Consider the following 57,671-nt stretch of genomic DNA (forward strand, 5'->3'; position numbering starts at 1 on the left):
TTGTCCTCTCCAGATGTTAGCTTTTTATTCAACCCACTACAGTTGACAGAGAGCCTCTTAATTTAGTATACTATCAATAAATAATATTATAGAAGCAATAATAACTATAATTTTACCTATTTGGATAAGCTTATTTTGAGATTTAAATATATTTTCTAACAAAAATATTTGGATCACACACATTATAGGAATTAAATTTTTTGAAATTGAGAAGTACCCAAACAAATAGACTATAAATAATAAAAATAAAACTATATTGTATTTCTTATTCAAAACAGTTATCACTAATTGCCTTAATTCCCAAAATAGTAGATCCCATGTCAACTACAGCATATCCGAATTTTGTAATATTGTCGTAATTAGCTCCAGATTCAGCAATGGATATTAAAGCAGAAGCGGCTGCCTTGATACCTCCTACTGCTGCTATAAATTGTTTAATTTTAACAAGCATACCAATACCAACAGCAGCAGATCCTACTGCCCAAGCAACTGCACCGACACATCCCCAAAAGTCTCTGAACTGTACTTCATTATCAAATTTTAAATCTATACCTTTACTAAGCATATATTTATCAATTTCTTCCTGATTCCCTCTTTCCAACATTCCTTGTGGCATTTCATCTACTGCTTTTAAAATTAATAAAATAGATTCTTCCGATAAATCTTTAAAAGTATTTCCAAGTTTTGTCGCTGAAACCACCTCATTAGCATGAACAACTGAAACACCTTCTGTAAGTGCTATATTCAATATTACTGTACTAAGTAATGCAACACTCACCATTTTTATTTTTTTATTCATAATCAAAAATCCTCCTCTCTATATTTTTTGATTATGAATCTTAATAATTTACAACTATGTTATAACAAAAAATGAAAGCGTTGTCAATACATACGTCTTGTTTTTTTGAACAAAAACAGAAAAACTGGCAAATAATGTCATTGAATTAAGAAACTCAAATACGATTCTGTATTTGAGTTTCTTTTATTTGAAAAAACAGTAAAAAGCGCTAAAAATCAAACCAGTCTAAATTTTTCTTATGATCTTAAATGTTTCAATAGCGTTTGCGCTTTTTCTAGATTAAAGGTTTTTTCAGCAATCAAGTTTTCTACTAACTTGGGTACTTCTGCCTCAGTCGCACCTGCTAAAAGCGCTAAAGATTTCGCTTGAAGCTTCATGTGTCCATGCTGAATCCCTGTACTGACAAGAGCTTTAAGTGCTGCAAAGTTTTGAGCGAGACCAATCGAAACGATAATTTGAGCCAATTCTTTGGCAGATGGTTGACCTAGCAACTCATGACTGAGTACAACTCGAGGATTGAGACCAATCGAACCGCCCTTAGTGGCAACTGGCATCGGCATGGTCATCTCTCCAATAAGCTCTTCGTTTTCCAAATCTATAGTCCAACGACTGAGTCCTCGATAGGCGCCATCATGACTTGCATAGGCATGCGCTCCTGCTTCGATGGCACGCCAATCATTTCCTGTCGCAATCAAAAGGGCATCGATTCCATTAAAAATTCCCTTATTGTGAGTAGCTGCTCGATAAGGATCTGCCTGAGCAAACTGGCTAGCTAAAACCATTTTTTCCGCTAGTTCACGCGCTTCATCCTTCTGGCGACTCAAATAACGAAAGGCAATACGACAAGTTGCTGTTACTAGAGAATCTGTGGCATAGTTGGATAGAATTCCCATTAAACTTTGCCCTTGACTTAGAGCCTCTAGACTTGGTTTTAAAGCTTCAAGCATGGTATTGAGCATATTAGCTCCCATTGCTTCCTGAGTATCTACATGGAGATAAACCACTAAAAAGTCAGACTCACCAGAAATTTTTTCAACTGTTAGCTCTCTGGCTCCACCACCACGTTTGACAATAGAGGGATAGGCTTGGTTTGCTTGTTCGAGCAACTCTGCTTTTTGACTCAGAATAGCCTGACAAGCTTTATCCCTATCTGGAACCTGATAGAGGGCTACCTGACCTATCATTTGTCGCTGATGAACTTGAGCTGTAAAACCTCCAGCACGTTTGATAATCTTACTGGCAAAACTAGCTGCAGCAACAACAGATGGTTCTTCGGTCACATAGGGAACTGTGTATTCTTGACCATTTACCAGAACTTCTGGAACGATTGAGTATGGAAGTGAGAAGGTTCCTACCACATTTTCACTCAATTGGTCCGCTACTGCTAGACTGAGATTTTCATTTTGCGCAAGACTTTCTTGGGCTTCAATAGTAGTAAGCGCCTGAGACTTAACGAACTCTAGGCGCTCTTGAATTGATTTTTTAGCAAATCCATTCCAATTTTTTTTCATTATTTTTCAACCTTGCTGTAGCGACGTTGGTGTTCTACAATCTCAACAAGGGCATAGTCTTGCCCTTCATAGCCTGACATCGTTGCAGAACCAGACTCATCTAATTGGGCTTCCTCAAAGAAGATTCGTTCATAGTCAGCAACACTCAATGCTTGACGTTGGTCTAGCAAGTCTAAGCGATTTTTCTGCAATTGCTTTTCAAAACCTTCAACCAATACTACACTAAAGAACTCAGATACAGCCCCACTACCATAGCTGTAGAGGGCAATCTTATCCCCAGCTTTTAGGCTATCAGAATTTTCAAGAAGAGACAAGAGACCTAAGAAGAGTGAACCTGTATAAATGTTCCCAACTTTTTGGCTATAAATAATAGATTCATCAAAGTGCTTTTGAAGCAAGTCCTTCTTCTCTTGAGGCAAGGATTTGTCTAGGATTTTTTTCAATCCTTTGAGAGCTAGCTTTGGATATGGCAAGTGGAAACATACAGCTTCAAAATCATCCAAAGTACAGTCATAACGCTTTTGGTACTCTTCCCAAGTCGTTTTTAAGCTATCAAGATATTGTTGCGTTGAGTAAACCCCATTTACAAATGGTGTTGTCGAGTAATTTGGACGCCAAAAGTCCATAATATCACGAGTTTGTGCAACATTATCATTATTGAAGACCATAACACGTGGATTTTGGCTAATCAACATAGCAACACAGCCTGCACCTTGAGTTGGTTCTCCAGGAGTTTCGACACCATATCTTGCAATATCGCTAGCCAGCACTAAAACTTTTGATTTAGGAGAATTTTCTACATGTAACTTAGCATAGTGAAGGGCCGCTGTTGCACCATAGCAAGCTTCCTTGATTTCAAAACTACGAGCAAATGGTTGAATTCCTAGCAAACCGTGTACAAAGACAGCTGCAGCTTTACTCTGGTCAATCCCAGACTCTGTCGCTACGATAACCATGTCAATCTCTTGCTTCTCTTCTTCAGTCAGGATAGAATTACCTGCACTGGCAGCCAAGGTAACAATATCCTCTGTCAAAGGAGCAATACTCAATTCTTTTAAAAGGAGTCCTTTACTCAATTTTTCAGGATCAATTCCTCGGGTTTCCGCTAAATCTTGTAATTTCAAAACGTATTGACTGGTTGCAAAACCAATCTTATCAATACCGATTGTCATATTTACCTCTATTTTTATCATTCATTGTAAAAAATCGTTCACCTCTATTTTATCACAATTGAGGTCAAATGAGCTAAAAAAGACTTGATTCACCAAATCAAGTTCATTATCTCATTTTTCAAATAGAACTTTAGGGCTACAAAAAATCGAGTCTTAGCTAGCTCGATTCTTTTTGAGATAATGATACAATTTCAACAAAACTGTCCCACTGGCCATTCCAATGGAGATAACAAGGGCCAACATCATAACTAGCATGGCACTAGAAATGGCATGGCCGTAGTCACCTGTAACGAAGAAGGAAGTGGTTCGATAGGACAGATAACCTGGCACTAATGGTGCCAGAATGGCTAGGGCAAAAACCACTGCTGGTGTTTTGTAGAGAATACTCATAATCTGGCTAACACAAGAACCAATCACCGCAGCAATAAAGGTTGCCAAAATAACATTGGTTGGTTCCTTGAGTATCAGATAGAGTAGCCAGATAGACATTCCTAAAACTCCACCAGGGATAAGCATGGAACGCTGGACATTTAAAACGATTAAAAAGGTAATAATGGCAAGCAAACTTGCCAGAGCTTGCAATAAAAATGTTGTTAGTGTCATATTAGTTCATGAGTAAGAGGGCGACTGATGTTCCAGCCCCTAAGGCAAGGGTGATCAGCAAGGATTCAAACATCTTGCTCATACCAGAGTTAATGTGATTGGTCATAATATCTCGAACAGCATTAGTCAGGGCAATTCCAGGTACAAAAGGCATGACCGCACCAGCAATGACCAAATCGGCTGTCGATGGTAAACCAGAATAGCGCGCCCAAAATTGTGCAATCAAACCAAAGACAAGAGCTCCTGCAAAAGCTGTCATAAAAGGAATACGAATAAACTTTTCTACATAGAGAGAGAAAGTAAAAGCAAACAAGGTCGCCACTCCTGCCCCTATTGCATCGTAGACATTCCCACCGAACATGATTGAAAAGAAAGGAGCACTGAGGGTCGCTGCAGCAGTTAGTTGAACATTGGTATAGGGAGATGCCTTAGCATTCAATTCCTTTAGTTGGATAAAGGCTGTCTCCAAATCAAGCTGTCCTGACACGAGTTGCCGCGAAATTTGGTTGACATCACACACCTTCTCAATATTATAAGCAGAGGAGGTCACTCGCTTCATACGAGAGATATTTGTATTTTCAATGGAGAAAAAAATGGCTGCGGGCATGGCTAAAACATTACAATCCAGAATACCCTGTGAATGAGCAATCCGAATCATGGTATCTTCAACACGATAAATCTCAGATCCATTTCGAAGTAGAATCGTTCCAGCTAGCATGATGACATCAATAACTGCATTCAGTTTTTTTGATTCTTCCATGTTTCCCTCCTTTTTCAAACTCCATTTTATTTTATCATAATTTCGGAGGAAAAAAAATCTTTGCCACAAAAACTGTGACAAAGATTATTTAGTTATCAGTGTTATGTTCGTCCGCATGAGTTTGCGTAGACGAAGATGGAGTAGATGAACTTTGAGATGGCACCGTATTATCTGCCCTGTTAGAGTTACGCTGGCTCGAAGATGGAACAGAAGAAGATGATGGTGGAGTTTTTGGTTTATAAATAGAGATCTTTATACGTGTCGTACTTAGATCAACTTTCGCACCTAGTTTTGGACTTTGATCGACAACAGTTCCTTCAGCAGTGCCCTCAGGTGCTGTCGAAACCTCTACTACTTCGATATTAGCTTCCTTGACACCAACAATCTGAATTAAGTTATTCTTTGTAAATTCAAGACTTGAGCCAATATAACTTGGCATGGTCACGGTTGTCACCTTTTTAGCAACAGTCAAAACGATAGAAGTTGCCTTGCTAAGATCATAGGTTGTACCTTCTGCTAGGCTCTGTTTTAAAATCACACCTGGTTCTGATTCACTGGACTCTTCTTCTTCAATCTTAATCAGATTTTCAGGAACCTTTTTCCCTTTCAATTCTGCTATGACATCTGTAGATTTACGACCAACATAATTTCCAAGCTTAAAGGATTGTTGACCTGAAGAAATAATGAGATTAACCTTAGTTCCTTCTTTGCGAGCTGAGCCAGCATCTGGATCTGTTCGGATAACCCGACCTTCTTCTACGGTATCACTCGCTTCGGTCTTCTCCTCGCCAATCTCAAAATTCGCTTTTTTCAAGTTTTCCTTAGCTTCAGCAACAGTTTGACCTGCAACTTTTGGAATCTCAACAGTAGCTGGTGTTCTGGATAAAATCCAGACAAGGGAAGCCAGGACCAATACGAAGCTTGCCAAGAGAACTAGATAACGTGCCTTAAAGCGACGTTTTTTCACTGGTTTTTCCAGCGGCTCTTTCGCAGCAACCTCTGGATTGACTCTAGCAGTCTGAGAAATTTCTGGCTGTGGTTGAACCTTTGGAATCGATGTTAAGGTTGTCTGAGGAACTTTTGGCAAGGTCTTGGTATCTGCCTTACTAGCATCATCAAAAACACGTTTGGCTTCATTTCTACGATTATAAGACAAACTACTGGATAAATCCACATACATCTCTGAAACTGACTTGTATCGATCCGTAAGCTTTTTAGCAGTTGCTTTGATGACCACATTCTCCAAAGCTTGGGGAACAGATGGATTTTCAGCTATAACCGAAGGAAGTGGTTTTTGAAAATGCTGGAGGGCAATGGTTACTGCACTATCGCCATCATAAGGGATACGCCCTGTCAGCATCTCGTAGAAAATAATCCCCATGGCATAGATGTCACTCTGCACAGTTGCCTTAGAGCCACGAGCCTGCTCAGGTGACAAGTAGTGGACAGAACCCAACATAGAATTGGTCTGAGTCAGACTTGTCTCTGCAAAGGCTACAGCAATCCCAAAGTCCGTCACCTTAGCCGTTCCATCAGGAGTTAAAAGAATATTTTGAGGTTTTAAGTCACGATGGACAATACCTTTAGTGTGCGCCAAGCGCATCGCTAAGAGAATCTGACCCATGATACGGACAGCTTCTTCATTTGAGAGGGGATAGTGTTCTTTGATATAGCGTTTGAGATCAAGACCAGCTACATATTCCATAGCTAGGTACTGTTGACCGTCCTCTTCGCCGATATCCGTTATCCGAACGATATGGGGATGATCTAAGTCAGCCATTGCACGCGCTTCACGCTGAAAACGAGCAACAGCAATCGGGTCAGTCTGGTAGTTAGTCCTCAGGACCTTTACAGCTACCTCTTCCCCGTCTAAAATCAAATCCTTGGCTAGGTAGACATCTGCCATACCTCCACGGCCAATTTGTTTGATAATCCGATACCGCCCGGCAAAAATCTTGCCGATCTGGATCATAGTGCCGCCTCCTCCTTAATCGAAACAAGGGCAACTGTAATATTATCAAGCCCTCCGGCATTGTTGGCAAAGCGTACCAAAGTGGCCGCCTTATCATCAAGCGAAATATCGCTTGTCACAATATCATAGATCTCACTGCCTGAAATCATATTGGTTAGACCGTCACTATTCATGACCAGATAGTCACCTGCTTCCAAGCTGACAATTCCAAAATCAGGTTGAATTTCGTCTTTTTGTCCGATAGATTGGGTGATGATATTCTTTTGTGGATGTGCTTCAGCTTCTTCAGGTGTCAATTGACCTGCCTTAAGCAATTCGTTAACCAAGGAATGATCACTTGTCAGTTGACGGTACTCTTCCCCTCGAATGAGACCGATTCTAGAATCTCCGATATGGGCATAAATTGCCTGATTTCCGATAACTGCAAGAGCTTCGAGGGTTGTCCCCATTCCCTTGTAGGCTTCATCTCGTCCTAGTTGATAAATCTTTTGATTTTCAACTTCTAGATGGTGGGCAAACCATTCGCGAACTTCATTAACGGTGTCGATCTGCGTATCAACCCAGGCAACACCTAAGTCCGTAACTGCCATCTCACTGGCAATATTTCCTGCGCGATGACCTCCCATCCCATCAGCCAAGATGATCATCGTGCGACCAGCACGGTTGACAAAAAGATTGACATAGTCTTGATTATTTGTACGCTTCTGACCCACATCTGTTAATAATGAAATCTCCATTGTGTCAGTTCCTTCCTAATTGGATATCTTACGAAATTGGCTGATGAAGAATCCATCACTTCCGTATAATTCCGGAGTAATAAGGATACAGCCATCTTTTAGAATATCCTTGCATTCGTGTTCTAGTTTAACCTGCTCGAACTCGGGATGACTTTCTAAAAATGCTTGAACCACTTGAAAGTTCTCTTCTGAGACAATAGTGCAGGTACTATACGTTATTATACCACCTTTTCGTAGTGTTTGACAAACACTACCTAATATTTCCAGCTGAATTTCCTGTAATGACGCGAAATCTGATGTTTCTTTATTGTATTTGATATCTGGTTTGCGACGCAATAGACCAATCCCTGAACAAGGAGCGTCAACTAAAATCTTATCAAATTGATCCTTGCCAAAAAACTCATGCACCTTTCTGGCATCCAATTTTTGCGTTTGGACACGGTCTGCTACGCCTAAACGCTGAGCATTTTCTTGAATCAAATTGAGTTTATGATCATAGAGATCTAGAGCCGTTACCTGACCTATCGTCAAATAAGATGCCATATGGGCGGTCTTTCCACCAGGAGCTGCACAAGCATCTAAAACCTGCTCGTCACCTTGTAGCTCTAGTGTCGGTGCAACCAGTTGACTTGACTCATCTTGGATAGTAATAAGTCCTTCTGAAAACAAGTCATGACTAGCAAAATGTCCCTGTTCCTTAACCAGACCAGCAGGAGATAAAAGAGAATCACTTGCACCAAGCAGAGCTTTGATTTCCTCTTTTCGGCTCAAATCTGTTACGCGAATACTGGCTTTATTACGCTTCAATAGACTTTCAAAAATCGCTTGCGCTCTCTCTTCACCATACTCTTCCTTGAGCTTAGAAACCAACCACACTGGCAAAGAGTAGGCGATGGAATCACGCTTATTTTTACGTTTGATACTGGCAATATCTGGCAAGCCCTCACGCAAGATGCGGCGCAGAACAGCATTGACTAGTTTTTCGCTACCTTTTTTTCGAAGTTTAGCCAGTTCCACTGCTTCATTGACCACTGCATGATCAGGAAGTTTATCCAAGTATTCGAGTTGATAGACGCTCATGAGAAGCAAAACATAGAGCCAGCTGTCTAGCTTGTCTCTATCCTCAATAAAGTGAGACAAATACCATTCTAAAGTTAGTTTACGAGCTACGGTTCCATAGACCAGTTCGGTCACCAAGCCTTTGTCTGTTGCTGACAGCTGACTGGCTTTTAGGTGTTTGTTTAAGGCGATATTGGAGTAAGCTTGTTGGATAAAGACATATTCCAATACCTCTAGGGCTAAACTTCTAGCCGTTTCTACTTTAGTCACCAAATCGTTCTCCTACTGCTAAAGTCCGTCCCACACCGTTAAGGAAGGAACCAATGTCCATTTTAGGTTTTCCTGCTGGTTGAACCTGTTTGAGAGATAGAGCCCCTTCTGCTGTTGCGACAATCAATTCTTTCTTACCGATGGAGAGTATCTTACCTGGAGTTCCATGACCTTCTACAGGCAGAGCTTCATAGATTTTGAAGCGTTCGCCCTTTAGAAAAGTATGAGCAACTGGCCAAGGATTCATCCCACGAATTTGGTTAAAGAGTTGACGGTTGGTCTTGTTCCAGTCCAACTTTTCTTCTTCAGGTTTGATATTAGGCGAAAATGTAACCTGGCTTGGGTCCTGTGGTTGAGGCTGAATCTCGCCAGCAATGTATGCAGGCAAAGTATCCAAAAGCAAATCACGACCAACAATCGCCAATTTCTCAAACAAGGTTCCTACATTGTCCTCATCTGTAATAGGGATGCTGCGACGGGAAATCATATCTCCTGCATCCATTTCCTTGACCATTTCCATAATGGTCACACCAGCTTCCTCATCCCCTTGAATCAAGGCATAATGGATAGGAGCACCACCACGGTGTTTAGGAAGGAGGGAAGCATGAACGTTGACCGCAAAATTCATGCTATCAAGGAGTTTACTTGGGAGAAATTGTCCAAAAGCTGCAGTCACAATTCCATCAGCACCCAAGTTCATGATAGCTTCCATTTCTGGACTACCCGATAATTTTTCTGGTTGGTAGATAGGAAGCCCTGCTTCTTTAGCTGCTTGTTTTACTGGGGTTTCTTGTATGACTTTTTTACGCCCAACTGCGCGATCTGGTTGTGTTACAACAGCTACAATCTCGTAGCGGTCATCTGACAAAAGTCCCTTCAAAACGGTCGCTGAAAATTCAGGCGTTCCCATAAAGATTAGTTTCGTCATATCTTCTCCTTCTTATAAAAATTGTTGCGGTTCGTGGTCAATACTGAGACGAAGGTCGCTATTTTCCCGTTCTTGTGTCAAGGCCAAGACCTGGTTAAGGGTTGGACCAAGCTCATCTTCTAAACGGTATTTAATCAAAATTTGATAATGATAGAGGTTATGAGTACGAGCGATAGGTTTTGGCGTTGGACCAAGGATGATACTAGCATCCGACAAACCTGACCGTAAAATTTCCATGACCTCATAAGCTCTTCTAAGAACCTCTTCTTCTTTCTTATGAGACAAGGTAATCCCAATAGTGAAATAATAAGGTGGATAGCCAAGTTGACGTCTGATACCCATTTCATAGACATAGAAGCCTTCATAGTCCTGATCCTTGGCGAAGCGAATGGCATAATGCTGAGGATTGTAAGACTGGATCAAGACCTGCCCAGCTTTTTCAGCCCTTCCTGCTCGTCCTGCCACCTGGGTCAAGAGTTGAAAGGTTCTCTCAGAAGAACGGAAATCAGGCAGATTCAAGGCTGTATCCGCATTGAGAACACCAACCAAGGTCACATTTGGAAAATCCAAGCCCTTGGCAATCATCTGGGTTCCCAGAAGAATATCCGCTTCACCCTTGCCAAACTGCTCAAGAAGTGCTTGGTGACTACCTTTTTTGCGAGTTGTATCCACATCCATGCGCAGAATACGTGCCTCTGGAAAGAGTTCAGCTAGTTCATCATAGGCCTTCTGAGTTCCTGTTCCATAGTAACGAATACTGCGACTCTGACAGTTGGGACAGACATGTGGAATTTCCTTCGTAAAACCACAATAATGACAGTTCATAGTCTTAGTATCCATATGCAGCGTCAAGGAAATATCGCAGTTGGGACAAGTATCCACGGTCCCACATTCTCGGCACATGACAAAGCTAGAATAACCACGACGATTGAGCATGAGAACAACCTGCTCTTTTTTATCCAGTCGATCTTGAATGGCCTCAATCAGTGGTGGTGTAAAGTTTGATGTTTCATTCTGCCCAATGTAATCACGGAAGTCAATGAGTTGAACTTCAGGAATACTTGCTAAAGGATTGGCACGTTGAGTCAGACGTAGATGTTGATAAACACCCTTACCAGCACGCGCACGGCTTTCTAGACTCGGTGTTGCAGAACCAAGGACTAGGGCAGCTTGATTGTACTGGGCACGTAAAAGAGCCACATCTCTAGCATGGTAGCGAGGATTGCTATCTTGCTTATAACTAGCCTCATGCTCTTCATCAATAATGATAACACCTAAATTTTTCAAAGGTGCAAAAATAGCAGACCTGGCCCCAACAACTACCTGAGCATCTCCACGCTCCACCTTGCGCCACTCATCATACTTTTCACCATTGGACAAGCCTGAGTGGAGGATGGCAACTTGCTCACCAAAACGAGCAATAAAGCGCTCTGTCATTTGAGGTGTCAGAGAGATTTCCGGAACTAGAACAATCGCTGTTTTTCCCATATCCAAGGCACCTTGGATAATCTGTAGGTAAACCTCGGTTTTCCCACTTCCTGTGATTCCTTGAAGGAGAAATGGAGGGTGTTTCTTCCCAATCGCTCCAACAACCGCCTCACAGGCTAGTTTTTGCTCTGGGTTTAACTCTAAGGCTTGATTTGACTCGATTCCTTCAAAGTAGGCAGCTGAACGTTGTACTTCTTTTTGAAGGATCGTCAAAGCACCCTGTTCCACAAAGAAATTGATTTGTTGCCGAGAGTAATGTTCTAACAAAGCAGCCAAAGGAGTACTTTCTGGATGTGCTAATAAATAATCTCGCAGTTCCAATTTCTTCTTGGCACGGTTTGAGATTTCTAGCTTTTCTAATTTGTCAAGATTCACTTGAATCCAAGACTGTGTTTTAACCTTCTTCTGGTCTATAGCCTGATACTCGAGTTTCAAGAGCCCTTTGCGAGTCAATCGCATCATCTCCGCCTGCTTTTTCAAATCAAGTGATGAAAATGCTAAGGACTCTTGCGAACCGAATAAGCGTTCCTTTTCCTCCTGACTCAAGCCTTCCAGAGGATAGAGGATTTTATCATAGCTAGAATTCAAAAATCCTGGAAGCATAGCTTTTAGAATAGAAATCTTGTATGAAAAAACTGACTTACGTAGTTCTTCGGCTAGCCAGAGTTGTTCCTCCGTTAAGACAGGAGAAAAGTCCAGCACCTCAGCAATTTCTTTCAAGTCCTCATCTGCCATTTCCGATTCTTGTTCCATTCCAAGAACAATCCCTTGAATCAAGCGATTGGCCTTCCCAAAAGGCACATGAACTCGCATACCAACTTCCAGCATCCCTTCAAATTCCTCTGGAATCTTGTAGCTATAGGGCTGGTCTGTCTGCATCAAAGGAACATCCACAATGATTTTTGCAATAGCCATATCCTCACCTCCTTCTTTACTTAAATCGTTTTAATTGATTGAGTATTCTTGCAATAGAAAAAATAAGATTGAGTCCCCCCAACCTTAAATTTTTTCACCTTCTTCTTTTTCTTTCGCGATTTGCTCTTTAATTTTCTTTTCTTCTTCTTCTCTCAATCGTCTTTCTTCTTCGATACGACGACGAACAGCTTCGCGTTTTCCTTCTGGATCTGGGTGGATGGTTACATTCCCTGATTCAATTTCTTCTAAGGCACGAAGTGTAGATTTTTCAGATTTGAATTCTTGTGTTGGAGTTGCTCCAGCTTCTAATTCGTGAGCACGTTTTGCTTCCAAGATTACGAGTGAATATTTTGATGGTACCTTGTCAAGCAAGGTATCAATAGAGGGTTTAAGCATCATTTGTTTGTACCTGTTTTCTATAGTTTATCGAATAGTCGGCGACTTTGGTAGCATATCCTGGTAGTGACCGATGACACGATCGACGCGGAAATGTTCTGCTTCAATCACACGTTTGACACGTTCTGCGGCAAGAGGAACATGATCATTGACAATAGCATAGTCATACTCACGCATCAAAGCAATTTCTTCTTTGGCTTTTTCAATACGCTGTGCAATCACTTCTGCGCTATCTGTACCACGACCAACGAGACGGTCTTGCAATTCTTCCAAATCTGGTGGTGTCAAAAAGATAAAGACCGCATCTGGAACTTTTTTCTTGACCTGAAGAGCTCCCTGCACTTCAATTTCAAGAAAGACATCGATTCCCTTATCAAGCGTTTCATTAACATAAGTCAGAGGAGTTCCATAATAGTTACCCACATACTCTGCATACTCTAACATCTGTCCTTGACGGATCAATTCTTCAAATTCTTCACGCGTACGGAAGAAATAGTCAACTCCGTCTACTTCACCTGGACGTTGCGCCCGCGTTGTCATAGATACAGAATATTGGAATTGGTTTTCAGAACTCTCAAAAATTTCTCGTCTAACCGTTCCTTTTCCAACTCCTGAAGGACCTGAAAAAACGATTAGTAAGCCACGGTCTGCCATGATGTCTCCTTTGGATAGTTTGTGAAATGCCTTGAAAATTCATTCAGAATTCTCTTTGTGAAGGCATTTCTGCTTACTACAATCTTTCTATCTAGTGTAACAAAAAAGCAGTAATTTTTCAACTGCTCTTTCTTATTTATTTTGCGTAATCAACTGCACGAAGTTCACGAATCACGGTTACCTTGATATTTCCTGGGTAATCGAGGTTGCTTTCGATTTTCTCACGAACTTTGTGAGCTAAGATTGTGACCTTATCGTCCTTGATTTGACCTGGATTTACCATGATTCGGATTTCACGACCTGCTTGAAGGGCAAAGCTATTTTGAACTCCTTCAAAGCTATTAGCGATTTCTTCTAAATCATGGAGACGTTTGATGTAGCTTTCAAGCGATTCGCTACGAGCTCCTGGGCGGGCTGCACTTAAGGCATCCGCTGCAGCAACGAGAACTGCAATCACACTTTCAGGCTCTACATCTCCGTGGTGACTAGCAATCGTGTTAATCACAACTGGATGCTCTTTGTACTTGCGAGCTAATTCAGTACCAATCTCAACGTGGCTACCTTCTACTTCTCGGTCAATGGCTTTACCAATATCGTGAAGGAATCCTGCACGGCGGGCAAGAGCTGCATTTTCACCAAGTTCGCTAGCCATGATACCAGCTAACTTAGCCACTTCGATTGAGTGTCGCAAGACATTTTGTCCGTATGAAGTACGGAACTGTAAGCGACCCATGATCTTCATCAAGTCTGGGTGAAGGTTTGGTGCACCGATTTCATAGGCTGCAGCTTCACCATATTCACGAATCTTGTTATCAATCTCTTGACGGTTTTTCTCAACCAACTCTTCGATACGAGCTGGGTGAATTCGTCCATCCTTAAGCAAGGTTTCCATCGTCATACGGGCAATCTCACGGCGGATAGGATCAAAACCTGACAAGGTTACCACTTCTGGCGTATCATCAATGATGACATCAACCCCTGTCAAACTTTCAAAAGTACGGATGTTACGACCTTCACGACCAATGATACGACCTTTCATAGTATCATCAGGCAGATGAACTGTCGAGTTGGTAGACTCAGCTACATACTCACCAGCAATTCTCTGCATCGCTTGGGACAAGATATCCTTAGCAAGCTTATCTGAACGTTCCTTGACTTCTTGCTCCGCCTCACGAATGCGGCTAGCAATTTCCTTGGTCAAGTCTTCTTCTGTCTGGGCTAAGATAATATCTTTTGCCTCTGACTGAGTCAGACTTCCGACACGCTCAAGTTCTGCTTGCTTTTGCTTTTCAATTTCCTCTAGTTGCTCTTCACGTGCATCAAGGTTTTTTGCTCTATCAGAAATACTTTGTTCTTTTTGTTCAAGTGTTTTTTCTTTGTTCGTCAAATTATCGTCTTTACGGTCAAGGCTCGTAGCTCTCTCCGTCAAACGACTTTCGATTTGCTTGAGTTCTTGACGCTCCGACTTAAATTCAGCGTCCACTTCTTCGCGGTATTTTCTGGCTTCCTCTTTAGCCTCCAATAGTGCTTCTTTTTTAAGGGATTTGCTTTCGCTCTTGGCTTCATTTAGTAATAAATCCGCTTCGCGCTCAGCTTGTCCTCGTAAATTAGTTGCTTCTTGTTCAGCATTTAAAAGCATCAGCTCTGCAGCCTCTTGTGATGATTTCATCTTGACTGAGATGCTGACATATCCAATGACTAAACCAATGATGACGGCAAAAACAACGATAACAATCGCCATAATTTCCATGTTTTTACCTCAATTTATTTGTTTATCCGAATGATATGCATTCTTATACATTCTACCATAAAAAATCATTTTTAACAAACCTTAATTTGAAGTTGTTTTGGTCATTTCAAGGTTAAAAATCCTTATTTTCCCTAATAAAATAGGCTATTCTCCCTAAGTAAATTTTTAAAGATTTTTTTAGAAAAAAATAAGTTAAAAAGCCTACCTTTCAGTAGACTTAATAATGATCTTTAAAGGATAAGAAAGCGACGCTATCTGCATCCATCATGTAAATCAAGCAATTTTCTGCTTCAATACGACGTGACCAAGCTCCTTGGTAATCATACTTGAGCGGTTCTGGTTTACCAATTCCTGTAAAAGGGTCGCGTTGAATATCCTTGATTAGTTTATTGATTCTTTTCAATGTTTTCTTATCTTGGTTTTGCCAGTAGCAATAATCCGCCCAGGCATCTTCTGTAAACTTGAGTAGCATCCATCACTCCTCTATCACATGCACCTGAGTATGTCCTGCACGAACTTGGGACATTCCTCGCAAGACCTTGTCAGAAAGCTCCTTATTCTGAGCAATTCTCAAGGTTTCTTGAATACTATCCCACTCACTCTTTGAAAGAACTACAATGTCTTCATCAGGATTTTTATTAACTACTGTCAAAGGCTCAAACTCATCGTTTACCTTCTTCATATAGTCCTTTAAATGATTTCGGAATGTTGAGTAAAGAACTGCTTGCATAACCATACCTCGTTTTACCTCTATTCCATTATTATACACGAAAAGAAAAAATTGTCAGGAACTTGTACAAGATTTTTTCCTTTCTTTCTATTTATTCGAAAAAAACAAAAAAGCCTACCTCAAAGTAGACTCAGTTTGATTCGATTTTAATTGGCACTCGACCAAAATTCTGCTCTAAGAGATTGGGATTTCCTAGTTGGTAGACTTGATCTGCCTTTTGAGTCATAGCATCCCAGGGTTCTTTACCGATGCGACTAACTAGCTGGACTTGGTCTTTCAGAGATTTGAGATGTTGTCTGCCTTTTTCTGTAAAGCCAAAGACATGTATGCCTTCTGGTAAGTCGCTTTCTCTAGCCTGGACCAAGATATAGGTCAAAAGTCGTCGTACACGAGCCTTGGTGTATCGTTTGGTGGCAACTGCCTCTACCAACTCTTCCACAGACTGAGCTATCTTTATAGCATCCTTGATGCGCACCGCCATTTCTTGATTGACCTGATAAATGTTAGTTAGGTCAGGATTTGACAAAATTTGATAGCAGAGCAAGGGAAAATAGTTATCCCAGCTCACCTTACCAGCATTTTTAAAGATTTCAACCGAAGGCATAAAACGTTCTAAGAAATTTTGATCATTTTGATGTTGACGAAGAGCTGTCGCTGAGGCAAAGTCCACATCCTTGTCCACAGAATGATAACCTGCTCCCTGACGTTGAATTGGATGAAGTTTGATGTTGCGCCCCGCGACTGCCTTGGCATAGGCGAGAGCAAGAACATGATTGGGCGTATCACCAGAAAAATCAAGACCTGCAAACTCCTTCCACATAGCTTGGTTTTTCTGGGGATAAGAAAGAGAATCAGGTAAGTTTTCCATGAAAAGTTCCATCTCTTGACCACGTTCTGAGTATAGGGCAGTAATTTTCTGATAATCCAGAACTTCCTCTGTCCCAAAGGCTAAGGTATCAATTCCCAAACGAGCCAAGATAGCCACTGCACCTTGGCCGAAAAAATCCGCCGCTTGGACACTGACTAAAAAGGGCAATTCCACGACCAAATCCGCGCCATGTTCCAGCGCCATCTGCGCCCGTGTCCACTTATCCACGATAGCAGGCTCTCCACGCTGCATGAAATTCCCAGACATGGCAACGATTTTCAGTCCCTCTGCCTGTTCCAGCAGGTATTTATGTCCATTATGAAAGGGATTGAACTCCGCGATAATACCTGTAATGGTCATGGTAATCTCCTACTTCTGTGCGACGAAAAACCAACGGGTACTGGTTTCTGTTGGCTCCTTGTCTTCAAAGTCCGCAAAGAGTTTAAAGGATTTAAAGCCAGCCTGCTCCAGCAAAATATCATAGGTCAAGACCTCATAAGTACGCTCTTCATGGACTTCATCATGACGACTAAAGGAACCGTCTGTCTCCTTGACAAAGAAGGTCAGTTCATGCACGATAGAATGTGGTGCTGCATCCTCATAGGTATCCCAAAGCATGGCAAAATCTTCCGCATTTTCATGATAAGAATAACCTGGAAAGACCTCATCAGTCTGGTAGGTCGAATGCACATCAAAGATAAAGACACCATCTTCATTGAGGGCATTATAGACTTCTTTAAAGACATCCCCTACTTCCACTTCATCCTGCATATAGCAGATAGAATCGGAATAGCAGGTCACAAAGTCGTATTTACCTGCCTTGGACAAATCCAGCATATTACCTTCAATGAAATCAATCTTTTGCTTGGCTGAAGCCGCTCTCTTTTCGGCAATCTTCAACATATCCGCACTCAAATCAAGTCCAGTCACATCAAAACCAGCTTGCGAAAAGCGAACGGACTGGATCCCTGTCCCACAAGCCAATTCCAAAAGCTTCTTTCTGTCCTTGGTTTTAGACAAATGGCGTAGCGAAAAGTCCGTCCATTTGTCATATAAACTATCATCCATGACCGCATCATAGACCGCCGCAAAAGTTTCATAAGTTGCCATAATCATGATACCAAGAGCGTCCATGGCAAACACCACTCGCCCTTTACCTTTCAATCAATTTTTCTAAAATAAGCAAATAAAACCCAGTTGACTGCAACTGAGTTCAATTGTAACGCTATAGTCTTTTCGTTTGCTTTTAGTACTAGGAAACGAATTGCAGGCATAACTAGAGTTTGCTCAATCAGTCTGGGAGACTGATTGAGGTTATAAATCAGACAAGCTTAGCTTGTTTCTCGTTTCGAGTTAACGCCGTAATAAAAGATAAAGGAAAAGACTATAGAGTTTCTGATAAATCTACAGAATTAGCCTCATGCCATAGCTTTTCGAGGTTATAGTGGGCACGCATTTCTTCTGAGAAGATATGCACAACGACACTGCCGAGGTCTAGCAAGACCCAGCCTCCAGCTGCATCACCTTCGACATGGCTGCCTTTAAAGCCTGCTTCAGCAACTTTTTCACGGATATTGTCAGCGATAGCATCCAACTGACGGCTATTCATTGAGCTAGTGATAACAAAGTAGTCTGTCACGCTGGTCAAATCTTGTACGTCAAGTGCGAGGATATCCTCCGCGCGTTTCTCATCAGCCGCTTTCACGACTAGTTCTAGTAATTCTTTTTCTTTCATTTAATCCTCTTTCTAGAAAATATGTTTGTAATCTAGGACATCTGCAAAGCGCCCCTCCCAAATGCCCTCATAAAATTCATTTATCGTTTCTGCTGGAATGTCATCGCCATCAAACGTTGTGCAAGTTCCTTCTGGAATAATAAGCTGATAGCCATATTCAAAGGCAACCTTGACAGAGGTATCCACACAATATTCTGTCTGCATACCACATAAAACTAATTTTTCAATCCCCTGTTTATCCAAGTATTCTTTTAAACCAGTTTCTTTGAAAATACTGTTATACTTCTTCTGAAAGACCTTTTCATTAGGTTTTCGACTTAAAAGCTCAGATAACTGCCAATCTTCTGATGTTTGAGCTTCAGAGTTCTCAATATGTTGAACATAAATAATTTCGATATTCTTGCTTCTAGCCTGGTTTTGTAAATAAGAAATTTTTTCCAATAGACTTTTTGTCTGAAACCCAGTTTCCACTAAAATATTCTGAACATCAATGATTATAAAAGCCGTCTTCATTTAGTCCTCTTTCAAATAGTGCACATAGGCGTTATAGGTTCCAAGGGTTTGGGGATAGATGGGGAATCCCTGGTGAGCCAAATGCTCCACTGTGTGAGCTGTCTCGTAGGCCACCGCCTTATTAAGTGACAAACTTGCAATCTCACGCGCCACATCCACTCCTGGAAAGGTACGATTGTGCTCGATGTAGTCTGCGACGTAGATGACCTTATCTAGGTCCGTCATCTGGTCAGCCCCAACTGTATGGATTTCAATGGCTCGCAGGATTTCTGAATCATGCAAATCCAAATCTTCCTGAATCTTGTAGATGCCAACCATGCCATGCCAGACATTATTGCCCCAGTTTTTGAGGTCAGGGTCTAGCTGATAACGATCAATCAAATCCAGAAATTCCTGATCTGACAGCTTTTTAGCATAGTCATGAAGAAGGCCTGCTAGACCTGCTTTCTCAACATCGACTCCAAAGCGCTGAGCCAGTTCTATGGCTGCACGCTCCACACCCAAGCAATGGGTTAAGCGTTTTTCAGGTAGAAGCTCTGCCATTTTTTCCAACAAAGCCTCACGGGAGCAGTTGATATAGTCTTGATAGGCCATCAGTAGAGCCCCTCCTTCTCGATGTAGTCTAGCACAGGCTGAGGTAGGAGAAAGTTGGGTTTCCGACCTTGAGCAAGGAAGTCACGCACCATGCTGGATGAGATATCCATGAGAGGCACATCCACCCAGATAACTGGATAGGAAGTTCCTGCCTTGTATCGTGGTCGCTGAACTCCTACAAACTGAACGAGGTCGACCAGTTCATCAATTCTATACCAATTGGGTAAATAGTCTACCATGTCAGCACCGATGATAAAGTAATAATCTGTATCTGGATTCTTCTCTGTCAGAATCTTCATGGTGTCGTAGGTGTAAGAAATACCCTTACGTTCTAGCTCAATAGTCTCAATAGCTAGACCCTCGATTCCATCAATCGCCAATTCTAACATCTTGAGGCGATGGTGTTCAGGAATGGTTTCCTTTTTGTCTACGTGAGGTGGCTGGTATTCAGGCATGAGTAAAACTTGATCCAATCCCAACTGTTGACGAACTTGATCTGCAACAATCAGATGAGCATTATGAACGGGATTAAAATTTCCACCCAAAATACCGACTTGTTTGCGTTTTTTATCCTTGATTTCTGGCTCTAACTCCACTTTTGTAAAGGGAGTTAATAATTCAATTGCCATAGGTTAATCTCCTTTACTCTTCTGTAAAAACAGCTTTTGGGAGTATCGTTCTTAGCTTTCTTTAACTTTTTTAGAAATCTTGCGATTTTCTTTCTTGCTGGATTGTTTATACAAAATCAAGATGCGTCCGATTTTTTGGACTGTATCCACACCAATTTCTTCTTCCAAGATTTCAGCTACTTCGTGGATATTTTCATCTGTGTTTTGCAAGAGAGTAACCTTGATCAATTCACGCGCGTCAAGTGCTTGGCGAACGCTGGTTTTGATTTGGTCGTTGAGACCGTTTTTCCCGATTTGGATGATGGGTTTGAGGGTGTGTGCCTGGCTGTTGAGGAAGGCACGTTGTTTCGATGTTAATGACATAATCTTTCTTCCTTTTTTGATAGTTATTTTAGGTGGTGAGGGACGGTCGGAACTAATTTTTCAATGATTTCATCTTTGAAAAATGGATTTCCTGACCTCACAATTGAGCCTAGGTCTCAATTGTGCCCCTTGCCAATCTAAAGATTGGCAATCACACCACGGCAATAACTATCTTTTTATGAGCTCACTTTGTTCGCTCGGTGATTTTATTTTAAATAATTGCTTTTCTTGTGACGACGGCGACGCCTTCTGGGGCCCAGACGGCTACTTTGGCCGTGCCTGTCACACGTATCCAACCTAGTCCTGAGATAACTAGGTCAGTCTTATCCTTGATGTTAAATACATGTTGGACTAGTTTTGGAAAATCTTCTTTTTCCTTGCTATTTGGTGGTGCAAGAAGAGTTCCTAGGTGCTTGTCGTAAAAGGCACTAGCTCCCTCTAGCTTGGTACGATGAAGTTTGAGTTCATTGTCAAAGAAGGCTGTAAAACCTTGCTTTTCTCCTGCAATAAAGTCAAAGCGTCCCAATCCACCTAAAAATAGGGTTTGTTCAGGGTTTAGCTGATAGGTTTTTGGTTTGATTTCCTTTTTAGGGCTGACATACTTGAGGTTTTTAGCAGTCAAGTAGTGGGCCATCTGGTGACGGTGGATAATCCCCGGCGTATCGTAGATATAAGAACCATCATCGAGTGGAATTTCAATCTTATCCAAGGTTGTTCCTGGGAAGCGTGAAGTTGTGATGACGTTCTGGTCACCTGTAATTTCTTGGATAATGGCGTTGATAAGGGTTGATTTCCCGACATTGGTCACCCCAACAACATAGACATCACGTCCCTTACGGTAGTGCTCGATCTTGTCAATGACTTCCTTAATGGCATGCTTGTTTTGTGCTGAAGTCAAGACGACATCAACAGGACGCAAGCCTTCCTCGTGAGCACGCTCCATCAGCCACTGGCTAATCTTACCTGGTTTAACTGACTTAGGTAGGATATCTTTTTTATTTCCGACTAAGAGCACATCATTGCCCGATACAAAACGTGGCAAACCTGGGATGACAGAACCATTAAAGTCAAAGATATCAATGACATTAACTACCAAGGCATCACTGTCCCCCACCTCGTGCAGAAGTTTGAGGAAATCATCATCCGTTAACTGAACATCAGTGATTTCATTGTAGTGACGAAGACGAAAACAGCGTTGACAATAGACTTCACCTGCCTCCAAACCTTTTTCGAGTGCCGACTGGGGGGTGAAACCAAGCCCAGTCTTATCTGTAGTCTGAATAGTTGCTCCACAACCAATACAGAGAATTTCTTCCATAATTAGATTCCTTTTTTATATGTAATCGGTCCGTATTTTTCAGCGATTTTTCTCATCACACGACGCTCACGCGCTCGGTTAATCTGAGTCTTAATAGAGTCGTGTTGAACCAAGGGTTTGACCAAAATCGAGCGAATGCCTGCACGGTGAGCTGCTCGAATATCCGTCATGAGCTGGTCGCCAACCATGACCACTTGGTCTTTTTCATAGTGGAAATGTTTCATGGCACGGTTAATTCCTAAAGTAAAGGGCTTCAGTGCCCAGTAAACATAGTCAATATCAAATTTTTCAACTGCTCGTTTGACACGTTTTGGAGTATTGTTAGATACCACAATGATACGTATCCCAGCATCGCGCAGATCATGTAACCATTGCTTCATCTCTACTGTTCCATCTGGATTATTCCAAGCAATCAGGGTATTGTCCAAATCCACCAAAACAGCTTTGATCCCTTGGTTTTTCAGGCTTTGGACTGTCAAATCATAAACTGCTTCTACAGCAAAGTCTGGCATGTAGTTTTCAATCACCATTTTGGCTCCTTTTCTTTTATTTTCTAGTAATTTTCTTCAGCCATTGAGATAAGGCTGCCCATAAAATCAAGCTAGCCATTAAGATATAAATCCAAGCATTTGGCTCTTCTGTAAATGGTAGAGGAACATTCATTCCGAAGAAACCTGTAATAACCGCAAGTACTGCTAGTAAGACGGAGATAATAGTCAAAATTGACAAACTATCATTCAAGTTATTGTTTAGGATGTTGTTGTAAGAAGCTGAGAGTTGTTGCAAGACTTGAGAAATCAAGTCTGTCATAGACACCAACTGATGGGCTTCAATCATGGCATCATCAAACTGCTCTCGTTCGACATCATTAAATCTCCGATAAAGAGCATGGCCCTGGATATGTTCCAAGAGGAGTCTATTTTGTTTTGCCGCTGCTGTCAAGTAAACCATACCTGTCTCCAAGTCAGAGAGGGCGAAGAGATTTTTCTTTGTTGTAGTTTGACGTAGCAAGGCACTAATTTCGTCCTTACTTTTATCCATCTCTTCAATGACAGGATAATAAGCGTTACTGATAATCTCTAAACCAGCAAAGAGAAACTTGTAAATAGAAAGCGACTCATGGCTATCCAGATAAGCTAACATCTGATCAATGACATAAGCATTCTTATGGTTGCTGATGGTAATCATTCGTTTGTTTTCAACGATAAAGGTCATGGGAATCGCTTCATAGTAATCCTTGTCCTTTTCTAAATCCAGAACATTGTAGATAAAGGTCACAGTCCCATTCTCACGGTTATAATCCATATGGGCACGTTCATTTTTATCCAGCGCATATTCGATGGTTTCCTTATCCAATCCGTAGATTTCAGATAAATCTTCAAGATTTTTAATTTTTTCTACATCTAGATTGATCCAAACACAATCATTTCCTAATTGCTCATCTAAAAACATCGTTTCTCCTTTACTAAACTCTTTCTATTGTACCATAAATCAAGTAAAATTTCAGTTCTCTTCTTTTCTTGAAAAATTACTCACAACGGTAATATTGCGGTTAGGAACAAAGTGAAGGGCTTGGTCATCACTTCTCAGTTGAGTCGTTCGAATTCCAACACTAACGACTTTTCCTGATACAGTAATAGGCCCATTGGTCAAAACAACTTCATCTCCTACATCCAACTGGCGCTCAAAGAGAATAAAGAAGCCATTGATGACATCTGATAGAAAACCTTGTGCTCCCATACCGATAGCCACCCCAGCAATCCCCGCACCTGCAAGCAAGCTAGAAACAGGTAAGCCTAAAATAGACAAGATACAGTAAATCAAGAAGAAATAAAGTGTGTAGTTGAAAATATTCTCAAGCAAACGAGAAATCGTCTTTTGTCTACCTGCATCTCGATTTGAAAACTTAAGTGACGGTTTAACAATCTTTCCTACAGCAACATGGAGGAACTTTTTAGCTATATAAAATAGAAGGATAAGAAGTAGAAGAGAAATCACCTTGGTCAAGAGATTTTCTAAAACAGTTGTTAGATCTAATTTATCCAGATAACGTTGAAAAAATTCTTGCATATAAAACTCCTTTTCTATTCATTATACCATAAATCCTTCCTCGCCATCCTTTTCATAAATATTCATTTATTCTAATAAAATCTATAAGACACTTGCTTTTCAAGTATATTTATACTATAATCATAAACAATACACAAAAAGGAGACCTTTATGAAAAGAATTATTCGTGCTTGGAACAAAACAAATCTGATCAAACGGATCGGAATCGGAATGACCTTGGGAGCTATTCTAGGTCTACTCGTTCCTAATCTAACTGGCATTGGTTTATTGGGAGATTTATTTGTAGGAGGACTAAAGGCCATCGCCCCTGTCCTGGTTTTTGCTTTAGTCGCTAACGCCCTTTCCCAACACCAGAAAGGTCAAGATAGCAATATGAAAAAAGTCATTTTCCTCTATTTGCTTGGGACCTTTGCTGCGGCTCTTGTAGCAGTTTTGGCTAGCTTTCTCTTCCCTGTTCAGATGGTCTTGAGTAGTGCTAGTACAGAAGTTACTCCTCCAGACGGCATCGGACAAGTACTCAGTAATCTCCTACTAAAAATAGTAGACAATCCTGTCAATGCCATCATCGAAGCTAACTATATCGGAATTCTCTCTTGGGCTATCGTCTTTGGAGTTGCCATGCGAGAAGCTAGCAAAAATAGCAAGGAGCTACTCAAAACAATGGCCAGTGTGACTTCAAAAATCGTCGAATGGATCATTAACCTTGCGCCATTTGGTATCCTCGGGTTAGTCTTCGAAACCATCTCTGGTCAAGGTATTGCGAGTTTAGCAAATTACGGAATCTTACTCGGACTTTTGATTGCCACTATGGTTTTCGTTGCCCTAGTGATCAATCCTCTGATTGCTTTTCTCTTTATCAAGAAAAATCCTTATCCACTTGTTTGGAAATGTTTGCGTATCAGCGGAGTCACAGCCTTTTTCACCCGAAGCTCAGCTGCAAATATCCCTGTTAATATGAAACTCTGTGAGGATCTAGGTCTTAATCCAGATACCTATTCTGTCTCTATCCCACTTGGATCAACTATCAATATGGCTGGAGCTGCTGTTACCATCAACATCTTAACCCTAGCTGCTGTCAATACCCTTGGAATCTCAGTTGATTTTGCAACAGCCTTTGTACTCAGTATCGTTGCAGCCATCTCTGCCTGCGGTGCTTCAGGAATTGCCGGAGGTTCTCTCCTACTTATCCCGGTTGCTTGCAGTCTCTTTGGAATTACCAATGATATTGCTATGCAGGTTGTGGGTGTCGGATTTGTCATCGGTGTTATTCAAGACTCTTGCGAAACAGCCCTCAACTCCTCAACAGATGTCCTCTTTACAGCAGTAGCCGAATTTTCCTCTGCTCGCAATAAATAATCAAGACAAGCCTATTTAGGGCTTGTTTTGTCTGGTTTCTATCATTCATTTTAGGAAATGTCTCATGTCTATCACTCAACGTACTTTTAAACTCGTTCTGGCAACCTGTTTAGCCTGTGTTCTAGCCTACTTTCTGGATTTATCTTCAGCAGTATCCGCTGGTATCATTGCCCTATTGAGCTTATCGGATACCCGTCGAAGCACCATTAAGCTGGCTCGCAATCGTTTATTTTCAACCCTTCTTGCTCTTTTCATTGGTGTCCTTTCCTTTCATCTGACTGGCTATCACATCTGGAGTTTTGGTCTCTATTTGGCCCTCTATGTCCCTCTGGCCTATAAACTGGGCTGGGAGATTGGCATTACCCCGAGTAGTGTCCTAGTCAGTCATCTCTTGGTTCAGAAGTCTACATCACCAGATCTGCTAGTGAATGAGCTCCTCCTATTTCTGATCGGTACGGGATTTGCCTTGACTGTCAATCTTTACATGCCTTCTCGGCAAGAAGAGATCCATCTCTATCATCTCAAGGTGGAAGAAAAACTCAAACACATTTTACAACGTTTTGAATATTATCTTGGAAAGGGCGATGGTCGTAACCGTGCCCAACTCGTTGAAGAACTGGATCATCTTCTTGAAGAAGCTCTCAAACTGGTCTATCTTGATCACTCTGACCACCTCTTTCATCAGACCGACTATCATATCCACTATTTCGAAATGAGACAGAGACAGAGTCGCATTCTTCGTAATATGGCTCAACAAATCAATACCTGTAATCTAGCCGCAAGCGAAAGCCTAATCCTTGCCCAGCTATTCGCTAAAATTGCGGATCAACTCAGTCAGACCAATCCTGCCAACGATTTATTAAATGATATTGAAAGCTACCTGCAGGTATTTCGCAATCGTAACCTCCCTAAAACAAGGGAAGAATTTGAAACGCGCGCAACCTTACTTCAACTCCTACGCGAATTGGAAAACTTTATTCAACTGAAAGTTGACTTCTATCAACGCTATTCTGAAGAAAAAAGCAATCTATCATCATAAACAAAACACCTTTTGAACTGCGAGAACTTGCAATTCAAAAGGTGTTTTTCTGTCTCGAACCTAGCTAACTAGTTAATCTTACCGAGTAGCAAAATTGCTATGAACTCCTAATGATAGACTTATCTTTCCCTTAAGAAGTATAGATGGAATTTCTAAACTCATTTGATTCCTTGAGATATGCTTTGTATATAGCTTTTTTCAACTTCTGAACAGGAGTTTCAATGAAACGGTATTGTTTTTGACTGATATTTCCTGCTTTAATCTGAGCAAGCTCTTCTTCTACCGCTACTTCCATCAATTGCTTCATTCGTTCAGGACTAGAAATCACTTCCTGCTTACCTTTGTAGTCAATGGTAATCGGTTTTAACTTACTGATATTCGCAATCCGTTCATCCATTTGTTCCTTCTTGAATTGAGCATAGGTCTTACCAGCTAAGATCTTTTCAAAGATGTATTGGTCTGACAAGGGACGATTCTCTTTTTCTGCATCTTGCTTGTACTGATTAGAGACATAAGGAACGAAACCTTCGTAATAGCCAAGACCTGCCATGAGTTCAAAGGCTTGCTTCCTAAAGCTGATATCCCCACTCATTCCCTTATCATTTTCGTTGACACCATAAATCGTATCAAACATATCAACGGTATAATATCCATTGGCATCTACTTTCCCTGTAGCCGTGAATCCTTTAATGATATAGCGATTTACCACGATGTGATTGTCAATCAAACTATGAATATCGCCCAGCTTGCTAGCATCTGCCTCTGTTAAAGCCTTGATTTCCTCGCTCTGGTGGCTCGGTTTGACAGATGGATTTGGATAAGAAACAGGAGTTCTTGAACCACTTGTCGCACTCGGCAAGAGTTGCTTGAAGTATACTGCCTTATCCGCAGCTGACATTCCTCGACTTGCCTCAGCTTCTAGATAATCTAAAGTATAGAGAACATCGAAACTACCGTGCATATATTCTTTCAAATCTGTGGCTGATTTAAAGCGCTCTGGCGTCTTGTTGTAGAAGCTGTCTTTGTCACTCTCGTCATAAACAAAGTTCAAGTTAAAGTAGCTATCTGTTTCTGGAGTGTAGGAGTTTTCAAAGATTCCACGTGCATAGAATTCTGCCCCTGTACCATCTCGTCGACCATAATTATTAAAGAGGACTGTGCGATCCAACAAGTGAGTCATTTCATGAGAATAGGTCGCTGACCCTCGATCGTCCAAGACCCTATCAATAAAGTAACGCACACCAGCACCATTTGCCTCAGCACCAACTGATTGGGACGGAGAATACATGCCTAGAGGAGACATGAAGTCCTTGACTCCCTTATCCGCCTCTGAACCAAACTCCTTAGACCAGGTTTCCTTGATGCCTGCATTTTGCTTGCTAGTATACTTTTTCATAGTATCCACAATCAAACGGTTGGTTACTAGTTTTGATTGATTGTCTTTTTTAGTGATTCTATAAAGCGTATCAACATAAGCAGCCTGACGCTCAGCTGTCAATTCAACCAAAGCCTTCACTTTTTCCAATTCAGCCTTATATTGAGTAGGATTGCTCTGAGCCAGTGAGCTATCCATATAAGTTCCGATATTCCCGTAAGAAACGGTTGCCATATTTGTAATGGCATAAATACTTGGTTCCTTGATGTTTACTAAACCTAGAAGAGTAGCCATGTTATATTGTTTGCGATTATCAATCTGTTGAGGTTCTGCCCCGTACTTGGCAGGATCAGAGGTCAACTTCGTGTAGAGACTAACATTTTCATCTGTTTTTTCTTTAGATTTTTTCTCAACAACGATGGCTTTTGTAGCATCCTTCAACCAAGTATCGCCATCCATGTTTGTAAAGGTTGTTCGGTTATAGTCAAGGAAGTCTAATAGGCTTGACTTATCTGTTACTTTTCCAAAGTATTTTTCAAATGTTCGTGGACTATTGACCAGCTTCATCTCATCATAGCTCATTGAACCTAGAGATGTTAGCCATTCTAATGACGTCACCTTCTTACCAAAAGAGCTTGGATTGTAGGCAAGAATATCACGGATGTTGGTCTTGCCAAAATCAATATTGTAGAAACGATTGATATAGGTTAGTCCTAAGAGTATTTTTTCCTTATTAGCTTCTAAATCTGCCTGAACCTTAGATCTGGTTTCAGCTGTATTTCCGAGCACACTCAAACTATGAGCTACAACTTTTTTAAGGTCTATATCTAGGGTCTTTTTCGTTTCTTCAAGTGTGTCTTTAATAGATAATCTCTCTAGATATTCTTTGCGAAGGACTTCTTGAACCTCTTCATCTGAAATAGTAGGATTTGTCTTTTTGAGTTCAATTTTCTTACTAATCACATCTCGCCCCAAAATATTTGGTCTGAGGGCATTTGTCACATAAGCATTGGAAAGCAGGTCCACAGACTTCATTCCTTGGCTAGCTGGTCTTACATCAATGGCATTTTCTAACTCCGTATTCACTGGAAGAAGATGAGGTTTGGTTTCTTTGCTTCCCACCAAGATGATCTTTGGCTTCATTGCTTTTGTCACAGCACTTGTTTCCGTGTGTGATAGCAATTCACCTGTTTGAGAATTTACTTCATAAACTCTGGTAGTGGTGGTCTCGCCAGGCTCACCCTGGCTTTCTACTTTTTCAAGATCCTTATCAAGTGTTGGATCCTGACGACGTTCCTCCTTGATTGGAATTGGTGTCAAGACGGTTTCGATATTTCCGACTTTCATAACTTTATCAATCGGAGCTGTTACTTCTTTTTGGTGTTCTCTTTCTGTAACCTGACCTGTCTGAGCATCTACTTGGTAGGTGGTAGTCGTTTTTTCGATTCCTTCCTTACCTGAAATAGCAACTTTTTCTGTTTGATAAGGAAGTGTCGGGTCTGCTTCATAAACCGTATTATTTGCGATGACCCTTGTTTCTACACTTGGTTTGGTCCCAACTAGAACAACCTCATCTACCTTTTCCACCAGAGTTTTTGATGTACTAGCCTCTGTAATCTGACCACTGGTTTGATCTCTTGTATATCGTGTAGTGGTTTCTGCTTTTCCATTGACCCCATGTGTTTTCGTCTTTCTAGAACCGACCTCTTGGCTATCATCTGCTTGATAGATTGTTTTATATGGGATTGTTTGGGTGTCAACTTTTGGTTGTGGAACTGGCGCCGACTCTACCTTAGTACCTACTGCTATGATTTCGGAAATTGGCTCCAAAGTCACAGTATTGGATTTGACTTGGCGGACTTCTTTGCCAGCCACAGTCGTCACTTCCGTTAAAATAGTACGCTCACCGGCTACGCCTGATCGGATAAGGCGGGTTTCACCCTTAAGCAAGTCTGGATCGTCCTGATGAATAGTGTCATAGGCAATGGCTTCTGTCGTAACTTCAAGCTCCGGCTTCTCCTCGACCAAGCTCGGAGCACCTTCACTTGGAATTGAAGTGGATTCTACCTTAGTGCCTACTGCCATGATTTCGGTAACTGGTTCTAAGGTTACAGTATTGGATTTGACCTGGCGGTCCTCCTTGCCATCGACAGTTGTAACCTCGGTTAAAATAGTACGCTCACCTGCTACTCCTGCTCTGATGACACGGGTTTGACCCTTAAACAAGTCTGGATCTTCCTGATGGATAGTGTCATAGGCAATGGCTTCTGTCGTAACTTCAAGCTCTGGCTTCTCTTGGACCAAACTCAGAGTACCTTCACTTGGAGTTGAAGTGGATTCTACCTTAGTGCCTACTGCTATGATTTCAGTAACTGGCGCCAAGGTTACAGTGTTGGATTTGACTTGGCGGTCTTCCTTGCCATCTACAGTCGTCACTTCCGTTAAGATCGTGCGCTCGCCTGAGACTCCCGCTCGAAGGACGCGGGTTTGACCCTTAAGCAAGTCCGGATCTTCCTGATGAATAGTATCGTAAGCAACGGTTTCTGTCGCAACTTCAAGCTCTGGCTTCACTTGGACCAAGCTTGGAGTACCTTCACTTGGAATTGAAGTGGATTCTACCTTAGTGCCTACTGCTATGATTTCTGAAATTGGCTCCAAAGTCACAGTATTGGATTTAACTTGGCGGTCTTCCTTGCCATCCACAGTCGTGACCTCGGTTAAAATAGTGCGCTCACCTGCTACGCCTGCTTGAATGACACGAGTTTCACCCTTAAGCAAGTCTGGATCTTCCTGATGAAGAGTGTCATAAGCAACGGCTTCTGTCGTTACTTCAAGCTCTGGTTTCACCTCGACCAAGCTTGGTGTACCTTCGCTTGGAATTGAAGTGGATTCTACCTTAGTGCCTACTGCTATGATTTCGGAAACTGGCTCTAAAGTTACAGTATTGGATTTGACCTGGCGGTCTTCCTTACCATCTACAGTCGTCACCTCGGTTAAAATAGTACGCTCGCCTGTAACACCTGCTCTGATGACTCGGGTTTGACCCTTGAGTAAGTCTGGATCGTCTTGATGAATAGTATCATAAGCAACGGCTTCTGTCGTTACTTCAAGCTCTGGTTTCACCTCGACCAAGCTTGGTGTACCTTCGCTTGGAATTGAAGTGGATTCTACCTTAGTGCCTACTGCGATGATTTCGGTAACTGGCGCCAAGGTTACAGTGTTGGATTTGACTTGGCGGTCTTCCTTGCCATCTACAGTCGTAACCTCGGTTAAAATAGTACGCTCACCTGCTACTCCTGCTCTGATGACACGGGTTTGACCCTTAAGTAAGTTCGGAGCATCCTGATAAACAGTATCATAAGCAATGGCTTCTGTCGTTACTTCAAGCTCTGGCTTCACCTCGACCAAGCTCGGAGTACTTTCGCTTGGAGTTGAAGTGGATTCTACCTTAGTGCCTACTGCTATGATTTCTGAAATTGGTTCCACAGTTACAGTGTTGGATTTGACTTGGCGGTCTTCCTTGCCATCTACAGTCGTCACTTCTGTTAAGATAGTGCGCTCACCTGCAACACCTGCTCGGATAAGGCGAGTTTGACCCTTAAGTAGGTCTGGATCGTCCTGATAAACAGTATCATAGGCAACGACTTCTGTCGTAACTTCAAGCTCTGGCTTCACCTCGACCAAGCTCGGAGTACCTTCGCTTGGGGTTGAGGTGGATTCTACCTTATCTGCTTGTGGAGAATGAGGTTTTGTATGTTCATTTCTAGAAACTTCTCCATTTCCCCTTACAAAATAATAACCTGTAAATTCATACCCCTCGATCCTTTCTGGTCTAGGCAAAAATTCTCCTGCAACTGTTTTGACAAGAGCTGGACGAAGCTCTACTAAGTTCTCCAAGGCAGAAACTGATAGTGCAGTCCCACCTACAGCCAAAACTGTCACTAGAAAGAGAGAGGCTCCCTTTCTCTTTTTAATGAGAGTGAGTGAAACCAGCAAGATTCCTGTACCCAGCACAGGCAGAATGGCATTTGAAAACAAGCCAGTATCAGGTAACTTAGTAGCAGACTTACGGTAGACGAAGTAATAATCCTTACCTTCCTCCACTTGGATAGCATTCTCTTCAAACCAACGTAGTTCAGCCTTCAAAGATTCAGGCAAGTCTTTATCTTCCACATAGTGTGACACTAGCTGAGGAATTCTTTCCTCTGCAAGCACGGCATTTCCACCTGTGCCTACAAAAAACAAACTCGTTCCCAATAAGACGGAACAAGTTCCTACTGCATACTTTCTCAAAGAAAAGCGTTGTTTTGCTTTAAAATGATGTTGTTTCATGATAAACTCCAATTTCGTATCTATTCCTTATCACAGTATATCAAAAATAGTAAACGTCTACAAAGGATTTGAATAACAAAATTGCTATATTTAGCTTCTTTATCCAATTTTTAAAGAAAAGTATCCTTATTCTTTGTAAACATTCACAGTAAGAACGTAATTTCCTCCCAGAAGTTCTTCTATTATCTGCTACTTAATAAACATCTAGTGAATGAAAGTAGGAGGCCGATGAAGCTTAAAGAGCCTAAATTTCTAGATTCTACAAAGCAAAAACCACAAGTAAACTCAGTTTTACTGACTTCACTTGTGGTAGTTATGTTTTATCAAAATATTTACCGAATCCTAATAGAACTCCAAAGCCACATACCTATCTCTTTTTCACCGACATTAAAGATATATCTCGCAAACTAAAATACGTAAGGACCAGCATGGCTACTGTAATAAAGAATTCTGTTGGTAGCTGAAAGATTTGCAGGATGGACAACATGAGCAAAATCACGAGGGAAACGAGACCAAAAACAAGAATTACAATATTAACCGTTCCCTTGATACTTTGAGGTGTCGCAAATACATAGAGTAAGAGTAATAAAATCCCTATGATTAAATAGACCATTTTCTGCTCTTTCTAGCTCTTATTCAGCTGATTTTTTCTTTTTGTTTGCTTTCTCACGCTCTGCCTTGTTAAGGATTTGTTTACGCAAACGGATAGACTCAGGCGTTACTTCCATGTACTCATCGTCGTTCAAGAACTCAAGTGATTCTTCAAGAGTCAAGATACGAGGAGTCTTGATAACCGCTGTTTGGTCCTTAGTAGCGGAACGAACGTTGGTCATTTGTTTCGCTTTAGTGATATTAACTGTCAAGTCATTTTCACGAGAGTTTTCACCGATGATCATTCCTTCGTAAACCTCAGTACCTGGGTTGACAAAGATAGTACCGCGTTCTTCGATAGACATGATTGAGTAAGTTGTAGCCTTACCAGCATCGATAGAAACAAGGGCACCACGGTGACGACCACCAATTTCACCTGGAATCAAAGGCAAGTATTGGTCGAAGGTGTGGTTCATGATACCGTAACCACGAGTCATTGACAAGAACTCAGTTGAGTATCCAATCAAACCACGCGCAGGAACGAGGAAGACCAAACGAGTTTGACCATTACCAGTTGAGATCATATCCAACATTTCACCTTTACGTTCAGAAAGACTTTGGATAACGGATCCTTGGTATTCTTCAGGTGTGTCGATTTGCACGCGTTCAAATGGTTCACATTTGACGCCATCAATTTCTTTTACGATAACTTCTGGACGAGATACTTGAAGCTCATAGCCCTCACGACGCATTGTTTCGATAAGGATTGACAAGTGCAATTCCCCACGTCCTGATACAGTCCATTTATCTGGTGAGTCAGTTGGTTCAACACGAAGAGAAACGTCTGTTTGCAATTCTGCTTGAAGGCGCTCTTCAACCTTACGAGAAGTGACCCATTTACCTTCACGACCAGCAAATGGTGAGTTGTTGACCAAGAAGGTCATTTGAAGTGTTGGCTCATCGATGTGAAGAACTGGAAGAGCTTCAACTGCGTCTGTAGGAGTAATTGTTTCACCAACGAAGATATCTTCCATACCTGAAACGGCAATCAAGTCACCAGCTTTGGCTTCTTGAATTTCACGACGTTCCAAACCAAAGAAACCAAAGAGTTTTGTGACACGGAAGTTCTTAGTTGTACCATCCAATTTAGAAAGGGTTACTTGATCCCCAACCTTTACACTACCACGGAAGACACGTCCGATACCGATACGACCTACGAAGTCGTTGTAGTCCAAAAGTGACACTTGGAATTGAAGGGGCTCATCTGAGTTATCAACTGGAGCTGGAATGTGGTCGATAATAGTGTCAAAGATTGGCGCCATAGTCTTTTCTTGGTCTGCTGGATCATCTGACAATGAAGATGTTCCGTTGATAGCTGACGCATAAACAACTGGGAAGTCAAGTTGGTCATCATCCGCACCAAGCTCGATGAAAAGTTCCAAGACTTCATCCACTACTTCTGCTGGACGAGCTGATGGCTTATCAATTTTGTTAACCACAACGATAGGCACAAGGTCTTGTTCCAAGGCTTTTTTCAATACGAAACGAGTCTGTGGCATAGTTCCTTCGTAAGCATCTACGACCAAAACAACACCGTCAACCATTTTCATGATACGTTCAACTTCTCCACCGAAGTCCGCGTGTCCTGGTGTGTCCATGATGTTGATACGAGTTCCGTTGTAGGCAACTGCTGTATTTTTCGCAAGGATGGTGATTCCACGCTCTTTCTCAATATCGTTTGAGTCCATTGCACGCTCAGCTAACTCTGTACGCGCGTCAAGAGTTTCAGATTGTTTCAACAATTCGTCAACGAGGGTCGTTTTACCGTGGTCGACGTGGGCGATAATCGCGATATTACGGATATCTTCTCTTAATTTTGTCATGATTTCCTCTATTGTATTCAAAAATTTATTTTCTAACTGAACGATTATACCACAATTTTAAGCAAATGACTTAATTCAAGTAAGTGTAAATGTTTTCAAAAGATCATTATTCTTTATAAATTGAAATACAGTTGAAAAGGCATCTTAAAATAATGTACTAATGTTACGAAAACTAATACAGCTGATGGTTTTCCCATCGGACTTGGCTACTTTTTCTAGCTGGTCATTGACATAGTTGGTGCTATGACCGTTGGCATCTGTTTCTTTTGCCAAGCTACCTGTAGCGTCATAGGCATACTGAGTCACTCCACCTACACATTATCTTAAGTTAAACCTCACTATTTTGCTTACTATTTGAAAATGAAGTTGAGACCGCATCATCTCAACTTCACTTTGTAATTATTTTTTCTTAGTTCTCAAATCCCACTCCGCCTGTAATCTGGGTAATGAGGTCTAAATGTTCTTTGACGGTAACTTATTGCAGAATTTCAGTAATAGTGACTTCTATTTCTGACTTTAAATCATAAAATCCTATATGTACGCTATTCTTGTATATCCAAAACAGGTCTAAATTGGAATAATATTCTTATAGCTCAAATAATTCTTAAATTATTATCCGTCTTGAAGATTACACTCCTCAATGTATTCTAACCATGCATCAATATTAGGTAGAACTTCCCTTTGTTCCCATCCTGAATCAGCAAAGTCATGAATTATATGCACTAGAGTACTATCAACATCTTCAAAACAGGCGATATCATCATTATCACCTCTCCTTGCAAATGGATATAATGTTCGCTCAGGATATCTTGTTTGAAGACCTCTAAATCTCCTAACCGTTTCTTCATCGTTCATCAAGTACCAAACACCAAAATCAACGATACCTTTAGAAACTAAATCTTTTAATTGTTGTGGATAGGAAAAAAAAGAATGATTAAATGTAAATGGCATGAATTAATTCCTCCGTTCTAAGTCGTACGAACCGTATGGATTCAAGGTTCGAAAAGATGATTTTTGCTTACCAACACGTAACTGAACTGCTTCTCCCCAAGTTGAAGGTGTACCAGCAGGAGTTGTAAGTCTATCTATAAATTGTTCTGGAAGAGGATCCGTATATTGATGTACTCTAGCCGTAGCAGCAATCCCAGCTCCTCTAGCAGCTATAACCCTTGTATTATCAATAGTTGTTAACTTACCATCAGGCATATTCACAACATCAATTGCATCTCCTTTCCAACCATTAGATATCATACTAGATTGTATAGAATCGGCTCCATTAACAGAACTTTGACTAAACCTAATGTTGTAGGGATTAATTTGTGATATTTTATCTGATGGTGCTGGCAAGGCAAGTGGTTTACTAGTCGGCCCAGGCAATGCTAGTTGCTGAACAGGGGTTACATCTTTGCGTGGTCTCGTGATCGGTACATCCCCTGATTTCGGCTTCGTCGTCACCACATCAGCCTTAGGAGCCTTCTTAGGAGACACACTACCTGCTCCGTTGGTAAAGGTGTTAAAGGCAAAGTTCATAGCGACTGTTTGACCAGTAATCTTATTGCCTGTGGCCAAATCAATACCTGTATCAATCGCAGTCTCAACCGCAGATTCCACTCCAATCTTGGCAACTTGTCGAACTGCTTGATTGCCAATATTTTGGGTCACATTAGTTGCTAGACCAGCTCCTGCTCCCATCAATTGACCGCCAATAAGACCTGAGATAGCACCCGTTCCTGCTCCTTTGGCAATCGAACCAACCAATTCCCAACCACGTTGGCCAGAACTATAGGCATCATATCCTGAGATGATTGCTCCAGAGGCTGCACCACCGATAGCCATCGCTACGGGGGCTCCAAGACCTCCAGTCGCTACGGTAAGAGCAATACCGACACCGATAGCTCCCGCAGTTACGGCAACCTTCTTCCAGTCGACATTTCTCACGAAATCAACGACTTGATTCTTGATCCGTTCGGCTGTTGTACAAACATGTTTTAAGGTATTCTGCAAGGCTGTTCCCCAGTTTCGGAGGAGATTCTTTCCTTCTCGGATGGTTGGGGAAGAGCTCAAGCCTGTTGCTAGGGCATAGGCAGACCGAACCACTTGTTGGCGCTTAGCTTCTATCTGTGCTGCCGCTTGCTGGTATTTCGTTTGTACATAGTCGCGGGCACTATTGTAGGTCGTTTGAACCTTATTCCACTGTCTGCCAATCCAATTCGATGCACGGTTAACCTGGGTGCTGACCCAGTTAACACCTCTATCAATCTGTCTACCAACCCAATTCGACGCTCGGTTAAATTGGGTGTTTGCCCAGCTGACTCCTCTACTAATTTGTCTACCAGCCCAATTAACGCCTCTACTAATTTGTCTGCCAGCCCAATTAACTCCTGACTTAACATAGTTCCAGCCTTTTTTGATACTGTTCCAGAAGTGTCCACTCGGGTCTGTATAGTTAACAGGGTTGTTCTGCACATAGCTGTAGCGGTTCTGGCTGAGAGGGTCTGTTTCCTCCCCTGGGTAGCTATCCTCGGTTAAGAAAGTACCTCCCTGACTATCATAATACCTTGCGCGTAAATAGTCAAGTCCAGTATCATCACGGGCTTCGCCGTTATAGGCAAAGGGATTTCCTGTCGTGTCTGTGCTTGTCTTTCTTGCCCCATAGAGATGATAGCGACTGGATGAGACGGCTTGTCCATCCTTGGTCAAACCTGTCACAGAGCCCAACTGGCATAGGTCACTTCTCCCTGATCCGGTAGGTTACCGAGTTCTGGTGGGTTGACAACGATTCCCTCCTTAGTCACTGTAAGCAACTGATCCTTTAAGTCATAGATGTAACATAAAACTCTCGAAGAAATCCTTCCTCGAGAGTCTTTGCATGTTTCTATCACAACAGAAGAGGTTAATTTAAACAATTAGTACGATTCTAGTTAAGATAATCATGTAATTTAATTTCTCTTTTTAAGTTTTTCAAAAACATTCTAAGCAAATTATTTCTGAGAACTTTTCAATTTATTAACTTAAATAAATAATTAAATTCCTATAGTCTCAGATACTAAATAACAATCACTTTTCCAACTTGAAAATAAGAGGAAATTTCTCAGAAATTACATCTATCCCAAAATTAATACCAATTACTTGATAATGGTGAAAAGTTTTGAAATATACTTGTTGTAATTTTTCTCTTAACCTAGTATTCTCATCTAACCTTTATCACTGTGCAATATCGGACCAAAAAGGAATTTGGGGTAAATTAGATAGATTTGTCTCTCTGCTTACTGTGATTCCATGAAAATAATCAGTTAGGCTTTTTGAATAATAAATGATATCTGAACCAACAATTGAAAATACAGGCGAAATTGGAGTATTACATGATGCAATATACCTATGACCAAAAATGGGCAATAATGTTGGGGAATTCATTAAACGACTTAGTATTTCTCCTTTTGTAAGTTCTAAATTACTTGGAGCTTCTCCCCAATTATCGCTCCAATCAACATATTCTATTTCTTCTGCTATATTTTCTTTTATTACTTGTATATAATTACTCAACACCTTAACATTCTGAGGTGAAAAATCACTCCAATCATACCAGTTTTCAGGAAGTTCCTCCATATTTCCATAAACTTTTTTAAATTCGTCAGGTAAATAAACGCTATAAATTTCTTCTATCTTTCTAAATGTTCTATTATTAAATTTCTTTGACATTATATTCCCCTTATTTTATTCTTATAAAAGTTTGATAGTGATCTTGAGTATACCATATGGATCCATCTTCACCTATAACAATTCTTTCCATTCCTCTTCGCACTCCTTTTTGATATGGATGAACATCGTACTCTTTATAAGTAATTCCATCGGGAAGGAGTTCTTCACCATCTAAAGGCTCATTTTTATAAACTTTTCCTCCTTTAAATCCATCTGGTGGATTACCCTTATTGTTTTTAATCTGTGAAATAGTATCTTCAACATATTGAGGAATTTTATTAACATCTTTGACATCATCTACTTTATCCGCCACACGAGCAGCGTCTGATGCCTTGTCCGCTGCCTTTGCAGCTTTCGAAGCATCTTTAGCTTTATCAGCTGCCTTTGTAGCTTTTGAAGCATCATTGACTACGTCTACTGCATCGAGTGCTTTTTCAAGTTTCCTTAATTTGCCAGCCTTAGCTATAGGAAAGAAATTACTTGCAATATCAACAGCTAACTCTGCACCTGCCGCCCAACGATTTGCGTCTTCGCCCGTTAGTGGATCTTTCCCTGTAACTAAACGTTCTCCATTATTCCAGCCTATGAATTCAGCTGCTAAAGTTGGAAGTTTAGCTTTATTTTCTTGGTTAAACTTCGCAAATTTTACATTAGAGGCATAGGCATTTTCCTCAGGAGTCATTGGGGGAGCCTTTAGATACTCCTCTAATGTCATCCTATCAATTCGCTCTTTCTGATCCGGTCTAAGTCCATGTCTTGCCGCATCTTCATACTTTCTAAAGTCTGCGACAGATGGAACTTTATTTTCTCCCTTATCGGAGGCACCAGTTGTTTTTGGATCACAGACATGTTTTAAGGTATTCTGCAAGGCTGTTCCCCAGTTTCGGAGGAGATTCATGCCTTCTCGGATTGTAGGGGAGGCCTTAAATCCTATTGCCACAGCATAGGCAGTACGAATTGCTTGATAGTGTAGTTCTTGAATACGAGCTTGTGCTTGCTGGTATTTCGTTTGAACATAATCGACTGTACTATTGTAGGTCGTTTGAACCTTATTCCACTGTCTGCCAACCCAGTTAACACCTCTATCAATCTGTCTACCAACCCAGTTAATGCCTCTATCAATCTGTCTGCCAACCCAGTTAACGCCTCTATCAATCTGTCTGCCAACCCAATTAACGCCTCTACTAATCTGTCTGCCAACCCAATTAACGCCTCTACTAATTTGTCTGCCAGCCCAATTAAGACCTGACTTAACATAGTTCCAGCCTTTTTTGATACTGTTCCAGAAGTGCCCACTCGGGTCGGTATAGTTGACGGGGTTGTTCTGCACATAGCTGTAACGGTTCTGGCTGAGAGGGTCTGTTTCCTCACCTGGGTAGCTATCCTCGGTTAAGAAAGTACCTCCCTGACTATCATAATACCTTGCGCGTAAATAGTCAAGTCCAGTATCGTCACGGGCTTCGCCGTTATAGGCGAATGGATTCCCTGTTGTATCTGTGCTTGTCTTTCTTGCTCCATAGAGGTTATAGCGACTGGATGCGACGGCTTGTCCATCCTTGGTCAAACCTGTCACAGAGCCTGATTGGTTGGTCAAATAGTTGTAGCTGTCACCTGTTTGGTTGTTGAGGTAGCTAGCTCGACCCTGACCATAGCTATAGGTCACACGAGCCTTGCCATCATGATCATAGGTTTCGAGGACTTCTGTATGTTCACGATTGACATCGTTGACATAGTTGCGTTCCTCGTAGTAGTTGTAGGTATCCTCTCGTGTGGTGTAAGGGATCAGGACATCCTGAACCTGACTGGCATAGGTCACTTCTCCCTGACCCGGTAAGTTACCGAGTTCTGGTGGGTTGACCACGATCCCTTCCTTACTTGCTCGATCCTTAGCCACTTTCTGGTGATAGGCTCTCGACACATCGTCAAAGATACTGTGCCAGATGCTTCCTACTGTCTGTGGTAGGGTGGATAGAGCTTGGAGGACATTCTGACTAAAGCCATACCAGAAGAGGGAGTTTTCTTCCCCACTTGGGGCTGTATATGGCGACTTACGACCTGACTTGCTTTCCTTTGGCTTGCGTTGGAAGAGTTGATATGTGTTCTTGCCTTCCTTGCGACTAGCAGTGAAGACACGATTATCATCTCCGTCGTAAAGTGCAGCCATGAGAAGACCCTTCTTGTCCTTGATCGCAAGCAAGCGGTTCTCTGTATCGTAGATATAGTCTAGCTTCTCTGAGTTCTTCTCAGAAGCGATGCGATTGCCATTCTTGTCGTAGGTATAGGTGATAGTGCCATCTGGACCTTCTAGTTTGGTCAAGCGGTTATGGTCATCATAGGTAAAGCGTGTCTGGCTCTCCTTACCATCGACTGTCTCGTTGCTGGTCAATTTATTGCCGGCTAGGTCATAGGTGTAAGAGAGCTTGGAGAGTTCCTTACCAGATGCATCCGATACGGTCATATTTTCCACTTGACCCAGAGTATCGTAAGTATAGGTATGGACTAGGGTTTCGCCATCCTGCTTGATGGTTTCCTTGGCGATATAGCCACCATCATCATACTCATAGCCGTAGCTGGAGATGAGTTTGTCCTGCTTGTCCATGTGACGGAGTTCGGTGAGGCGGTGAGCCTTGTCATAGGTCAAGAAGCTCTTGGTTCCATCTCCTCGATTAACTTCCGTCAGATCCCCTGCTGGGTTGTAGCTATAAGTGGTCTGTTGTCCCTTGACATCTGTCACGGAAGTGAGACGATCCAGTTCATCGTAAGTATAAGAGACTGTGCTACCATCTGGGTAAATCATCTTCGAGATATTGCCATAGGCATCATACTCGTACTGAATCAGGCTACCATCTCCCTGACGAACACCCGTGATCTCGCCTTCTTCGTTGGTCGCGTACTGACTAGTTCCTGTCAGGTCACTCATAGACACCCGACGACCATCCGCATCATAGGTATAGAGGACTTGACCATCTTGCTTTTCAGAATACTCCACCTTGAGTAGTTGATCTAGCTTGTTGTAGTCGTAGCTAATGGTTTTCCCATCGGACTTGGTTACTTTTTCGAGCTGGTTATTGACATTGTAGGTATAGGTCTCCTTATCTCCTAGACTGTTCATGCGCTCCACTAGATTGGAAAGCTGGTCATAACTGTATCTTGTGACCTTGCCATTTCCATTCGTAACCGAAGTGACATTGCCCACACTGTCGTAGGTATAGCTAGAGGTAGAAGCCTTCTCTCCACTTCCTTGTGTCGCTGTAAGCAACTGATCCTTTAGGTCATAGGTGTAGGTCTTGACACGCTTGCTTCCGGATGTGACACTGGTGAGGTTGCCATTGGCATCATAGGTCATACTTGCGACGCCGCCAGCTTCATCTGTGATTTTCGTGAGATGGTTATCGTGGTCATAGCCATACTTAGTCCACTGGCCTGCCGTATCGCTTTCTGAGGTGAGGCGATTGAGGCTATCATAGGTCCGCTTGGTTACTTGACCGAGAGGATTCGTCTCCTCAAGGAGATTACCGTTCGGATCATAGGTATAGGTCGTTTCGCGCTTGCCATTGATGGTTCGTTTGGTTACCTGACCGACTGGGTCATAGCTTGATTCTACTGTTCGACCAGTTGGCGTTTTGATCGTTTTTAGTTGATCAAGGGTCGTATAGTCAAAAGTGGTTGTAGCACCTGACGGCTTGATCAGTTTGGCTAGGTTCCCCGCTTCATCGTAGCTATACTTGGTTTCAAGGTCAAGGGCGTTCTTAGCCGTTAAGAGACGACCAACCTTGTCATAGCTATAGTGATTGCTTCGATCGGATTGGTCTGTCTCTTGCACCAAGTTCCCAGACACATCATAGCTATAGGTTTTCGATAGTCCCTGTGGACCTGTTTGCTTGGTGAGACGTCCCAAGGCATCATAGGCGTAGGTGTATGCTGCCTCATTTGGTAAGGTGCGTTTGGTCACACGACCATAAAGGTCATTGACATAGTTGGTGCTATGACCGTTGGCATCTGTTTCTTTTGCCAAGCTACCTGTAGTGTCATAGGCATACTGATCCTCTCCACCTGTTGGACGTTTCTTACTGCTGACACGGTTCATACTGTCATAACTGTAGGTCGTTGTATGTCCTTCGCCACTCGTTTCGCTCAAACGATTTCCCAAAGCATCATAGCTGAAGCTTTGCTTGCTTCCTGTTGGAGCTACTGTTTCGATGATTCGTCCTAATGGGTCGTACTTAAAGGCTGTCGCTTGACCATTTGGATCTGTATAGAGTACCAATTTTTTATTGGCATCATAACCATAGCTACTTGAATGGCCATTGGCATCGGTCATTTTAGAGAGGTTGCCAAGGACATCATATTCGTAAGTGGAGGTATTGCCATCGGCATCCGACTCTGTCACCACTCGGTTGAGAGCATCGTAGCTATACTTGGTTTCACGTTTCAGATGATCGACGATCTTAAGCAGATTGCCGTTTTGATCATAGTGATAAGTCTTGGTCTTACCTTCTTGGTCTGTTGAACTTGCGACATTGCCCATGACATCATAGGTAAAGGTTTCGCTGGTCTTATCTGCGTAGACCACCTTAGTCAGTTGGTTGTCACCATTATAGCTATATTGGGTAACCTCACCCAAGCTGTTGGTTAAAGTGAGACGATTTCCTGCCTTATCGTAGGTGTAGGTCTCATTGAGATCCTGATTATCTTTTTTGTTCACTACTCGGTTGGCGGCATCGTAGCTGTACTCTGTTACCAAACCACTAGAATGCGTCTGCTTGATGAGACGATCAAGGGCATCGTATTCTTGTCTTACGGTAGTTCCGTCTGGAAGAGTCACTTCTTCCAGTTGAGCCGTTGAGGTATAGGTCATATTAGTGACATTGCCATTGGCATCGGTGACCTGAATCGGATAGCCCAGTTCATTATAGGTATACTGAGTCTTACCACCCAAGGCATCTGTCAATTCTGTCAACTGTTCCATCTGGTTGTAGGCCATCTTAGTGACATTGCCTAAACCATCTGTAATACTGGAAACTTGATTTTGGCCTGTATAAGTCGTGCTAGCAGTATAGCCTGCCGCATCTGTAAGACTATTTTGATTGCCATTGGCATCATAGGTCATGCTGGTGCGGTGACCCAAGGCATTGGTTGTTGCGATCAGGCGCCCTGCCTTACTATATTCATAAGTCGTTTCTTTTCCAAGGGCGTCTGTCATGGACAGGATATTCCCCATCGCATCCAACACATATGAAACACTGCTACCATCTGGGTAAGTCACACCTGTCACATTTCCCGATGCATCATAGGTATAGCTGGTAGTCTTTTTCTGTTTGGTTTCGCTAAGTTTATTTCCAACACTGTCATAGGTGTATGTCACTGTCTGACCTGCTTCATCGGTGTAAGATAGCACACGACCCATGATATCATAAGTAGTCTCTGCCTTTGTACCGATTGGGTAAGAAACTGAGGTTATATTTCCTGCTGCGTCATAAGTATTTTGAGTAACTTGACCTAAAGCATCTGTGATGGTTTTAACGGCATTGTTTCTATCATCATAAGTCAAGCTACTGCTATTACCTGCTTCATTAGTTCGAGTGACAATTCGACCCAGCGCATCACGAGTAACGGTAGTCGTTTGACCTGAAGCATTGGTTTCTGTTAGGAAACGACCCTTACTATCATATGTATAGCTAGTAGTGTGTCCTTCTGCATCAGTCACGGAAAGCTGGTTTCCAACACCATCATAAATGTAACTATAGGTTCCACCTTCTCCATTCGAAGCACCGATTTTACGGCCAAAACCATCATAGGTGAAGGTAGTCGTATTACCATTGCCTTCTGTCACAGCTGTCACTTGACCGGCCTTATCAAAAGTATGGCTCGTCCCAACACCATCGGCATCTTTTTCGCTCAGCTTGCGACCTTCTGCATCATAGGTGAAAGTCTTGGTCCCACCGAGAGGATTCGTAATGCTAGTGACTTGATTGTGTGCATTATAGGTAAAGGTTGATACGCCTCCCAAAGGATTAGTGAGGCTTACCAGATTCGCACCTTCATAGGCAAAGGAAGTTGTATGCCCCGCCGCATCTGTTGTAGACAAGATGCGCCCTTGCTGATCGACAGTATAAGTAATCTTAGACCCATCTGGCAATGTTGTCTGGATTAGATTGCCATTGGCATCATAGCTATGAGCTGTTGATGCACCACTAAAGTCAGTGAGAGACAGAAGATGGTTCTTCTCATCATAGCTAGAAGTTTTTACCGCACCGTCGAAACGCGTTTCTGTCAAGGTGTTTCCACTGCTGTCATAGGTGTAGCGAGTTATTTGCCCCGCTTCATTCGTCACGCTTGACAGACGGTTGTTTTCATCATACGTTTTTGAGACACTAGTTCCATCTGCATAGCGAATGCCAGTTGTACGATATTGCTCATCGTAAGTATATACGGTTTGATTGCCATTTCCATCGGTAGTGATTGTCTGACCTTCACTATAAGAAAGAGTTGAAACAGCACCTGCACCATCTGTTTGCTTGATGACACGATTTTCCTCATCGTACTCGTTTTGGATAACCTTGGTCCCATTTCCATCATACCAGGCTGTCATACGTCCCTTATCGTCATATTCATAACGAGTAGGAACTCCCGTAGCGTCCGTATAGGTAATCAAATGACCATTCGTGTCATATTCATAGGTCAAAGTTGAACCATTAGGGATTTGAATCGCACCAATATAGCCATCTGTATTATAGGTGATATTATAAACCAAGCCTGTAGGAGATGTGATCTTGGTCAGCTGGTAATTTTCATTATAATCAAAGCTTGTTTTATTGCCTTTTTCATCTGTCTGACTCGTTAAGAGACCGTGATAGTTGAAAATTTTCTCTTGATGATTGTGATCAACAACTCGGTATTCCTTAACATCATAGTCTTCTTTTTCGTCTCCGCCAAAGTCCCCCTTCTTCGTTTCAACTGTTTTTACTTCGAGAGTAAGGTCATAACCGCTTGGAGCACGATAGCCATCTCCATCCTTCGCAAACTTAAGGATAGAACCGTCTGTACGAGTATAGTAAAGATTTTGGTCTTCATCGCTCGACAACTGTTCATTAAAGGCAAATGACCAACCTCGACCAAAGAGACTATTGATGCCTGCTGCTTTAGAATTATAGGCGCGAGTAATTTCAAACTTCCCGTCAATATCTGTGATAGAAACATCTGTTCGATCTAGGTAGAAATTACCCGTGTTTAGATTGATAGGTTCAAATCCAAACTCACAGTGAAGACCACGACCCATTAAAAGCCTGTCTATTTCTGCCTTGGTATTAGATGTCAAGGCTGGTGGATTATAAGGTTTATCAACATTCTTTCTTGGATTACGAATAAATAGGGTGTTGTTTTGCACAAGCATCATATCTTGGATACGATTATCGTAAGCAAGTTGATTGAGTGGTACTCCATAGTATGCCGCAATCTTTGGAAGGGTATCAAACTGGGTAACTTTGTAAATCAAGAAAGTATCACTTGATTTTTTACCACTAGTTTGACTATCCTTTTTACTCTCTGCGTCAATCGTATAAACCTTGTTTAGTTCAGGTTCTGTGAAAGGAACCTGTGTCTGCCAGTTTGAAAGTTTATCTTTATATTTGGTCGTTCCCTTTTCAAATGCTGCATCAAAGAAACTACTATCAGGGTATTTGTAAGAAAAACTTGCAGAGCTTTGTCCCTTGTAGTCTTTCGCAGTATCACTAAGATTGTAATCAACCTGAGCACCCGGCGTTGTCAGACCATCCGCAAAGACTCCCTGAAATTGCAACTTTCCTTTCTTATCTGTCTTCACCATTGTCCGAAGATTGATGGTTGTGTTCCCTATTGGATAATTAACATCAACTGGATCTGGAACGGACCAATTAATCGTCAAACTTGGAGCCTTGTCTGGAGTAAATCCAATCTGTCCTGCATTTTCTGCCGTCGCTTCGGTTGTGTAGAAAGCACCACCATCTGAGCCTTCGTCGGTTGCAGCTACAACTAGACCATAGTTTGGTTCCAAACCTTGAACCCATGCATTCACAGTCTCACGGATATCAAAGTTATGCATTCCAATCTTCTTACCACTAGTCGCGTTTTTTCCTGCAATTTCCATATCAAGGCCCACAGAAGTATCCCATGTGAGGTTATTGATATCGAAGTCTTGTTTCAAGCGATAAGCTGCAAACTGGGTTGATTGAGAATCTGGTGCCGTATATTCATAGATGTTTAGACTCGCACTATCAATACGCGCTTCCTTAGGAATACTCTTTTGAAAATCGTAATTAATCTTAAAGTACATCCTCGCGCGTCCGACATCACGAACACCTGGAACACCAGCCATTCCCATCATTTCAGCGGTCATATATCCAACATAACCATAGGCATAACCTTGGTATTGCCCATGTACAGATGAGGTAACAATGTCAAGAATTTTTTCTCGTGGAACTGTTACAGTCGGGTCTATCCGAACAGGATACTTACGTTCAGAATCAGACAACCACTCTTTACTAGCTGTGACTGTCACTTCATGACGCCCATCCCCTTTTTTCAATCCAAGGGTTAAGGCATTACTTGTAGCGCCTACACTATCCACCATCATTGGGGCAGTTAGTACAAAGAGGATCTTCGTTTCCCCCTTTTCACGGACAAGGATTTGATTGTCTTTCAAAGAAACATCATACTTAGATGCATCCAAACCATAAGTAAAGGAGTTCTTCCCACCCCACTCGGCTAAGATGATTTCTTCTTTGACTCCATTAGACTGTACCGTATATTGCACATCTGTTTTGCCATCAACATTGTTATATAAGATCGCATTCTTTTCTACAGTTGCTTGTTCGTATGTCTTATCAAGCGGATACAAAGAAATTTTATCATCCTTATGAGTAATATCAATGGGAGTCTCTTTTTTGACTTCGCTCGGAAGAACTACTCCTACTGGAGATTCTTTTGGTAGATAATAATGCTTCCCATTAGCATGATAAGAATATAGAGATAAATCTACAGGAACTTCTACCCCTTCTTTATCAATATATGTTTTGATATCACTACCAATATGCGTCACAAAGTGAGTATCATCAACCCGAAACAGTTGTTCTTGCCCACTAACCGCTACTGGTGCCCCGTATTGTTTTTTCAGCTCTGCCTCTTCCTTACTCTCTCCATTGGCCACTTTGGGCTGTTGAAGGGCGTCTCCTCCATCTTTTACTGGTTTTGATGAGGCTTCAGCACTTGTCGATCCTTCTGTATTCGCATTTTCAGAACCAACAGTCTGGCTACTCGCCTCTGTAACAGATTTTTTATAAGTTTCCTCAGCCTGGCCTTGTTTAATTGCTTGGTTTATTTCTTCCGCATAGATCAACGGCATATTAGAAACAAACAAACTCAGCAATAATAACCATTGTATGGACTTACGCAGTCTTTTCATCGGCATTCTCCTTTGTAAAATAAATAAAATAATAAAGTGTAAAAATTAAAATAAGAGCATCGCCGATGGATAAAACGAAAGAACCTAGTATTGGGAACCAAACAGCAATAGCTAAACAAAAGGCGACAATAAGCATGGATACCAGAACAGGTAGTCGCAATTGATCTACCCTACTTTTAATTGGTAAAGCTTTGTAAATACTAACCAGACTATAGGATAAGATTACTTTAAGAAAAGTTTGTACAATTGTAGTAAATGCCCAGATAGCAATCTTGACATGGCCATATTCCAAACTTGTATGATCGTATAAAACTTGACCCAAACCTCCGATGAGGATGCCACATAAAATTGCACTAAACAAGTAAATCAGAATAGTGTGATTTAAACGTTTATCTGATCGGTACTGCCTATAAAACCAGATTGTTATTGGAAAAATAAGAACTATTCCTATTATTAAAAATAGTAGGCTGAATAAGGTTAGAATGAGTGATAAACCTTCCTCGACTATCACAGGAGAAATCGCACCTGTAAATAGAAGGCGTTGCCCCACTCCTAAAAACAGTAAGCCGATAGCTAGTCTCCAAAACCTTGAGAGTCTTAATATTTTCATTATTCACTTGTCCTTTCTTTAACACTTTTTAAACGAGCAGTAACCACAAATCGTTGATCATTTCCAGTAGCATCACAGGTTGATAAGATTAAAAATCGATCTTTTTGAGGGTCAGTAGCAATCTGACGATAGAATCCCCCATAGTCTGATGTTCTTATCTGTAATGTTTCTAAATAATATCTGAGGCCTTCTCGACTTCCTAATTTGAATGTATGAAAAAGATGATCATCTGTATAAGAGTGAGCTGCCATCACCTCATATTCAAAATGTTGAGTCAAGGTGTCAATCGTAATACGTTCATGCTCCTTAAAAAAAGCTGGCTTCGCAAAATAATCTAAAGACCCAAACATCGAATCATCTAACATAGCATGTCCGTAGATAATCGTGACAGGATCTTCAAATGTTTTTTTGTTAACCAGCTCTGTAAATATAGCGCCATAATAGGTCTCTTCACCATCTATATCATGAGAAAGGTAATAAGCATCATCCCTTGGATGCTGAGCAACCGGGTAATCTATTCGAGTCCCTTCAACTGTTAGCCAAGCAAAGACATCTGGATTCTGATGAAACTTCTTCTCAACTGCGTTTTGAGAATGTTGTTCCACAGCCATCTGTTCAAGGCCATCTAAGACTTTTAAACCTAAAAATAACACCACAATTATTATAATTAGTGATAAACTAAACTTCAAAATTTTCATGTGCTCGCTCCCATACTATCATTGTATCAGAAATCTGTATGCTTTGTAAATCCATTTTTTGTATAAAACGCCTTTTTGTTACAATATTTAGGAATTTTTGTATTCCCCTATTGTAAAATGAAGCCTAACAGAAAAGATAGGTTCATCTAATATACTAGAATTACAAAACTCTATAATAAACGATGGATATGTTTATTTTTTGTTCTGATCAAAATTATTCATACAAACTCTGATTTCAAATTTATGCATCAGAAAGGATTGAAGCTTTTTGAAAGAATTCGTTACATTGACCCACTCAAAAAAAGAAATCCAAAATACTCCTAGCTATAAATCTGTAAAAATTTATTAAGTTATCTCAATAGACTTTAAAGATACTTAATTAACCATACGGACTAATTTGTCACGCTTGGCTTGACATTGCAAAAAAATTTCTTTCTCTTTTCAAAAATCCCGACTTGTGATAAGATAGGCTGGTATGCGTTTAGATAAATTATTAGCCCAGGAAAAAATCAGCCGTAAGGCCATGAAACAAGCTCTTTTGAAAAAAGAAATCTTTGTAGATGGACACGCTGCTCGTTCCCTTGCACAGAATGTTGATACTGGATTACAAGAGCTGATTTTCAAAGATAAAAAAATCCAAGGATATGAACACACCTACCTCATGCTCCACAAACCTAACGGAGTCGTGACGGCAAGCAAGGATAAAAAACTCCCAACTGTCATGGACCTTCTTCCTCAGCATCTCCAGTCTGACCAACTCTACGCCATCGGCCGTCTGGATCGGGATACGACGGGTCTCCTCCTCTTAACGGATAATGGTCCCCTAGGTTTTCAACTCCTCCATCCTCAGTATCATGTGGATAAAACTTACCAAGTAGAGGTCAATGGGCCACTGACTCCCGACCATATCCAAGAGTTTAAAGATGGGATTGTTTTTCTTGATGGAACTATTTGTAAACCTGCTCAGCTTGAGATTCTATCTTCAAGCCCTAGTCTCAGCCGAGCCACCATCACCATCTCTGAAGGGAAATTTCATCAGGTCAAGAAAATGTTCCTCTCAGCCGGTGTCAAGGTCACTGCTCTCAAACGAGTTCAATTTGGAGATTTTATATTGGACCCTGAACTAGCAGAAGGTGACTTCCGACTTCTAAACTCACAAGAATTGGCAATCATTCGTGACTTTCTTAGAAAAAGTGGTTAAAAAATGAGGTTGGGACAAAAGATCCCGACCTCACTTTTTATTAGCAATCAAACTTTGACGCGGTTGCTGATTGAACTTTTTGTTCGTCTTTTAGACTCCAAAAAGCTCCTAATCATCCTCGCGGGGCTGGGACTACGAAATCGAGACTTTGTCTATCGATTTCTGTCCCACCGCCATTTCTTATTTTTCAACTTTTACTTTCCCTGTCCAAGAATCCAATCCGTAAGAGAGGATATAGATTTCTGAGAAACCTTGTTTTTTCAAGAAAAGTGCTGCGTTTGTGACACGTTGCGCACGTTGGTTTTCATAGAGAAGGACAGGTTTATCCTTGCGAAGAGCTGCAAGACTTGTCTTCAATTGATTTGAAGGAATATTACGAGCTCCGAGGATATGTTTTCTGTGGAAGTCAGCTGGATCACGCAAGTCAATCAACTGACCTGTACGAATCAAAGACTCAAACTCTGCATTGTCTACAATTTTCGCTGCACGACGAATGCGAAGGTAGTTGTATCCCATCCAAGCCAACATCGCTACAATAAGTCCCCATAATACCCAAGTTACCATATTACCTAATCTCCATTTTTTTCTAAATAGTCTAATTCTAGTTTGTGCTCTCTGCGCAGAACAGCCTCCGCTTCAAGATAATCCAGCTTGTCCATCAAGCCTGCATCATAGATTCGAGATAGCTCGATCTTCATCAGTTCAATGTCATAGAGACGTTTTCCCATGTAGACAATGATACCAAACTGTTTGAGAAATTGTTGCACATCATAGAGTGTTTTCATAGCTTTCATTTTAGCAAATAATCAGAGTTTTTTCAATAGTTCCCATGGAAGACTATTTTTACTGCTTACTAATTTTCTTGATACTCCGATATAGAAGATACCCAGCAATCATTCCAACAAAATTCTGCAACAAATTGTGAGGGATATCTGTTAGGGCTGCCCCCAAACCTTTCATCCAAGAAGTCGCACATGCATATCCAGCTACCATAAGAAAAGTTGCCAAAACCAATCCAAGCCACTGCCATTTTCCTTTAAAACCTGCAAAGTAACCCTGCAAGCCATGGAAAAGCAAGCTGAAAAACATCCAATGAGGATAACCTGAGATTAGGTCAATAATGAAACCTCCTAGACCTCCGACAATAGCTCCTTCCCGTTTTCCATAATAAAAAGCAGTAAAGAAAATACCAGCATCTAGTAGAGTTAAGATTCCTGTTTGGGTTGGGATTTTGACAATATAACCTAAAACTACCGATAGGGCAGTTAGTATTGATAATAGGGCGATTTTACTTGTTTTGGTTTGCTTCATACTGTCTCACTCCATATTGATCTGCTTGTGCAATGGCACGGTAAACAAAGGCTTTGGAAGTTTCAATTGCTGGTAATAGTTCCTCTCCCTTGACTAACTGACTAGCAATACTTGATGCAAAGGTACATCCTGCACCAGCATTTTGTCCTTGGATAACTGGATTTTCAAGAATCGTGAAATTCTCCCCATCATAAAAGACATCCACAGCCTTATCCTGACTGAGGCGATTTCCACCCTTGATAATCACTGCTGGTGCACCCAAGTCATGTAATTTCTGCGCTGCAGCCTTCATATCTTCCAGACTTTCAATCTTTTGGCCTGCAAGCAACTCTGCCTCAGGAAGATTCGGAGTAATCACTGATACATAAGGGAAAAAGCGAATCAACTCTTGACAGAGCTCACTGACTGCAACGTCGTGCGTTTCCTTACAAACCAATACAGGGTCCAAGACTACTGGAACTCCTAATCTTTCCTTAATGAAATTCAATGCTTTTTCAGCAACACCGACTGTCGGCAAGAGACCAATCTTAATCCCTCCAAAGTCTACACTTTTCAGGCTATCCAACTGTTGTTGGAAAATAGTCTCATCCGTCGGAAAGACTTCAAAACCATTTTCTGTCAAAGCAGTCAAGCAGGTCATGGCTACAAATCCATGCAAACCATTCAAAGTATAGGTGGCAAGGTCAGCAGCCAGTCCACCTCCACTAAAAATATCATTTCCTGAAAGTGCTAAAATACGATTATTCTTCATAACGAATCTCCTTCAAATACAAACCATTAGGCGCTGCAGTTGGACCTGCCAACTGTCTGTCTTTTTTCTCCAAGATGAGGTCAATCTGTTCAATCGGCATACGGTTGTTACCAATTTTCAGCAGGGTTCCGACCATATTTCGAATCTGCTTATAGAGGAAACCATTGCCTGAGAAGGTAAAGGTCAAAAACTGCCCTGTTTTATCAACCCTAAGACTAGCTTCTGTAATCGTCCTAACCTTGTCCTCCACGCTAGTTCCTGATGCTGTAAAACCAGTAAAGTCATGCGTTCCTTCCAGTTTTTTTACAGCAAGCTGCATCCGCTCCACATCGAGTGGATAGGGATAATGAGTCGCATAATGGCGACGCATAGGATTTTTAGGACGTCCTCTATCCACGATAAACTCGTAGGTCTTGCTATGCTTGGCATAACGGCAATGAAAATCATCGGCCACAATCTCAATCGAAATCACATCGATATCTTCAGGGCTTTGGGTATCGAGAGCAAAGCGAAGTTTCTCCTCATCCATCTGATAGGGAAGATCAAAGTGGATGACCTGTCCTAAAGCATGAACGCCACTGTCCGTTCGCCCAGCGCCATGAATGGTAATAGCTTGTCCTTTATTTAATTTGGTTAAAGTTTTTTCAATTTCCTCCTGAACACTACGCGCATGAGGTTGCCGCTGAAAACCAGCAAAAGCGTAGCCATCATAGGAAATGATTGCTTTATATCTAGTCATGTATCTATTTTATCAAGAAAATTTCTCTGCAACAAGTTTGAAAACCAAAAATTGTACGGGTACAGTTCTTGGTATCATCTAGTCCCTACCTAGATTTTCTCATTATGTATTTTCGTTCTGGAACTTCAATGGTTTGAACAATTTCAAATCCCTCTTTTTGGTAGAGGTCTCTAGCTATTTGATTTGACTCAAAAACCGTTAGGGAAATACTTTCTATTTCTTCATTTTCAAACATTTCTTGAAGAAAGTATTGAAAAGCTTTTCTACCTAATCCTTTCCCCTGCTTATGTGGAGCTATGAGAAATCTTCCAATATGAAGATTTTTATCTTCTAGTTTGATTTTCTGGATGATGCCTACAAACTCTTCTCCAACAAAAATGGAAAAAATCCCTTCCATCTTTTGCAAAGATTGGGCAATCAAGGGATAAAAAATCTTTGGTCCCATCCATTGTTTCTGAAAACTTTCTCCCAAAGCATTAGACCACTGACAAATGAGTTGGGCATTTTCTAACTGAAGTCCTTTTTCAAAGTGAATTTTCATATTTGTTCCTAAAACTTCTCCTACATCCAACTATTATACTCTTTCTCTTATTTTTTCCGAATAAATAAGTATGATCCATCTTTACTTTTTTCTTGTTGGAACGATTCTTGCTTCCTTTCTAGGCTTAGTCATCGATCGCTTCCCTGAACAATCCATCGTATTTCCTGCAAGTCACTGTGATTCTTGTCAGACTCGCTTGAGAACACTAGATTTGATTCCAATTGTTTCTCAAGTAATTGGGCGCTTTCGCTGTCGCTACTGTAACTCAAGCTATCCCTTTTGGTATGCTCTCTTTGAGTTTGGATTGGGGCTTCTCTTTCTAGCTTTCTCCTGGGAATTTCTAACCTTAGGACAACTTATTCTGATAACTGCTGGCTTGACCTTAGGAATCTATGATCTCCAGCATCAAGAATATCCCTTGCTAGTCTGGCTGATTTTTCACTTAATCCTCATGGTTTGCTGTGGTTGGAATCTAGTTATGATTTTCTTTCTTATACTGGGAATTTTGGCTCAGCTTATAGATTTCCGTATTGGTGCCGGTGATTTCCTCTTTCTGGCTTCTTGTGCACTTATTTTTAGTCTAACTGAAATGCTGATTTTGATACAGTTCGCTTCTACAACTGGCATTCTAGCCTTTCTCCTACTAAAGAAAAAGGAAAGGCTTCCTTTTGTGCCCTTCCTCTTGCTTGCTGCTTGCATGATTATTTTTGGTAAGCTACTGCTTGTCTGATAAAGTCAGCGATTTCTGCTACTTGTCCTCCATGTAGAGCCTTAACAATCTTGGAACCGACGATAACGCCATCTGATACTGCATTAAAGCGTTCTACATCAGCTTGTGTGGATACACCAAAACCGGTCAAGACTGGAATGTCAGCCACTTGATGCAGTTGAGCCAAGTGCTTGTCCAAGTCATCTCGGTAATTTCCTGCTTTCCCTGTCACCCCGTTAATGGCAACAGCATAAACAAAACCTTCTGCCCCTTCAATGAGTTCTTTTTGACGCTCCATTCCTGTCGTCAAGCTGACAAGTGGAATCAAAGCAATGTCTGTATTCACCAAAAAGGGCTCTACAAAGTTAGCATGCTCATGAGGCAGGTCTGGAATAATCAATCCCTTAACCGCTGTATCAGAAAGGTCTTTGACAAATTTCTCAATACCGTACTGAAAGAGGGGGTTAAAGTAGGTCATGATAACAAGTGGAACTTCTGTTTCAATAGTCTTCAAAGTTTCAACTAAAGCCTGGGTAGAGGTTCCGCGAGCTAGACTGCTCAAGCCTGCTTCTTCGATAACTGGACCGTCTGCAACAGGGTCTGAAAAGGGAACTCCTATCTCAATGGTAGACACACCCAAGTCTTCTAAAAAGTGGATTGTTTCAGCAAGACCATCTAATCCTTTTTCGTGGTCTCCAGCCATGATATAGGGAACAAAAATTCCCTTTCCTGCTGCTTTAATTGCATTCAATTTTTCTGTTAGTGTCTTAGGCATGAGCTTCTCCCTTCTTTGCTGCGTCTGCTTCCAAGCGGTCTTTAACTTGAACTACATCCTTGTCTCCGCGACCTGATAGACAGACAATCATAGACTTGTCTGGACCAAGTTCTTTGGCTAATTTCACCGCAAAGGCGATAGCGTGACTAGACTCCAAGGCAGGGATAATCCCTTCCACACGAGACAAGAGTTGGAATCCTTCCAAGGCCTCTTCATCTGTCACAGGAACATAGGTCGCACGCTTGATATCGTGGTAATGAGAATGTTCTGGACCGATACCTGGGTAGTCCAAACCTGCTGAGATAGAGAAGGCTTCTAAGATTTGTCCATGGGCATCTTGGAGAACATCCATGAGAGAACCGTGAAGAACTCCTGGGCGACCCTTGGTCAAGGTAGCTGCGTGATGCTCTGTATCCACACCAAGTCCTGCCGCTTCAGCTCCATACATAGCTACAGATTCATCTTCCACAAATGGATGGAAGAGACCGATAGCATTAGAACCACCACCTACACAGGCTACTAGGGCATCTGGCAAATCTTGCCCTGTCAAGTCACGGTACTGTTGTTTTGCTTCTCGACCGATAACACTTTGGAAATCACGCACAATTTCTGGAAAAGGATGAGGCCCCAAGGCAGAACCAAGGATATAGTGGGTATCATCGATGTTGGCTACCCATGAACGAAGGGCTGCATTGACCGCGTCTTTAAGCACGCGCGAGCCATCTGTTACAGCTTCCACCTTGGCTCCCAAAAGTTCCATACGAAAGACATTGAGGGCTTGGCGTTTAACATCTTCCTCACCCATATAGATAGTACATTCCATGTTGAAAAGGGCTGCAGCTGTTGCAGTTGCTACACCGTGCTGACCGGCACCAGTTTCAGCGATAATTTTCTTTTTGCCCATGCGTTTAGCAAGAAGAACTTGGCCCAAGGCATTATTAATCTTGTGGGCACCTGTATGGTTGAGGTCTTCACGTTTGAGGTAAATCTTGGCTCCTCCAATATGCTGGGTCAAGTTTTTTGCGTAGTAAAGAGGTGTTTCACGTCCTACATACTGGCGCAAAAGTTGGTTTAACTCTTCTTGGAAACTTGGATCTGCCTGACTTTCACGATAAGCTTCTTCCAACTCCAATACTGCTGTCATCAATGTTTCTGGAACAAAACGTCCACCGAATTTCCCGTAAAATCCATCTTTATTTGGTTCTTGATATGCCATGTTTTACCCTCTCTATAAATCTTCTTATCTTTTCATGATCTTTTTGTCCGTCTGTCTCTACCCCACTTGATACATCTACTGCAAAGGGGGTAAAGTGTTGAATAGCTTCTTCTACATTATCCTCATTGAGCCCACCTGCGATGAAGAAAGGCTGAGATAATTCTGTCGTATCCAGTTGCCCCCAGTCAAAGGTCTGACCACTTCCTGCCACAGGTGCATCAAAGAGGAGATAATTTGCCTGAGAACTTGGCACGTGACCATCTCCATCCACCTGTACAGCCTGAATGCTGGCACAAGGTAGACTCTCAAATAGATCATCTGCCACCTGACCATGAATCTGTACCAAATCCAAGTCAACCTTTTCAATCGCATCTAGTAATTCTTCCCGACTTGGTGAAACAAACACGCCAACCTTTTTTACATTTGTAGGAATGATCTTAGCTAGCTCTGCTGCTTGTTCCAAGGTCACTTGTCTTTTACTAGGAGCAAAGACAAAACCAATGTAGTCTGATCCAGCCGACATAGCTGCCTCTACTGCTCCTTTGGTCGATAGTCCACAAATCTTAACCTTTGTCAATCTGCAACTCCTTGATTCTCTGGGCGACATCTTCTGCTTGCATGAGGGCTGTTCCCACCAAAATTCCGTTAAAGTATGGTGCAACTCGTTTCGCATCCTCTCCTGTAAAAATGGCAGATTCAGAAATATACAGGCAATCGTCCTTGAAGTGTTTGGCCAAGTCTACGCTGGTCTGCAAGTCAACTTCAAAGGTAGTCAAATTGCGATTGTTCACACCGATAATTTGAGCTCCTAGACGGTGGGCTACTTCTAGTTCAGCTAAATTATGAGTTTCCACCAACACTTCTAGACCAAGCTCTGTCGCGTAGTCGTAAAGTTCCTTGAGGCGTTCTTCTGACAAGGCAGCGACAATGAGCAAGATGACTGTCGCACCTGCATTGCGAGCGCGGATGATTTGCTTTTCATCGATGATAAAGTCCTTGTTCAGCGTCGGAATCTGTACCTGACTGGAAATCTCACGAAGATAATCCAAATGACCCTTGAAGAAAACTTCGTCTGTCAGAACAGAAATCATAACCGCGCCATTCGCTTCATAAGTCTGAGCCTGTTGCACAATATCCACATCCAGATTGATATCTCCCATACTTGGACTCGCCTTCTTGACCTCCGCAATGATTTGCAAACGGTCCTGATGGTTTTTCAAATATTCAGCTAAGCGATAGGTCTGGCGCAGGGGCTGGATTTCCTCCAGCTCCATCTGCTCAACTTCACGCGCCTTCTGCTCTAAGATACGTGACAAAAATTCCTGACTCATTTTTGGTACTCCTGTAATAGTCTGAGTTTTTCAAGGGCCTTACCACTGGCAATTACTTGACGTGCCATTTCAACTCCATCTTTGATAGTATCTGCCTTGCCATTGGCATAGAAACCAAGCCCAGCATTTAAGACTGTTGTTTCCAAGAATGGACTTGGTTCGTTATTAAGAACACTGACAAGGATGGCTGCATTCTCATGAGCATTTCCCCCACGAATGTCTTCAATAGCAATCCGTTCCA

51 protein-coding genes (1 of these 51 running past the window's edge) are annotated in these 57,671 nt (G+C 41.7%); 4 read left to right on the plus strand and 47 right to left on the minus strand.

Annotated features, from left to right (window positions below):
* Positions 1–265 precede the first annotated feature (265 nt).
* The 26 genes from RQ973_RS01425 to RQ973_RS01550 form a co-directional block, all read right to left on the minus strand.
* Entirely contained in the window at positions 266–799 is a 534-nt protein-coding gene (locus RQ973_RS01425) for a hypothetical protein (protein WP_075231433.1), read from the minus strand.
* 236 nt (positions 800–1,035) lie between these two features.
* A complete protein-coding gene (locus tag RQ973_RS01430; RefSeq protein ID WP_075231434.1) occupies positions 1,036–2,310 on the minus strand; it encodes a hydroxymethylglutaryl-CoA reductase, degradative in 1,275 nt (424 codons plus the stop codon).
* Positions 2,310–3,482 (minus strand): hydroxymethylglutaryl-CoA synthase, encoded by a 1,173-nt coding sequence (locus tag RQ973_RS01435; RefSeq protein ID WP_075231435.1) that lies wholly within the window; start codon positions 3,480–3,482, stop codon positions 2,310–2,312. Before RQ973_RS01435 ends, RQ973_RS01430 begins: the two co-directional genes overlap by 1 nt.
* Positions 3,483–3,635: 153 nt before the next feature.
* A complete protein-coding gene (locus RQ973_RS01440) occupies positions 3,636–4,085 on the minus strand; it encodes a threonine/serine exporter family protein (protein ID WP_049503410.1) in 450 nt (149 codons plus the stop codon).
* 1 nt (position 4,086) lies between these two features.
* The gene (locus tag RQ973_RS01445) at positions 4,087–4,845 is read right to left on the minus strand and encodes a threonine/serine exporter family protein (RefSeq protein WP_075231436.1); all 759 of its coding nucleotides are present in this window, start codon (positions 4,843–4,845) and stop codon (positions 4,087–4,089) included.
* 88 nt (positions 4,846–4,933) lie between these two features.
* Entirely contained in the window at positions 4,934–6,817 is a 1,884-nt protein-coding gene (gene pknB / locus RQ973_RS01450) for a Stk1 family PASTA domain-containing Ser/Thr kinase (protein ID WP_075231437.1), read from the minus strand.
* Positions 6,814–7,554, minus strand: a complete 741-nt coding sequence (locus tag RQ973_RS01455; protein WP_075231438.1) for a Stp1/IreP family PP2C-type Ser/Thr phosphatase — start codon at positions 7,552–7,554, stop codon at positions 6,814–6,816. Before RQ973_RS01455 ends, pknB begins: the two co-directional genes overlap by 4 nt.
* A gap of 15 nt (positions 7,555–7,569) precedes the next feature.
* Positions 7,570–8,883, minus strand: coding sequence for a 16S rRNA (cytosine(967)-C(5))-methyltransferase RsmB (rsmB, locus tag RQ973_RS01460; protein ID WP_311522520.1), 1,314 nt, complete (start codon positions 8,881–8,883; stop codon positions 7,570–7,572).
* Positions 8,876–9,811, minus strand: a complete 936-nt coding sequence (gene fmt / locus RQ973_RS01465; RefSeq protein ID WP_311522521.1) for a methionyl-tRNA formyltransferase — start codon at positions 9,809–9,811, stop codon at positions 8,876–8,878. The genes rsmB and fmt overlap by 8 nt, the downstream gene beginning before the upstream one ends.
* Positions 9,812–9,823: 12 nt before the next feature.
* Positions 9,824–12,214 (minus strand): primosomal protein N', encoded by a 2,391-nt coding sequence (locus RQ973_RS01470; protein ID WP_311522522.1) that lies wholly within the window; start codon positions 12,212–12,214, stop codon positions 9,824–9,826.
* Between the two features lie 84 nt (positions 12,215–12,298).
* A complete protein-coding gene (gene rpoZ / locus RQ973_RS01475; protein WP_004251389.1) occupies positions 12,299–12,613 on the minus strand; it encodes a DNA-directed RNA polymerase subunit omega in 315 nt (104 codons plus the stop codon).
* 24 nt (positions 12,614–12,637) lie between these two features.
* Positions 12,638–13,264 (minus strand): guanylate kinase, encoded by a 627-nt coding sequence (gene gmk / locus RQ973_RS01480; protein ID WP_000775049.1) that lies wholly within the window; start codon positions 13,262–13,264, stop codon positions 12,638–12,640.
* 136 nt (positions 13,265–13,400) lie between these two features.
* A complete protein-coding gene (locus RQ973_RS01485; protein WP_311522523.1) occupies positions 13,401–15,014 on the minus strand; it encodes a ribonuclease Y in 1,614 nt (537 codons plus the stop codon).
* Between the two features lie 217 nt (positions 15,015–15,231).
* Positions 15,232–15,486, minus strand: a complete 255-nt coding sequence (locus RQ973_RS01490) for a Txe/YoeB family addiction module toxin (RefSeq protein ID WP_153225038.1) — start codon at positions 15,484–15,486, stop codon at positions 15,232–15,234.
* A gap of 3 nt (positions 15,487–15,489) precedes the next feature.
* Positions 15,490–15,744 (minus strand): type II toxin-antitoxin system Phd/YefM family antitoxin, encoded by a 255-nt coding sequence (locus tag RQ973_RS01495; protein ID WP_311522576.1) that lies wholly within the window; start codon positions 15,742–15,744, stop codon positions 15,490–15,492.
* Positions 15,745–15,874: 130 nt separating this feature from the next.
* Complete coding sequence (locus RQ973_RS01500) at positions 15,875–16,972, minus strand: nucleotidyltransferase (protein WP_153225039.1); 1,098 nt, start codon at positions 16,970–16,972, stop codon at positions 15,875–15,877.
* A 9-nt stretch (positions 16,973–16,981) separates the two neighbouring features.
* On the minus strand, positions 16,982–17,722 hold the full coding sequence (locus RQ973_RS01505) for a class I SAM-dependent methyltransferase (RefSeq protein WP_311522577.1): 741 nt from the start codon (positions 17,720–17,722) through the stop codon (positions 16,982–16,984).
* A gap of 274 nt (positions 17,723–17,996) precedes the next feature.
* Positions 17,997–18,347 (minus strand): ribosome silencing factor, encoded by a 351-nt coding sequence (gene rsfS / locus RQ973_RS01510; protein WP_153225040.1) that lies wholly within the window; start codon positions 18,345–18,347, stop codon positions 17,997–17,999.
* A 12-nt stretch (positions 18,348–18,359) separates the two neighbouring features.
* Positions 18,360–18,860 (minus strand): cysteine hydrolase family protein, encoded by a 501-nt coding sequence (locus RQ973_RS01515; RefSeq protein WP_016465503.1) that lies wholly within the window; start codon positions 18,858–18,860, stop codon positions 18,360–18,362.
* Positions 18,861–19,454 carry a bis(5'-nucleosyl)-tetraphosphatase (symmetrical) YqeK gene (yqeK, locus tag RQ973_RS01520; protein WP_311518807.1) on the minus strand — a complete coding sequence of 198 codons (594 nt, stop codon included), beginning with the start codon at positions 19,452–19,454 and terminating at the stop codon, positions 18,861–18,863. It lies immediately after the preceding gene.
* A complete protein-coding gene (locus RQ973_RS01525) occupies positions 19,454–20,083 on the minus strand; it encodes a nicotinate-nucleotide adenylyltransferase (RefSeq protein WP_311522524.1) in 630 nt (209 codons plus the stop codon). Before RQ973_RS01525 ends, yqeK begins: the two co-directional genes overlap by 1 nt.
* A 51-nt stretch (positions 20,084–20,134) precedes the next feature.
* Positions 20,135–20,446 carry a ribosome assembly RNA-binding protein YhbY gene (gene yhbY / locus RQ973_RS01530; protein ID WP_311522525.1) on the minus strand — a complete coding sequence of 104 codons (312 nt, stop codon included), beginning with the start codon at positions 20,444–20,446 and terminating at the stop codon, positions 20,135–20,137.
* Between the two features lie 211 nt (positions 20,447–20,657).
* Complete coding sequence (gene yqeH / locus RQ973_RS01535; protein WP_311522526.1) at positions 20,658–21,764, minus strand: ribosome biogenesis GTPase YqeH; 1,107 nt, start codon at positions 21,762–21,764, stop codon at positions 20,658–20,660.
* 2 nt (positions 21,765–21,766) lie between these two features.
* Positions 21,767–22,294, minus strand: coding sequence for a YqeG family HAD IIIA-type phosphatase (locus RQ973_RS01540; protein ID WP_311522527.1), 528 nt, complete (start codon positions 22,292–22,294; stop codon positions 21,767–21,769).
* A gap of 16 nt (positions 22,295–22,310) precedes the next feature.
* Positions 22,311–23,216, minus strand: a complete 906-nt coding sequence (locus tag RQ973_RS01545; RefSeq protein ID WP_045590426.1) for a magnesium transporter CorA family protein — start codon at positions 23,214–23,216, stop codon at positions 22,311–22,313.
* Between the two features lie 51 nt (positions 23,217–23,267).
* On the minus strand, positions 23,268–23,834 hold the full coding sequence (locus tag RQ973_RS01550) for a mechanosensitive ion channel family protein (protein ID WP_001154834.1): 567 nt from the start codon (positions 23,832–23,834) through the stop codon (positions 23,268–23,270).
* Between the two features lie 150 nt (positions 23,835–23,984).
* Here RQ973_RS01550 and sstT point away from each other — a divergent pair, with 150 nt between their 5' ends.
* Positions 23,985–25,190: a serine/threonine transporter SstT gene (gene sstT / locus RQ973_RS01555; protein ID WP_281335333.1), complete on the plus strand. Its 1,206-nt coding sequence runs from the start codon at positions 23,985–23,987 to the stop codon at positions 25,188–25,190.
* A gap of 64 nt (positions 25,191–25,254) precedes the next feature.
* A complete protein-coding gene (locus tag RQ973_RS01560; protein WP_311522528.1) occupies positions 25,255–26,229 on the plus strand; it encodes an aromatic acid exporter family protein in 975 nt (324 codons plus the stop codon).
* A 130-nt stretch (positions 26,230–26,359) separates the two neighbouring features.
* Here RQ973_RS01560 and RQ973_RS01565 read toward each other — a convergent pair whose 3' ends face one another.
* The 10 genes from RQ973_RS01565 to RQ973_RS01610 form a co-directional block, all read right to left on the minus strand.
* On the minus strand, positions 26,360–31,936 hold the full coding sequence (locus RQ973_RS01565; protein WP_311522529.1) for a G5 domain-containing protein: 5,577 nt from the start codon (positions 31,934–31,936) through the stop codon (positions 26,360–26,362).
* Positions 31,937–32,303: 367 nt separating this feature from the next.
* The gene (locus tag RQ973_RS01570) at positions 32,304–32,549 is read right to left on the minus strand and encodes a DUF3165 family protein (protein WP_311522530.1); all 246 of its coding nucleotides are present in this window, start codon (positions 32,547–32,549) and stop codon (positions 32,304–32,306) included.
* A 19-nt stretch (positions 32,550–32,568) separates the two neighbouring features.
* On the minus strand, positions 32,569–34,410 hold the full coding sequence (gene typA / locus RQ973_RS01575) for a translational GTPase TypA (RefSeq protein ID WP_075231460.1): 1,842 nt from the start codon (positions 34,408–34,410) through the stop codon (positions 32,569–32,571).
* A gap of 144 nt (positions 34,411–34,554) precedes the next feature.
* A complete protein-coding gene (locus RQ973_RS01580; RefSeq protein ID WP_083301275.1) occupies positions 34,555–34,716 on the minus strand; it encodes a hypothetical protein in 162 nt (53 codons plus the stop codon).
* 306 nt (positions 34,717–35,022) lie between these two features.
* Positions 35,023–35,361: a hypothetical protein gene (locus RQ973_RS01585; protein ID WP_153225051.1), complete on the minus strand. Its 339-nt coding sequence runs from the start codon at positions 35,359–35,361 to the stop codon at positions 35,023–35,025.
* A gap of 3 nt (positions 35,362–35,364) precedes the next feature.
* Positions 35,365–37,119, minus strand: coding sequence for an RHS repeat-associated core domain-containing protein (locus tag RQ973_RS01590; protein ID WP_311522578.1), 1,755 nt, complete (start codon positions 37,117–37,119; stop codon positions 35,365–35,367).
* A gap of 495 nt (positions 37,120–37,614) precedes the next feature.
* Positions 37,615–38,109 (minus strand): hypothetical protein, encoded by a 495-nt coding sequence (locus tag RQ973_RS01595; protein WP_000037407.1) that lies wholly within the window; start codon positions 38,107–38,109, stop codon positions 37,615–37,617.
* 10 nt (positions 38,110–38,119) lie between these two features.
* Positions 38,120–47,548: a DNRLRE domain-containing protein gene (locus tag RQ973_RS01600; RefSeq protein ID WP_311522531.1), complete on the minus strand. Its 9,429-nt coding sequence runs from the start codon at positions 47,546–47,548 to the stop codon at positions 38,120–38,122.
* Complete coding sequence (locus RQ973_RS01605; RefSeq protein ID WP_281335326.1) at positions 47,532–48,158, minus strand: hypothetical protein; 627 nt, start codon at positions 48,156–48,158, stop codon at positions 47,532–47,534. Before RQ973_RS01605 ends, RQ973_RS01600 begins: the two co-directional genes overlap by 17 nt.
* Positions 48,158–48,856, minus strand: coding sequence for a class B sortase (locus RQ973_RS01610; RefSeq protein ID WP_281335325.1), 699 nt, complete (start codon positions 48,854–48,856; stop codon positions 48,158–48,160). Before RQ973_RS01610 ends, RQ973_RS01605 begins: the two co-directional genes overlap by 1 nt.
* A 475-nt stretch (positions 48,857–49,331) precedes the next feature.
* Between RQ973_RS01610 and RQ973_RS01615 the strand changes: the two genes are divergently transcribed.
* Positions 49,332–50,057, plus strand: coding sequence for a pseudouridine synthase (locus RQ973_RS01615; RefSeq protein ID WP_311522532.1), 726 nt, complete (start codon positions 49,332–49,334; stop codon positions 50,055–50,057).
* Positions 50,058–50,237: 180 nt separating this feature from the next.
* On the opposite strand, the gene RQ973_RS01620 is transcribed toward RQ973_RS01615, so the two are convergent.
* The 6 genes from RQ973_RS01620 to RQ973_RS01645 all read right to left on the minus strand — a co-directional run bounded on the left by RQ973_RS01620 (position 50,238) and on the right by RQ973_RS01645 (position 53,399).
* Positions 50,238–50,621: a rhodanese-like domain-containing protein gene (locus RQ973_RS01620; RefSeq protein WP_049548145.1), complete on the minus strand. Its 384-nt coding sequence runs from the start codon at positions 50,619–50,621 to the stop codon at positions 50,238–50,240.
* Positions 50,622–50,626: 5 nt separating this feature from the next.
* Complete coding sequence (locus RQ973_RS01625; RefSeq protein ID WP_000646475.1) at positions 50,627–50,851, minus strand: YqgQ family protein; 225 nt, start codon at positions 50,849–50,851, stop codon at positions 50,627–50,629.
* 49 nt (positions 50,852–50,900) lie between these two features.
* Complete coding sequence (locus RQ973_RS01630; RefSeq protein ID WP_311522533.1) at positions 50,901–51,368, minus strand: ECF transporter S component; 468 nt, start codon at positions 51,366–51,368, stop codon at positions 50,901–50,903.
* On the minus strand, positions 51,346–52,119 hold the full coding sequence (locus RQ973_RS01635) for a bifunctional hydroxymethylpyrimidine kinase/phosphomethylpyrimidine kinase (protein ID WP_311522534.1): 774 nt from the start codon (positions 52,117–52,119) through the stop codon (positions 51,346–51,348). The genes RQ973_RS01630 and RQ973_RS01635 overlap by 23 nt, the downstream gene beginning before the upstream one ends.
* Positions 52,109–52,858 carry a tRNA pseudouridine(38-40) synthase TruA gene (truA, locus tag RQ973_RS01640; protein WP_311522535.1) on the minus strand — a complete coding sequence of 250 codons (750 nt, stop codon included), beginning with the start codon at positions 52,856–52,858 and terminating at the stop codon, positions 52,109–52,111. Before truA ends, RQ973_RS01635 begins: the two co-directional genes overlap by 11 nt.
* A gap of 85 nt (positions 52,859–52,943) precedes the next feature.
* A complete protein-coding gene (locus tag RQ973_RS01645; RefSeq protein WP_311522579.1) occupies positions 52,944–53,399 on the minus strand; it encodes a GNAT family N-acetyltransferase in 456 nt (151 codons plus the stop codon).
* A gap of 70 nt (positions 53,400–53,469) precedes the next feature.
* Here RQ973_RS01645 and RQ973_RS01650 point away from each other — a divergent pair, with 70 nt between their 5' ends.
* The gene (locus tag RQ973_RS01650) at positions 53,470–54,129 is read left to right on the plus strand and encodes a prepilin peptidase (RefSeq protein ID WP_311522536.1); all 660 of its coding nucleotides are present in this window, start codon (positions 53,470–53,472) and stop codon (positions 54,127–54,129) included.
* On the opposite strand, the gene trpA is transcribed toward RQ973_RS01650, so the two are convergent.
* The 5 genes in view from trpA to trpD are tightly spaced (each overlapping or abutting the next) and all read right to left on the minus strand, a layout consistent with a single transcriptional unit that may run on beyond the window.
* Entirely contained in the window at positions 54,101–54,883 is a 783-nt protein-coding gene (gene trpA / locus RQ973_RS01655; RefSeq protein ID WP_311522537.1) for a tryptophan synthase subunit alpha, read from the minus strand. The genes RQ973_RS01650 and trpA overlap by 29 nt on opposite strands.
* Positions 54,876–56,099, minus strand: a complete 1,224-nt coding sequence (gene trpB, locus RQ973_RS01660) for a tryptophan synthase subunit beta (protein ID WP_070677728.1) — start codon at positions 56,097–56,099, stop codon at positions 54,876–54,878. Before trpB ends, trpA begins: the two co-directional genes overlap by 8 nt.
* Complete coding sequence (locus RQ973_RS01665; protein ID WP_311522538.1) at positions 56,077–56,676, minus strand: phosphoribosylanthranilate isomerase; 600 nt, start codon at positions 56,674–56,676, stop codon at positions 56,077–56,079. Before RQ973_RS01665 ends, trpB begins: the two co-directional genes overlap by 23 nt.
* Positions 56,663–57,430, minus strand: a complete 768-nt coding sequence (gene trpC, locus RQ973_RS01670) for an indole-3-glycerol phosphate synthase TrpC (protein WP_311522539.1) — start codon at positions 57,428–57,430, stop codon at positions 56,663–56,665. The genes RQ973_RS01665 and trpC overlap by 14 nt, the downstream gene beginning before the upstream one ends.
* Positions 57,427–57,671: the 3' portion of an anthranilate phosphoribosyltransferase gene (gene trpD / locus RQ973_RS01675; RefSeq protein WP_311522540.1), read on the minus strand. It continues 760 nt past the right edge of the window; only the last 245 of its 1,005 coding nucleotides appear in the window; the start codon falls outside the window, past its right edge; its stop codon occupies positions 57,427–57,429. Before trpD ends, trpC begins: the two co-directional genes overlap by 4 nt.

This window comes from uncultured Streptococcus sp., assembly GCF_963511325.1.
Lineage (GTDB): Bacteria > Bacillota > Bacilli > Lactobacillales > Streptococcaceae > Streptococcus.

Excerpts from the sequence above, each read along its gene's own strand:
- RQ973_RS01425 (WP_075231433.1), bottom strand. The coding sequence starts at position 799 with ATGAATAAAAAAATAAAAATGGTGAGTGTTGCATTACTTAGTACAGTA.
- RQ973_RS01430 (WP_075231434.1), bottom strand. The coding sequence starts at position 2,310 with ATGAAAAAAAATTGGAATGGATTTGCTAAAAAATCAATTCAAGAGCGC.
- RQ973_RS01435 (WP_075231435.1), bottom strand. The coding sequence starts at position 3,482 with ATGACAATCGGTATTGATAAGATTGGTTTTGCAACCAGTCAATACGTT.
- RQ973_RS01440 (WP_049503410.1), bottom strand. The coding sequence starts at position 4,085 with ATGACACTAACAACATTTTTATTGCAAGCTCTGGCAAGTTTGCTTGCC.
- RQ973_RS01445 (WP_075231436.1), bottom strand. The coding sequence starts at position 4,845 with ATGGAAGAATCAAAAAAACTGAATGCAGTTATTGATGTCATCATGCTA.
- pknB (WP_075231437.1), bottom strand. The coding sequence starts at position 6,817 with ATGATCCAGATCGGCAAGATTTTTGCCGGGCGGTATCGGATTATCAAA.
- RQ973_RS01455 (WP_075231438.1), bottom strand. The coding sequence starts at position 7,554 with ATGGAGATTTCATTATTAACAGATGTGGGTCAGAAGCGTACAAATAAT.
- fmt (WP_311522521.1), bottom strand. The coding sequence starts at position 9,811 with ATGACGAAACTAATCTTTATGGGAACGCCTGAATTTTCAGCGACCGTT.
- RQ973_RS01470 (WP_311522522.1), bottom strand. The coding sequence starts at position 12,214 with ATGGCTATTGCAAAAATCATTGTGGATGTTCCTTTGATGCAGACAGAC.
- rpoZ (WP_004251389.1), bottom strand. The coding sequence starts at position 12,613 with ATGATGCTTAAACCCTCTATTGATACCTTGCTTGACAAGGTACCATCA.
- gmk (WP_000775049.1), bottom strand. The coding sequence starts at position 13,264 with ATGGCAGACCGTGGCTTACTAATCGTTTTTTCAGGTCCTTCAGGAGTT.
- RQ973_RS01485 (WP_311522523.1), bottom strand. The coding sequence starts at position 15,014 with ATGGAAATTATGGCGATTGTTATCGTTGTTTTTGCCGTCATCATTGGT.
- RQ973_RS01490 (WP_153225038.1), bottom strand. The coding sequence starts at position 15,486 with ATGCTACTCAAGTTTACAGAAGATGCCTGGGCGGATTATTGCTACTGG.
- RQ973_RS01495 (WP_311522576.1), bottom strand. The coding sequence starts at position 15,744 with ATGCAAGCAGTTCTTTACTCAACATTCCGAAATCATTTAAAGGACTAT.
- RQ973_RS01500 (WP_153225039.1), bottom strand. The coding sequence starts at position 16,972 with ATGACCATTACAGGTATTATCGCGGAGTTCAATCCCTTTCATAATGGA.
- RQ973_RS01505 (WP_311522577.1), bottom strand. The coding sequence starts at position 17,722 with ATGGCAACTTATGAAACTTTTGCGGCGGTCTATGATGCGGTCATGGAT.
- rsfS (WP_153225040.1), bottom strand. The coding sequence starts at position 18,347 with ATGAAAGAAAAAGAATTACTAGAACTAGTCGTGAAAGCGGCTGATGAG.
- RQ973_RS01515 (WP_016465503.1), bottom strand. The coding sequence starts at position 18,860 with ATGAAGACGGCTTTTATAATCATTGATGTTCAGAATATTTTAGTGGAA.
- yqeK (WP_311518807.1), bottom strand. The coding sequence starts at position 19,454 with ATGGCCTATCAAGACTATATCAACTGCTCCCGTGAGGCTTTGTTGGAA.
- RQ973_RS01525 (WP_311522524.1), bottom strand. The coding sequence starts at position 20,083 with ATGGCAATTGAATTATTAACTCCCTTTACAAAAGTGGAGTTAGAGCCA.
- yhbY (WP_311522525.1), bottom strand. The coding sequence starts at position 20,446 with ATGTCATTAACATCGAAACAACGTGCCTTCCTCAACAGCCAGGCACAC.
- yqeH (WP_311522526.1), bottom strand. The coding sequence starts at position 21,764 with ATGGAAGAAATTCTCTGTATTGGTTGTGGAGCAACTATTCAGACTACA.
- RQ973_RS01540 (WP_311522527.1), bottom strand. The coding sequence starts at position 22,294 with ATGGTGATTGAAAACTACATGCCAGACTTTGCTGTAGAAGCAGTTTAT.
- RQ973_RS01545 (WP_045590426.1), bottom strand. The coding sequence starts at position 23,216 with ATGTTTTTAGATGAGCAATTAGGAAATGATTGTGTTTGGATCAATCTA.
- RQ973_RS01550 (WP_001154834.1), bottom strand. The coding sequence starts at position 23,834 with ATGCAAGAATTTTTTCAACGTTATCTGGATAAATTAGATCTAACAACT.
- sstT (WP_281335333.1), top strand. The coding sequence starts at position 23,985 with ATGAAAAGAATTATTCGTGCTTGGAACAAAACAAATCTGATCAAACGG.
- RQ973_RS01560 (WP_311522528.1), top strand. The coding sequence starts at position 25,255 with ATGTCTATCACTCAACGTACTTTTAAACTCGTTCTGGCAACCTGTTTA.
- RQ973_RS01565 (WP_311522529.1), bottom strand. The coding sequence starts at position 31,936 with ATGAAACAACATCATTTTAAAGCAAAACAACGCTTTTCTTTGAGAAAG.
- RQ973_RS01570 (WP_311522530.1), bottom strand. The coding sequence starts at position 32,549 with ATGGTCTATTTAATCATAGGGATTTTATTACTCTTACTCTATGTATTT.
- typA (WP_075231460.1), bottom strand. The coding sequence starts at position 34,410 with ATGACAAAATTAAGAGAAGATATCCGTAATATCGCGATTATCGCCCAC.
- RQ973_RS01585 (WP_153225051.1), bottom strand. The coding sequence starts at position 35,361 with ATGCCATTTACATTTAATCATTCTTTTTTTTCCTATCCACAACAATTA.
- RQ973_RS01595 (WP_000037407.1), bottom strand. The coding sequence starts at position 38,109 with ATGTCAAAGAAATTTAATAATAGAACATTTAGAAAGATAGAAGAAATT.
- RQ973_RS01600 (WP_311522531.1), bottom strand. The coding sequence starts at position 47,548 with ATGAAAAGACTGCGTAAGTCCATACAATGGTTATTATTGCTGAGTTTG.
- RQ973_RS01605 (WP_281335326.1), bottom strand. The coding sequence starts at position 48,158 with ATGAAAATATTAAGACTCTCAAGGTTTTGGAGACTAGCTATCGGCTTA.
- RQ973_RS01610 (WP_281335325.1), bottom strand. The coding sequence starts at position 48,856 with ATGAAAATTTTGAAGTTTAGTTTATCACTAATTATAATAATTGTGGTG.
- RQ973_RS01615 (WP_311522532.1), top strand. The coding sequence starts at position 49,332 with ATGCGTTTAGATAAATTATTAGCCCAGGAAAAAATCAGCCGTAAGGCC.
- RQ973_RS01620 (WP_049548145.1), bottom strand. The coding sequence starts at position 50,621 with ATGGTAACTTGGGTATTATGGGGACTTATTGTAGCGATGTTGGCTTGG.
- RQ973_RS01625 (WP_000646475.1), bottom strand. The coding sequence starts at position 50,851 with ATGAAAGCTATGAAAACACTCTATGATGTGCAACAATTTCTCAAACAG.
- RQ973_RS01630 (WP_311522533.1), bottom strand. The coding sequence starts at position 51,368 with ATGAAGCAAACCAAAACAAGTAAAATCGCCCTATTATCAATACTAACT.
- RQ973_RS01635 (WP_311522534.1), bottom strand. The coding sequence starts at position 52,119 with ATGAAGAATAATCGTATTTTAGCACTTTCAGGAAATGATATTTTTAGT.
- truA (WP_311522535.1), bottom strand. The coding sequence starts at position 52,858 with ATGACTAGATATAAAGCAATCATTTCCTATGATGGCTACGCTTTTGCT.
- RQ973_RS01645 (WP_311522579.1), bottom strand. The coding sequence starts at position 53,399 with ATGAAAATTCACTTTGAAAAAGGACTTCAGTTAGAAAATGCCCAACTC.
- RQ973_RS01650 (WP_311522536.1), top strand. The coding sequence starts at position 53,470 with ATGATCCATCTTTACTTTTTTCTTGTTGGAACGATTCTTGCTTCCTTT.
- trpA (WP_311522537.1), bottom strand. The coding sequence starts at position 54,883 with ATGCCTAAGACACTAACAGAAAAATTGAATGCAATTAAAGCAGCAGGA.
- trpB (WP_070677728.1), bottom strand. The coding sequence starts at position 56,099 with ATGGCATATCAAGAACCAAATAAAGATGGATTTTACGGGAAATTCGGT.
- trpC (WP_311522539.1), bottom strand. The coding sequence starts at position 57,430 with ATGAGTCAGGAATTTTTGTCACGTATCTTAGAGCAGAAGGCGCGTGAA.